Source organism: Dehalobacter sp., from assembly GCF_030063005.1.
GTDB lineage: Bacteria > Bacillota > Desulfitobacteriia > Desulfitobacteriales > Syntrophobotulaceae > Dehalobacter > Dehalobacter restrictus.
In genome coordinates this window covers 1-57671 of the sequence record NZ_JAPDHR010000009.1, presented here as the reverse complement: position 1 = coordinate 57671, position 57671 = coordinate 1, and the positions used below count along the sequence as shown (strand labels likewise).

At 44.8% G+C, this 57671-nt stretch carries 44 protein-coding genes, 1 tRNA gene, 3 riboswitches and 1 other annotated feature (1 of these 49 running past the window's edge); of the genes, 27 read left to right on the top strand and 18 right to left on the bottom strand.

The window, feature by feature from the left end; all coding sequences use genetic code 11:
- From OKX56_RS02695 to OKX56_RS02660, 8 genes are all read right to left on the bottom strand, one after another.
- Positions 1–225, bottom strand: the 5' portion of a protein-coding gene (locus OKX56_RS02695) for a CarD family transcriptional regulator (protein ID WP_019225462.1). 294 nt of this gene lie to the left of the window's left edge; only the first 225 of its 519 coding nucleotides appear in the window; it begins with the start codon at positions 223–225; its stop codon lies off the left edge, out of view.
- Positions 226–503: 278 nt separating this feature from the next.
- Positions 504–806: a zinc-ribbon domain containing protein gene (locus tag OKX56_RS02690; protein WP_026071844.1), complete on the bottom strand. Its 303-nt coding sequence runs from the start codon at positions 804–806 to the stop codon at positions 504–506.
- Between the two features lie 457 nt (positions 807–1263).
- Positions 1264–2346, bottom strand: a complete 1083-nt coding sequence (locus OKX56_RS02685) for a GerAB/ArcD/ProY family transporter (protein WP_287895578.1) — start codon at positions 2344–2346, stop codon at positions 1264–1266.
- 3 nt (positions 2347–2349) lie between these two features.
- Entirely contained in the window at positions 2350–3540 is a 1191-nt protein-coding gene (locus OKX56_RS02680; RefSeq protein ID WP_287895576.1) for a Ger(x)C family spore germination protein, read from the bottom strand.
- A gap of 35 nt (positions 3541–3575) precedes the next feature.
- On the bottom strand, positions 3576–5174 hold the full coding sequence (locus OKX56_RS02675; RefSeq protein WP_287895574.1) for a spore germination protein: 1599 nt from the start codon (positions 5172–5174) through the stop codon (positions 3576–3578).
- A 518-nt stretch (positions 5175–5692) separates the two neighbouring features.
- A complete protein-coding gene (locus tag OKX56_RS02670) occupies positions 5693–6775 on the bottom strand; it encodes a GerAB/ArcD/ProY family transporter (RefSeq protein WP_287895573.1) in 1083 nt (360 codons plus the stop codon).
- A gap of 3 nt (positions 6776–6778) precedes the next feature.
- Positions 6779–7960: a Ger(x)C family spore germination protein gene (locus tag OKX56_RS02665; RefSeq protein ID WP_287895572.1), complete on the bottom strand. Its 1182-nt coding sequence runs from the start codon at positions 7958–7960 to the stop codon at positions 6779–6781.
- 35 nt (positions 7961–7995) lie between these two features.
- On the bottom strand, positions 7996–9594 hold the full coding sequence (locus tag OKX56_RS02660; protein WP_287895570.1) for a spore germination protein: 1599 nt from the start codon (positions 9592–9594) through the stop codon (positions 7996–7998).
- A gap of 256 nt (positions 9595–9850) precedes the next feature.
- Here OKX56_RS02660 and OKX56_RS02655 point away from each other — a divergent pair, with 256 nt between their 5' ends.
- Entirely contained in the window at positions 9851–11050 is a 1200-nt protein-coding gene (locus OKX56_RS02655; protein ID WP_019225468.1) for an MFS transporter, read from the top strand.
- A gap of 14 nt (positions 11051–11064) precedes the next feature.
- On the opposite strand, the gene OKX56_RS02650 is transcribed toward OKX56_RS02655, so the two are convergent.
- Complete coding sequence (locus OKX56_RS02650; RefSeq protein ID WP_287895569.1) at positions 11065–12333, bottom strand: Nramp family divalent metal transporter; 1269 nt, start codon at positions 12331–12333, stop codon at positions 11065–11067.
- A 196-nt stretch (positions 12334–12529) separates the two neighbouring features.
- Here OKX56_RS02650 and OKX56_RS02645 point away from each other — a divergent pair, with 196 nt between their 5' ends.
- The 9 genes from OKX56_RS02645 (at position 12530) to OKX56_RS02605 (ending at position 25539) form a co-directional block, all read left to right on the top strand.
- Complete coding sequence (locus OKX56_RS02645) at positions 12530–12952, top strand: metal-dependent transcriptional regulator (RefSeq protein ID WP_015044310.1); 423 nt, start codon at positions 12530–12532, stop codon at positions 12950–12952.
- Between the two features lie 299 nt (positions 12953–13251).
- Positions 13252–15933 (top strand): ATP-binding protein, encoded by a 2682-nt coding sequence (locus OKX56_RS02640; protein WP_287895568.1) that lies wholly within the window; start codon positions 13252–13254, stop codon positions 15931–15933.
- The gene (locus OKX56_RS02635; protein WP_019225471.1) at positions 15926–16627 is read left to right on the top strand and encodes a response regulator; all 702 of its coding nucleotides are present in this window, start codon (positions 15926–15928) and stop codon (positions 16625–16627) included. The genes OKX56_RS02640 and OKX56_RS02635 overlap by 8 nt, the downstream gene beginning before the upstream one ends.
- Before the next feature lie 240 nt (positions 16628–16867).
- Entirely contained in the window at positions 16868–18694 is a 1827-nt protein-coding gene (gene kimA / locus OKX56_RS02630; protein ID WP_287895565.1) for a potassium transporter KimA, read from the top strand.
- Positions 18695–18770: 76 nt separating this feature from the next.
- A riboswitch (NiCo riboswitch) is annotated at positions 18771–18867 on the top strand.
- Positions 18868–18921: 54 nt separating this feature from the next.
- Complete coding sequence (locus OKX56_RS02625) at positions 18922–21468, top strand: cation-translocating P-type ATPase (protein WP_287895564.1); 2547 nt, start codon at positions 18922–18924, stop codon at positions 21466–21468.
- A gap of 100 nt (positions 21469–21568) precedes the next feature.
- Positions 21569–22513, top strand: coding sequence for a phosphodiester glycosidase family protein (locus tag OKX56_RS02620; RefSeq protein WP_287895563.1), 945 nt, complete (start codon positions 21569–21571; stop codon positions 22511–22513).
- Positions 22491–22919 carry a hypothetical protein gene (locus tag OKX56_RS02615; protein ID WP_287895562.1) on the top strand — a complete coding sequence of 143 codons (429 nt, stop codon included), beginning with the start codon at positions 22491–22493 and terminating at the stop codon, positions 22917–22919. Before OKX56_RS02620 ends, OKX56_RS02615 begins: the two co-directional genes overlap by 23 nt.
- Positions 22920–22968: 49 nt before the next feature.
- A complete protein-coding gene (locus OKX56_RS02610; protein WP_287895561.1) occupies positions 22969–23856 on the top strand; it encodes a cation diffusion facilitator family transporter in 888 nt (295 codons plus the stop codon).
- 84 nt (positions 23857–23940) lie between these two features.
- On the top strand, positions 23941–25539 hold the full coding sequence (locus OKX56_RS02605) for a carbohydrate-binding domain-containing protein (RefSeq protein ID WP_287895560.1): 1599 nt from the start codon (positions 23941–23943) through the stop codon (positions 25537–25539).
- A 105-nt stretch (positions 25540–25644) separates the two neighbouring features.
- Here the strand turns inward: OKX56_RS02605 and OKX56_RS02600 are convergent, their stop codons facing one another.
- Positions 25645–25992 carry a cupin domain-containing protein gene (locus OKX56_RS02600; RefSeq protein WP_019225479.1) on the bottom strand — a complete coding sequence of 116 codons (348 nt, stop codon included), beginning with the start codon at positions 25990–25992 and terminating at the stop codon, positions 25645–25647.
- Positions 25993–26176: 184 nt separating this feature from the next.
- Here OKX56_RS02600 and OKX56_RS02595 point away from each other — a divergent pair, with 184 nt between their 5' ends.
- From OKX56_RS02595 to OKX56_RS02585, 3 genes are all read left to right on the top strand, one after another.
- Positions 26177–26806, top strand: coding sequence for a site-2 protease family protein (locus tag OKX56_RS02595; RefSeq protein ID WP_019225480.1), 630 nt, complete (start codon positions 26177–26179; stop codon positions 26804–26806).
- Between the two features lie 80 nt (positions 26807–26886).
- Positions 26887–26963: transfer RNA gene (locus OKX56_RS02590), tRNA-Val, on the top strand.
- 128 nt (positions 26964–27091) lie between these two features.
- Complete coding sequence (locus OKX56_RS02585) at positions 27092–27283, top strand: hypothetical protein (RefSeq protein ID WP_019225481.1); 192 nt, start codon at positions 27092–27094, stop codon at positions 27281–27283.
- Positions 27284–27398: 115 nt separating this feature from the next.
- Here OKX56_RS02585 and OKX56_RS02580 read toward each other — a convergent pair whose 3' ends face one another.
- Positions 27399–28133 (bottom strand): DUF3102 domain-containing protein, encoded by a 735-nt coding sequence (locus OKX56_RS02580; RefSeq protein WP_019225482.1) that lies wholly within the window; start codon positions 28131–28133, stop codon positions 27399–27401.
- A 215-nt stretch (positions 28134–28348) separates the two neighbouring features.
- Here OKX56_RS02580 and OKX56_RS02575 point away from each other — a divergent pair, with 215 nt between their 5' ends.
- The 6 genes from OKX56_RS02575 (at position 28349) to OKX56_RS02550 (ending at position 34927) form a co-directional block, all read left to right on the top strand.
- The gene (locus tag OKX56_RS02575; RefSeq protein WP_019225483.1) at positions 28349–28879 is read left to right on the top strand and encodes a DUF2284 domain-containing protein; all 531 of its coding nucleotides are present in this window, start codon (positions 28349–28351) and stop codon (positions 28877–28879) included.
- 195 nt (positions 28880–29074) lie between these two features.
- Entirely contained in the window at positions 29075–29824 is a 750-nt protein-coding gene (locus tag OKX56_RS02570; protein ID WP_019225484.1) for an ABC transporter ATP-binding protein, read from the top strand.
- Positions 29818–30735 carry a SufB/SufD family protein gene (locus OKX56_RS02565; protein ID WP_019225485.1) on the top strand — a complete coding sequence of 306 codons (918 nt, stop codon included), beginning with the start codon at positions 29818–29820 and terminating at the stop codon, positions 30733–30735. The genes OKX56_RS02570 and OKX56_RS02565 overlap by 7 nt, the downstream gene beginning before the upstream one ends.
- Positions 30736–31141: 406 nt before the next feature.
- A complete protein-coding gene (gene abc-f / locus OKX56_RS02560) occupies positions 31142–32620 on the top strand; it encodes a ribosomal protection-like ABC-F family protein (protein ID WP_025205355.1) in 1479 nt (492 codons plus the stop codon).
- A 121-nt stretch (positions 32621–32741) separates the two neighbouring features.
- A complete protein-coding gene (locus OKX56_RS02555) occupies positions 32742–33101 on the top strand; it encodes a BlaI/MecI/CopY family transcriptional regulator (RefSeq protein ID WP_019225486.1) in 360 nt (119 codons plus the stop codon).
- Positions 33098–34927: a M56 family metallopeptidase gene (locus OKX56_RS02550; protein WP_019225487.1), complete on the top strand. Its 1830-nt coding sequence runs from the start codon at positions 33098–33100 to the stop codon at positions 34925–34927. Before OKX56_RS02555 ends, OKX56_RS02550 begins: the two co-directional genes overlap by 4 nt.
- A 6-nt stretch (positions 34928–34933) precedes the next feature.
- On the opposite strand, the gene OKX56_RS02545 is transcribed toward OKX56_RS02550, so the two are convergent.
- From OKX56_RS02545 to kamA, 4 genes are all read right to left on the bottom strand, one after another.
- Positions 34934–35233, bottom strand: coding sequence for a DUF3102 domain-containing protein (locus OKX56_RS02545; RefSeq protein WP_019225488.1), 300 nt, complete (start codon positions 35231–35233; stop codon positions 34934–34936).
- A gap of 265 nt (positions 35234–35498) precedes the next feature.
- On the bottom strand, positions 35499–37004 hold the full coding sequence (gene nhaB / locus OKX56_RS02540) for a sodium/proton antiporter NhaB (protein WP_019225489.1): 1506 nt from the start codon (positions 37002–37004) through the stop codon (positions 35499–35501).
- Between the two features lie 86 nt (positions 37005–37090).
- Positions 37091–37182: riboswitch (cyclic di-GMP riboswitch) on the bottom strand.
- Between the two features lie 198 nt (positions 37183–37380).
- On the bottom strand, positions 37381–38229 hold the full coding sequence (ablB, locus tag OKX56_RS02535; RefSeq protein ID WP_019225490.1) for a putative beta-lysine N-acetyltransferase: 849 nt from the start codon (positions 38227–38229) through the stop codon (positions 37381–37383).
- Complete coding sequence (gene kamA / locus OKX56_RS02530; RefSeq protein WP_019225491.1) at positions 38204–39487, bottom strand: lysine 2,3-aminomutase; 1284 nt, start codon at positions 39485–39487, stop codon at positions 38204–38206. Before kamA ends, ablB begins: the two co-directional genes overlap by 26 nt.
- Before the next feature lie 305 nt (positions 39488–39792).
- A riboswitch (cyclic di-AMP (ydaO/yuaA leader) is annotated at positions 39793–39930 on the bottom strand.
- A 53-nt stretch (positions 39931–39983) separates the two neighbouring features.
- Positions 39984–40038: a sequence feature (sodium ion sensor (DUF1646 type); this cis-regulatory element may regulate processes involved in with the transportation of sodium ions), on the bottom strand.
- Between the two features lie 340 nt (positions 40039–40378).
- Here kamA and recQ point away from each other — a divergent pair.
- The 4 genes from recQ to OKX56_RS02510 are packed head-to-tail and all read left to right on the top strand — an operon-like array spanning position 40379 to position 50241.
- Entirely contained in the window at positions 40379–42169 is a 1791-nt protein-coding gene (recQ, locus tag OKX56_RS02525) for a DNA helicase RecQ (RefSeq protein ID WP_019225493.1), read from the top strand.
- Positions 42153–42605: a YaiI/YqxD family protein gene (locus OKX56_RS02520; RefSeq protein WP_019225494.1), complete on the top strand. Its 453-nt coding sequence runs from the start codon at positions 42153–42155 to the stop codon at positions 42603–42605. The genes recQ and OKX56_RS02520 overlap by 17 nt, the downstream gene beginning before the upstream one ends.
- A 48-nt stretch (positions 42606–42653) precedes the next feature.
- Positions 42654–46217 carry a helicase-exonuclease subunit AddB family protein gene (locus OKX56_RS02515; RefSeq protein WP_019225495.1) on the top strand — a complete coding sequence of 1188 codons (3564 nt, stop codon included), beginning with the start codon at positions 42654–42656 and terminating at the stop codon, positions 46215–46217.
- On the top strand, positions 46210–50241 hold the full coding sequence (locus OKX56_RS02510; RefSeq protein ID WP_019225496.1) for a UvrD-helicase domain-containing protein: 4032 nt from the start codon (positions 46210–46212) through the stop codon (positions 50239–50241). The genes OKX56_RS02515 and OKX56_RS02510 overlap by 8 nt, the downstream gene beginning before the upstream one ends.
- On the opposite strand, the gene OKX56_RS02505 is transcribed toward OKX56_RS02510, so the two are convergent.
- Positions 50205–50654 carry a Fur family transcriptional regulator gene (locus tag OKX56_RS02505; RefSeq protein ID WP_019225497.1) on the bottom strand — a complete coding sequence of 150 codons (450 nt, stop codon included), beginning with the start codon at positions 50652–50654 and terminating at the stop codon, positions 50205–50207. The genes OKX56_RS02510 and OKX56_RS02505 overlap by 37 nt on opposite strands.
- Positions 50655–50947: 293 nt before the next feature.
- On the opposite strand from OKX56_RS02505, the gene OKX56_RS02500 reads away from it, so the two are divergent.
- The 4 genes from OKX56_RS02500 to OKX56_RS02485 all read left to right on the top strand — a co-directional run bounded on the left by OKX56_RS02500 (position 50948) and on the right by OKX56_RS02485 (position 54497).
- The gene (locus tag OKX56_RS02500; protein ID WP_019225498.1) at positions 50948–51931 is read left to right on the top strand and encodes a metal ABC transporter substrate-binding protein; all 984 of its coding nucleotides are present in this window, start codon (positions 50948–50950) and stop codon (positions 51929–51931) included.
- Positions 51928–52755: a metal ABC transporter ATP-binding protein gene (locus tag OKX56_RS02495; protein ID WP_019225499.1), complete on the top strand. Its 828-nt coding sequence runs from the start codon at positions 51928–51930 to the stop codon at positions 52753–52755. Before OKX56_RS02500 ends, OKX56_RS02495 begins: the two co-directional genes overlap by 4 nt.
- A complete protein-coding gene (locus OKX56_RS02490) occupies positions 52736–53578 on the top strand; it encodes a metal ABC transporter permease (protein ID WP_019225500.1) in 843 nt (280 codons plus the stop codon). Before OKX56_RS02495 ends, OKX56_RS02490 begins: the two co-directional genes overlap by 20 nt.
- 307 nt (positions 53579–53885) lie before the next feature.
- Entirely contained in the window at positions 53886–54497 is a 612-nt protein-coding gene (locus OKX56_RS02485; RefSeq protein WP_019225501.1) for an FmdE family protein, read from the top strand.
- Positions 54498–54525: 28 nt separating this feature from the next.
- On the opposite strand, the gene OKX56_RS02480 is transcribed toward OKX56_RS02485, so the two are convergent.
- A complete protein-coding gene (locus OKX56_RS02480) occupies positions 54526–56910 on the bottom strand; it encodes a sensor histidine kinase (protein WP_336570140.1) in 2385 nt (794 codons plus the stop codon).
- A gap of 124 nt (positions 56911–57034) precedes the next feature.
- Positions 57035–57229, bottom strand: a complete 195-nt coding sequence (locus tag OKX56_RS02475) for a hypothetical protein (protein WP_019226376.1) — start codon at positions 57227–57229, stop codon at positions 57035–57037.
- Positions 57230–57671: the final 442 nt, after the last annotated feature.

The following is a 57671-nucleotide window of genomic DNA, read 5'->3' as shown; positions in this document are numbered from 1 at the left end:
CTCATTAAAATTTTCCAGAATTTCCTCAAAGATAGAGGATTCAACCAGCTTCCGGATGCCAAAGCTTTCAGCTTTATCCTGGGGAATCATCATCTGCATCCTGGTTTGGGGGACATTGACAATATAGTAAATTCTTTTTTTCCCCAAGATTTCTTTTTCTTCAATAGCTTCAATAGTTCCGACTCCATGCATAGGATAGACAATCTGATCACCAACTTGGAACATATATTCACCTCCCTGAGTCAGTAGCTTATTAAGCATATCATAGAAAATGATATATAGCAAATCAATTATTTTATCATTTATAAAAATGTATGTCAATGATTAATGTCAATGAATTAATGGTTAATAAATTAATAAGCTTCATTTGTAAAATAAAGCTATAATTAATAGCCATAAACATTTTTTATAAAATGGTAAAAGGTTGGGCTGCTTATGGAATAAAAGACCCGAAATAAAAAAGCCTCCCTAGTGTGTGTACTAGGAAGGCTTCTTTCAAATACTTACCAATTATTACGTGTGCGTGGTTGATAACAATCACGACAATAAACCGGTTTGTCACCTGAGGGTTGGAAAGGGACTTGAGTTTCTTTTCCGCAAGTAGCACAGACGGCCGGGAACATTTCTCGTTGTGGACGACCGTATTGGTTGTTGGATCTACCCTGTGCCTTTCTCGCAGAGCGGCATTCCGGACATCTGCCAGGTTCATTGGTAAATCCCTTTTCTGCGTAGAATTCTTGTTCGGAAACGGAGAAGGAAAACTCATTTCCACAGTCCTTACAGGTTAAAACTTTGTCTTCAAACATAAAAAAACCTCCAAAATATATTACCCGCTTTATGGGAAGAATTCATAGCTTCCCAGAGCTTTAGGCAATGGAGAGGTTACTAGTAAATCCACAAAATGAACGAGCTGCTTAAGTATAACTGCAATGAAAGTATATGTCAAAGGAATATTTCAAATATAGCAAATTCTGGTGGAGATCCTTTTGGTTCTTTGGTATCTTTAAAGAAAGAATCAGCGGAATTTTTATCGATAACTAATTTTTAATATATCCTTAATCAAATATTCAACGCCTTTGATTGGATTGGGTATTTTGACACCTACTGTTTGTAATAGGGCCAGTGTAAACGCTAACAGAAAAAAGACCAAAAAGACGGTAAGTTCCCGCCAATGCTTGTTTCTGACAAGAGCAGGTACTTCAAATAATCCTATGGCGACAAAAATTATCGTTAATAAAAAAATCATGGCCGTTTCCTTTCCTGTTATTTTGGTAACTTTCGTATTTTTGCTACAAGTAATGTTATTACAGGCGAAAACTCAAACACAAGGGTGAAAAAAGGTCCTGTCCTAATCGCGAAATCATTGCTTTGTGCCAGAGAATCAAATGTCATAATGGATAAACTAACAATGATACTTCCAATCGGAAGTACCAGTTGCCTATAGGACCGTAAATTACATAATCGGGCTATCCCTAATACCGTGCCATAATACATGACGCTTACTTTTATGAACATTGCAATTAATAATAAAGTAATAACAAGCATTTCCAACCTGGTTATGATCTCTGCCAGGTCTATCAGGCGCACTGATTCAAGCGAAGGGGAAATCATAATCGCCGATACTACTCCCAGCACAGCTGTATTGCGAACTGTATCAATTAATATGCTGATCCCCCCGATGAGTAATCCTAAGATAACAGATTTTTTTGTTTCTACTCCCTTGTTCACATAGGGGAATAGCATGAGAAACACCACGATTTCACAAAAAGGAAGGGTCATCATGATATGTGTACCCTGAATAAAATCCTTCAGGGAAAGATCAAAAAACGGCAGGAAATTGGTTAGTTCCATGTCTTTCAGCAGTAGAAAGAAAGTGATTAGGATTACAAATATGATGATCATGACAAATATAACACTGGTCCGGGCAAGGACCTCTATTCCGTTGCGAACTGTCCAGGCGCAGATGCAAATAAATAGAATACAAATTGCAAACAAAGGAGTCTCCGGCATCATGTAATCCTTTATGGTTTCGCCGAGATATGCCAACATGAAACCTGCAATAGAGCAAAAAAACCAAATGTATAAGGCGGAAACCAGTTTGCTTAAATAGGGACCATAGACAATATGATTGATTTGTATCAGGTCCTTACCGGGGAATTTCCTCGCTAAGGCAACATAAGCCATGGCAAGGGGAATGCTTACAGCCAATCCGGATAAAACAACCAGCCAGGTATACTGCTTGGTAACTGTATTCGTAAATGCAGCCACCAAAACAGAACCCAGGACATATCCTGCAACTAAAAACATCAACTGTGAACTTGATATGATTCCTTTTTCAAGCCTCATGAATTACTCCTTGGCAGGTACGGCAGGAGCGCTGATATTGCCTGTACTGCGTAGCTTAGTATCGATATTTAACGCTACTTCAACGTCAGGAAAGACCTCGTCCCATTTCATCTTCAATTTCTTCCACTCGGAGGGGTATTTCCAATAGATTGAATCACCAAAACCGAAGATATCTGAATTGAGATCCTTGGCCGTTTTTAAAGCAGCCATGATTTCCTTTCCGATTTCAGCGGATAGTTCTTTTTCCAGAGAGAAGACAATGTCTGGTGATGCTATGTTTTCTGAACCACTCTGGCTATTGACGATCCCATCCGCTTTGATATCTATCTTTATCAGAATCGTGTCATCTTTGATGACAGGTGTCATTTTACTTTTCGCACGCGTAATCTCCAAGCTCACGGTACCATCACCACTAGAACTAGCGACATTAATCATCCCGCCTTTTACTTCGTTGATGATCCATAGCAGTCCGCGCGTTTCACGTTTATTCAGTTCGCCAACTAATTTATCATGCTTAAAAACTGCTGTTCCAAAGACTTCCAATGTTTTTTCATTTCCTTCGCCGGTCACTCTAATCAAAGGCGCGATGGGAGCTGTGGTCTTGCTCATTAAACGACGAATAAAATCAATTAATTTAACCGTGGGCGATTCAGACGTTATCTTTTGAGTTTCAACTAATTTGGCAATGTTAATTGCCGGCAGCTTCTCTAATCCAGTCGAGACATCAAGTACCTCACTTGCTTGGTCTTCGGAGACCACGAGCAAAACATTAAAACGAGTCTCACTATCCCGTATAAAAGTATCTATATATGGTTGTATTCCTTCCTCAGCCAACTTTCTCTCAAATATCAGAACCTGATTATGTGGGAAATACAACTTATGGCTGGATTCATGACTAAAATCTCTGATAATTTCAGAGGCAAGATATCCCGTTTTTTTTATGTTCCAGTAAGCGTTTGTCCCGCTCCCACCACTCCCACCACTCTTATTTTTGGCAGAAGCAGACTTTAGCTCACCTGGTTTCGCAACTTGCGTCGTCAATTGTATTTCTCCGGCTTTCTCAGTTTTATCTAAACCTACGCCTACGACGAACGATAAAGAATTTAACTCATGGCGGCTCCAGCATCCGCTTATGGGCAAAATTAACATGAAACAAACCATGATTTTCATAATGAAACCAATTCGATTTTTCATCAATTGCCTCTTGTTTTCAACGTTATTCAAGCCGGTTAACTCTTGTCTTCTTCTGACGGATGGCTGGGTTTTAATCTGAACTCCTGGCGTTCAGGGTCATGCCAGCCTATCGTTCTAGGGCGGGTAAACATTGCCCAAATAGGCGCCCGGATGAATGTATCTTTCAGGTCTTGCGTACTGAGAGGAGCGAAAGGCGACAAATACGGGGTGCCAAAAGATCTTAAGGAAGCCAGGTGAATAAATGTCCCCATTAATCCAACCGCAATCCCAAACCCTCCCATTGCCCCAGCTAAGAGAACGAGAATTAATCGTAGGATACTACCGGAATCTGTTTGGGAAGGAACCACAAAACTGCAAATTGCTGTCAAAGCGATCACGATAACCATAGGCTCTCCGATTATTCCGGCGCCTACAGCAGCCTCGCCAATAACCAAAGCCCCTACAATACTGACCGCTTGACCAATAGGACGGGGCAAGCGAACCCCGGCCTCCCTGAGAATTTCAAATGTTGTTCCCATAATGAGCGCTTCTGCCATCGCAGGGAAAGGGACGCCCTCCTCGGATGCAGCCATGGTAAAAAGTAAGGAAGTAGGAATCAATTCCTGGTGAAAAGTTGTTAAAGCAACATAGATTGCCGGAGCCGTAATAGAAATAAAAAAAGCTAAAGACCTGAGGAGTCTGACCACGCTTGCAAAATAAGGCCGGGAATAGTAATCTTCAGCACTTTGGAAACTTTCAATAAAAACCATTGGAACGGTAAGTACAAAGGGGGTGCCGTCAACAAAAATGGCCGCCCTTCCCTCCAGGATTTTTGCCGCGACAAGATCCGGTTTTTCACTGTTAGCAACTGTGGAGAAAATAGAAAAAGGAGCATCCTCAATGAACTGCTCGATATACCCTGATTCCAGAATTGCATCTGTCTTAATTCTTTGAAGACGCCGTTGAATTTCTTTGATAAGCTGTGGAGGAACGAGATCTTTAAGATAGGCGACACAAATCGTGGTTTTCGTTTGTTCACCTATTTTCATCGTTTCCAGAGTTAAATTAGGGTTTTTTATTTTACGGCGCAACAGGGTTGTATTGGTAAGTAAATTCTCGGTAAAGCCTTCCCTCGGGCCCCGGACAACGGATTCTGTTTTGGGTTCGTCCACACCACGGGTTTCCCAACCTTCGGTGCCAATGACTAAAGCTTCTTTTGAGCCATCAATCAGTAGAATTGTTTTTCCGGACAAACAGCCATCTACGACTTCATCGATCTTAGAAGCTTTTTGAACCATTCCCACTGTAAGCAGCGTTGTCTGAATAATACTCATATTATTCAGTAATGATGTTTCTTGTCTGGAGCTTAACCGGATGCCGTACATCAATGGTTTTATAATACTTTCGTTAATGATGGCTGTATCCGTCATCCCGGATAAGAAGATGATCGCACCACGCGTAAGTCCCTGATCACCAAAGTTAAATTCACGCATGTTAAGATCATAGCTATTTCCGAACACACATTTTAAAGCAGTAAGGTTTTTGTTCAGATTGTCGAAAAGGTTAGATTGAGAATTCTCTGAATGATTGGCGTTAGCGCCGTTATGATTTGCTAACTGCCAAAAACGCAGTTTAGAATGAATGGAGCGGAACATACTGCTTTCATCCTTCCACTTTGAACCTAACCTTACCTATTATTTCCAGTTGGGAATAGAGTTAAACCATTGATCATTTTACCTAACATTATCTCTTTATTGGCCATGATCAGCTTTATTTATGCACGTTAAAGCTTTCAATAAAAGCATTGTGAATCGGTTTTCCGTTTTCCGGGATCAATGAATAAAAGGTTGATCTTTTTTTCACAATCCCATTCGCTTAAGGCGTTACTTGGCATATCGGAATGGGGAGAAGGGTTAGAGGGATCATTGAAATCGTCCTTATCAATAACTCAATTTTAATATATCCTTAATCAAATATTCCACGCCTTTGACTGGACTGGGTATTTTGACATCTGCTGCTTGTAATAGAGCCAGTATAAACGCTAACACAAAAAGGACCGAAAAGACGGTAAGTTCCCGCCAGTGCTTGTTTCTGACAAGAGCAGGGACTTCAAATAATCCTATGGCGACGAAAGTTATCGTTAATAAAAAAATCATGGCCGTTTCCTTTTCTGTTATTTTGGTAATTTTCGTATTTTTGCTACAAGCAATGTTAATACAGGCAAAGACTCAAACGTAAGGGTGAAAAAAGGCCCTGACCTAGCTCCAAAATCAACGTTTTGTGTCAAATAATCAAATGACAGAATAGATAAACTGACAATGATACTTCCGATCGGAAGTACCAGTGGCCTATAGGATCGTAAATTAAATAATCGGGCTATCCCTAATACCGTGCCATAATACATAACAGTTACTTTTATGAACATTGCAATTAATAATAAAGTAATAACAAGCATTTCCAGCCTGGTTATGATTTCTGCCAGGTCTATCAGGCGTACTGATTCAATCGAAGGGGAAACCATAATCGTCGATGTTATTCCCAGCACAGCTGTATTGCGAACCGTATCAATTAATATGCTGGCCCCCCCAATGATTAATCCTAGGATAACAGACTTTTTTGCTTCTACTCCCTTGTTCACATAGGGGATTAGCATGAGGAAAACCATGATTTCACAAAAAGGAAGGGTCAGCATGATATGTGTACCCTGAATGAAATCCTTCAGGGGAAGATCAAAAAACGGTAGAAAATTGGTTAGTTCCATGTCTTTCAGCAGTAGAACGAAAGTGATTAGGATTACAATGATGATGACCATGACAAATATAACACCGGTCCGGGCGAGGATCTCTATTCCATTGCGGACTGCCCAGGCGCAGATGAAAGCAAATAGAATACATATGATAAACTTAGGAGTTTCCGGCATCATGTAATTCTTTATAATTTCGCCGACATAGGTTAACATAAAGCCTGCAATAGAGCAAAAAAACCAAATATACGAGGCGGAAAGCAGTTTGCCTAAATAGGGACCATAGATGATATGATTGATTTGTATCAGATCCTTGCCGGGAAATTTCCTCGCTAAGGCAACATAGGCCATGGCAAAGGGAACGCTTGCAGCCAATCCGGATAAAACAACCAGCCAAGTATACTGCTTGGTAATAACATTCGTAAATGCAACCACCAAAACAGAACCCTGGACATATCCTGCGACTAAAAACATCAACTGTGAACTTGATATGATTCCTCTTTCAAGCCTCATGAATTACTCCTTGGCAGGTACGGCAGGAGAGCTGATATTGCCTGTACTGCGTAGCTTAGTATTGATATTTAGTGCTACTTCAACGTCAGGAAAGACCTCGTCCCATTTCATCTTCAGTTTCTTCCACTCGGAGGGGTATTTCCAATAGATTGAATCACCAAAACCGAAGATATCTGAATTGAGATCCCTGGCCGTTTTTAAAGCAGCTATGATTTCCTTTCTGATTTCAGCGGATAGTTCTTTTTCCAGAGAGGCAACAGCGATTGATGATGTTATGTTTTCTGAACCACTCTGGCTATTGACGATCCCTTCCGCTTTGATATCTATCTTTATCAGAATCGTGTCATCTTTGATGACAGGTGTCATTTTGCTTTTTGCAAGCGTAATCTCTAAGCTCACTGTACCATCACCGCTAGGGACAGCTACATCAATTATTCCGCCTTTTACTTTGTTAATAACCCATAGCAGTCCGCGCGTTTCACGTTTATTCAGTTCACCAACCAATTTATCATGCTTAAAAACTGCTGTTCCAAAGACTTCCACTGTTTTTTTATTTCCGTCACCGGTCACTCTAATCAGAGGTGCGATGGGAGCAGTGGTCTTGCTCATTAAACGACGAATAAAATCGATTAACCTAACTGTTGGCGATTCAGACGTTATCTTTTGAGTTTCAACTAATTTTGCAATGTTAATTGCCGGCAACTTCTCCAATTCAGGCGAAACATCAAGTACCTCACTTGCTTGGTCTTCGGAGACCACGAGCAAAACATTAAAACGAGTCTCACTATCTCGTATAAACGCATCTATATATGGTTGTATTCCTTCCTCAGCCAACTTTCTCTCAAATATCAGAACCTGATTATGCGGGAAATACAACTTGTGGCTGGATTCATGACTAAAATCTCTGATAATTTCAGAGGCAAGATATCCTGTTTTCTTTATGTTCCAGTAAGCGTTTTCCCCACTCTCACCGCTCTTACTTTTAGTAGAAGCAGATTTTAGTTCACCCGGTTTTACAACTTGTGTCGTCAATTGTATTTCTCCGGGCTTCTCGGCTTTATCTAAACCTACGCCTACGACGAACGATAAAGAATTTAACTCATGGCGGCTCCAGCAACCGCTTAGGGGCAAAATTAACATGAAACATACTATGATTTTTATAATGGAACCCATACGATTTTTCATCAATTGCCTCTTGTTTTCAACGTTATTCAAGCCGGTTAACTCTTGTCTTCTTCTGACGGATGGCTGGGTTTTAATCTGAACTCCTGGCGTTCAGGGTCATGCCAGCCTATCGTTCTAGGGCGGGTAAACATTGCCCAAATAGGCGCCCGGATGAATGTATCTTTCAGGTCTTGCGTACTGAGAGGAGCGAAAGGCGACAAATACGGGGTGCCAAAAGATCTTAAGGAAGCCAGGTGAATAAATGTCCCCATTAATCCAACCGCAATCCCAAACCCTCCCATTGCCCCAGCTAAGAGAACGAGAATTAATCGTAGGATACTACCGGAATCTGTTTGGGAAGGAACCACAAAACTGCAAATTGCTGTCAAAGCGATCACGATAACCATAGGCTCTCCGATTATTCCGGCGCCTACAGCAGCCTCGCCAATAACCAAAGCCCCTACAATACTGACCGCTTGACCAATAGGACGGGGCAAGCGAACCCCGGCCTCCCTGAGAATTTCAAATGTTGTTCCCATAATGAGTGCTTCTGCCATCGCAGGAAAAGGGACGCCCTCCTCGGATGCAGCCATGGTAAAAAGTAAGGAAGTAGGAATCAATTCTTGGTGAAAAGTTGTTAAAGCAACATAGATTGCCGGAGCTGTAATGCTAATCAGAAAAGCTAAAAGCCTGAGGAGTCTAACCACGCTTGCAAAATAAGGCCGGGAATAGTAATCTTCAGCGCTTTGGAAACTTTCAATAAAAACCATTGGAACGCTAAGCACAAAGGGAGTCCCGTCAACAAAAATGGCCGCCCTTCCTTCCAAGATTTTTGCTGCAACAAGATCCGGTTTTTCACTGTTAGCAACTGTGGAGAAAATAGAAAAAGGAGCATCCTCAATGAACTGTTCGATATACCCTGATTCCAGAATTGCATCCGTCTTAATTCTATTAAGACGCCGTTGAATTTCTTTGATGAGCTGTGGATGAACGAGATCTTTTAAATAGGCAACACAAACAATAGTCTTGGTTCGTTCACCTATTTTCATTGTTTCCAGGGTTAAATTAGGGTTTTTTATTTTACGACGCAACAGGGTTGTATTGGTAAGCAAATTCTCGGTAAAGCCTTCCCTCGGGCCCCGGACAACGGATTCTGTTTTGGGTTCGTCCACACCACGGGTTTCCCAACCTTCGGTGCCAATGACTAAAGCTTCTTTTGAGCCATCAATCAGTAGAATTGTTTTTCCGGACAAACAGCCATCTACGACTTCATCGATCTTAGAAGCTTTTTGAACCATTCCCACTGTAAGCAGCGTTGTCTGAATAATACTCATATTATTCAGTAATGATGTTTCTTGTCTGGAGCTTAACCGGATGTCGTACATCAATGGTTTTATAATACTTTCGTTAATTATGGCTGTATCCGTCATCCCGGATAAGAAGATGATCGCACCACGTGTAAGTCCCTGATCACCAAAGTTAAATTCACGCATGTTAAGATCATAGCTATTTCCGAACACACCTTTTAGAGCAGTAAGGTTTTTGTTCAGATTGTCAAAAAGGTTAGATTGAGAATTCCCTGAATGATTGGCATTAGCGCCGTTATGATTTGCCAATTGCCAAAAACGCAGTTTAGAATGAATGGAGCGGAACATACTGCTTTCATCCTTCCACTTTGAACCTAACCTTACGTAGTATCTCCCGTTAGGAATGAAGTTATTTATGAATACTGTTTTGGATTCAAAGATTGGCTGAGCACGTAAGATTTGCGAACTGGAATATGGGATGTGATGACGGCGATATGTGTTATCTCTGCTTGTAACTGATATTACAATGTGTTAGCATTGACGTAACGGATATGACAAAGGGAGCTAGGGCGATGGAGATCGCTCTTTTTAATGAGAAAAGAAAATGAGCAATAACAATAAGATCCGGGAAAAGAAGATCTTGGGCATAGAGAAGAACATCTTTTTCGTAGGCCTGACAAGTTTTCTAACGGATACGACGACGAAAATGATTTATTCTGTAATGCCGTTATTTTTAATGTCCTTGGGAGCAACTAAAACGGAGCTCTCTTTAATTGAAGGGATTGCGGAGAGTACGGCATCCGTGCTTAAAGCGTTATCCGGCTGGTGGAGTGACAAGATCAGAAAGAATAAGCCATTCATGGTCATAGGGTATGCTTTCACGGCAGTTCTTTCACCCATGTTCTCGATGGTAACCTCGCCACTGCAGGTTCTGCTTATCAGGTTTACCGAGAGGGTTGGCAAGGGCATCCGGACAGCGCCAAGAGACAGCCTGATCGCCGCGTCCTCTGAAGACGGCAGCAAAGGCAAAAACTTTGGCTTTCATAAAGCGATGGATAACAGCGGGGCGATCGTTGGGCCGCTTCTGGCAGCAGGAATCCTGCTGTTGTTTCCAAATGATTACCGGCTGATATTTCTTATAGCAGCCATCCCAGGTTTGCTGGGACTGATAAACATTATATGCTTTGTGAAGGAAGCAAAATCGGAGAAGATGGAACCGCTTGGAAAAATTACATTGAAGGACTTCCCGAAAAAGTACTATGCCTTTCTTGGAATCATCTTTATCTTTACGATGGGAAATTCAACCGATGCGCTTCTTTTGGTCAAAGCCAGTGATATTGGGATCAAAGACTCCTTGATTCCGATGATCTATCTGATCTTTTACGCAGTGTCAGCGCTCTTCTCCGTACCGGCCGGCATGCTATCAGATAAAATCGGCAGAGAAAGACTGATTATTTTTGGCTATCTGCTGTATTCAATCCTATATTTCGGGTTTGGCAGAACAAACAGCGGAACCGTAGTGGTATTGCTTTTTGCGTTGTACGGACTTTACAGCGCAGCCACTGACGGCGTACAGAAGGCATTGGTGTCTGATTTAATTGACAAAGACAAACGGGGAACAGGACTGGGCATCTACAACAGCCTTGTAGGTATTACGCTTCTTCCGGCCAGTGTCATAGCAGGTTTGCTTTATGATCATGTCAATTACAGCGTGCCATTTTACTATGGCTCTGTGATGGCTCTGATTGCTGCGCTGTTCATGATTATCTTTTATCGGAAAGGGTTAAGGCATCTTGAAAACTGATGTTTAGTTCTAACTTAAGCGGAAAAAGTTAAATATAACAGAACAACATTCAGCAAGACAATAAGACTTACGATTACCACACCGGCAGCATTGGTGATTTTACGGTTTGTCATTTCACCCATAATGTCCCGGCGTTTGGTGATCAGAAGCAGCGGAATGACCGCTGCCGGCAGCGCAAAGCTTAAGGTAACCTGGCTCATAATCAGCATCTTCATCGGGTTAAAGCCAAGCCACAGGAGAATGATGGCCGGAATCATAGTAATTGCCCGCCGGATATTGACCGGAATATCCAGACCGATGAACCCTTTCAGCATACATTCTCCGGCCATAGCGCCAACGGTGGATGAGGAAAGGCCTGAAGCAAGCAGCGCCAGGCCAAAAGCACCGCTGGATAAACTGCCAAGCAGCGGTGCCAGGGATTTGTGCGCCTGTTCAATGGAATCGACGGGGCCCTGGTTAAAAAAAACGGCTGCAGCGATAATAACCATTGCAGCGTTGACCAGAAACGCGATGTTCATAGCAAAGGCGATATCCAAGCATTCCATTCGGAAATGCTTTTTTGCTTCGGCCAAATCATCGGAAGTACGTCTTGCTTTCATCAAGTCCGAATGGAGATAAATGACGTGCGGCATAACAGTCGCGCCCAACATACCGACGGCAACCAGAATGCTTTCGGGACCTAGGCTAGGAACTAAGGTGTGCAAAGCGACCGCGTGCCAATCCGGTTTAGCCAGGAACAGCTCGAGACAATATGAGGCCCCGATGACAGCTACCAGGCTGATGATAATTCTTTCAACCATATGCTGGCCGAAACGCCGCAAATATACAATGACGAAGGTCAGACATACGGTTATCAGACCTGCTGCCACGAGCGGTATGCCGAAAAGTAGGTACAGGCCAAGCGTCGAGCCCAGGAACTCTGCCATATACGTTGCGATGACGGCAAACAGCATGATGATCCAAAGTAAAAGATTTACCGGCCTGGAGAAAACACGTCCGCACTGCGTAGCCAGATCAACACCGGTAACAATGCCGAGCTTCGCCGACAGTGTTTGCAAGAAAATCGCCATCAGGTTGCTCCATAAGACAACCCAAACAAGATTGTAATTGAAATTGGAACCTGCGCTGATGTTGGTGGCAAAGTTGCCGGGGTCAATATAGGCGACACTCACGATGAAGGCCGGACCCAGGTATCTCAGTGTGTCTTTGATCTTTTCCAGCCAGGTATTTTTAGGCAAAGGTAATGTTAATGAAGTTTGAACAAGGTTGATTTCTTTGCTCATTGTTATAACCCTCCGCTTATTTCTAATGAACTGTCATATGAGGCAAGAAAATGATATAGGTATAGAACGAAGCAGTACACATAGATGTGAATCTAGTGTGATACGGCTGAATAATTCTTTCTTAAATAGCGATAAGCATTTAGGTGGATGCTAACAAATATCAGTAACTTCAGGTGAAGCGAGAGGAGTGGGGAAGATGCTTTCACCGAGCCTGGAAGATTATTTGGAGGAAATTTATCGCTTTTCGCTGTCACTTGATGAAGTTCGAGTCACGGATATAAGTAATAGGCTTCAGGTCGCTTTGCCTTCCGTAACGAAAGCTCTCTACAGACTGCGAGACTCTGACTATATAAAGTACGAACCGTATGGCGAAATCAAGCTTACGGATAAAGGAAAAGAGTATGGGTTTTACCTGGTTGCCAGGAATCAGCTGCTGCAGGAATTTCTTTCGCTGATATGTAGCAAATGCAATATTGCTGCTGAGGCTGAAGCGATGGAACACTACCTTTCAATTGCATCGATTGATGCGATAAAAACGCTGGTGGAGTTCATGAAAAGCAATACGTCCTGGAAACAGGATTTTGACGACTTTGTTTTGCGTCATACAAGGGAGAAATAACTGTAGGTATTCTCTGGGGGTTAGCCGAAGCTAACTTTAACGAGTGATTCTAGAACAGAATATGTTGAGGAAGAAAAAAGTGTGCATCACATAATAGACAACACCCCGAATGTTAGCCGGGGTGTTCGTCTGATTAATGTGGTATGCTCCTGAAGCTGGCGGAGTCTGTTTCCTCAGCATACCATGTGTTCAAATAAAGCGGCAAGGTGAGTTGAACGCTTCTTGCTAAATCACCCTATCGGGGGTATGATAATGTTCTATAGAGCGCTATAATAGCTAAACAATGAAGAGTTAAACGAATGAAGAGTCAGGGTGGTGGCGGCGTGCAGGATATTCGCGCCAGGGCTGCAAAGGAAACCGGAAAACTAAAAATCTTCTTTGGTTATGCCCCGGGTGTAGGGAAAACCTATGCGATGCTTGATGATGCCCACAGCCAGCTGAAAAGCGGGGTAGATGTTGTCCTAGGTTATCTGGAGCCACATACAAGTCCTGAAACCATTCAGCTGCTGGACGGACTGCCGGCATTGCCGCCGAAGACTGTTAACCATAAAAACCGTTACCGCAAAGAATTTGATCTGGACGCCGCTTTGCAAAGAAAACCCGAGCTCCTGCTGGTTGATGTGCTGGCCCATAGTAACGCGGACGGCATGCGGAACAAAAAACGCTATCAGGATATCGAAGAGCTGCTGAATGCCGGAATTGACGTCTACACCACAGTCAATGTGCAGCATATCGAAAGCCTGAGAGATCTAATGCAGGATATCACGAAGGTTAATGAGCAGGACACGATTCCGGACTATATGTTTGACAGCGCCGATAAAGTTGAGCTGATCGATATCGAGCCGGACGAACTGATGAAACGCTGCGGGGAAAAGAAATGTCCCTTAAGTCTTGAAAGCCTGCGCCTCCTGCGTGAGACCGCTATGCGCAAGGTTGCGGACCGGATCGTCAACGAGAATCAAAATGAACAGCTCTTATCCGTAAAAACAGCCGGAATTAAGCTATTAGTCTGTATCAGTTCTTCGCCGTCGGCCGCTAAATGCATCCGCTGGACGGCCAGATCGGCAGAGGCCTTCCATGCCCCGTGGACTGCTTTGTATATCGAAGATATGGAAAGCAGGTATTTTACGGAAGAAGAAAAGAAGAACGTCCAGGAGAATCTGGATCTGGCCGAGCTCTTAGGCGCCAAAATTGTGACACTGAACGGACATGGTCTGGCTTCCATCATTTCGGAATATGCCAAGCTTACGGGCATCACAAATATTGTCATTGGGAAAAGCAGAAATAAAAAAACGCTGAAAACATTATTTGATCCGGCACTTGAGGATAAGCTCATCGGGCTGCTGCCAAACATTGAAATTCATATCATCCCAAGCAGCTGGCCTCAAAGATCCTATCGCGAACCGCGAAGGAAACGGATCAGCCAAGACCTGTTCTTATCCTGGCCGGATATCTGGAAAACGATAGGGGTTTTGACTGGGGCGACCCTGCTTTCCTTTGGCCTTCGGGCGCTGGAATTTGGCAATCAAAATATTATCATGGTCTATATCTTGTCTGTGTTTTTTATTTCCAGACTCACCATGGGGTATGTGTACGGCATGACTGCCTCGGTCTTAAGTGTACTTGTTTTTAACTTCTTTTTTGTTTCGCCGCTTTTCACGTTTTATGCCATCCAGACAGGCTATCCGGTCACTTTTGTGATTATGCTGGTTGTGGCTTTGATCACAAGTACGACGACTGTCCGCATTCAGACCCAAGCGCGGCTCGCTGCGGAAAGAGAAGGGCGCACTGAGCTATTGTATGAGATTAATAAAAGGCTTTTAACAACCAGAGGACTTCAACATATTGTTACGCTGACGAACGAATATATTGTGAAGCTTTTTAAATGCTCGGCGGTTTTTTACACCCGGGATCAGTATGGACCGGCAAACCTGTATCGTTCATCCAATCATCATGGTTCATCAGGTATTCTGACGCAATCCTCCGCAGAACCTGATGCTTCATTTCTGCTGTCGGAGCGCGAAAGCAAGGTTGCTCAATGGGTATTTGCCAATCAAAAACAGGCCGGTGCAGGAACAGATACGCATACAGAAGCAGGCGCTTATTATATGCCGATCATTTCCCAAGGCGATGTGCTTGGCGTGATTGGAATTTCATGTCTCAAAGGCAGATTAAACCGTAATAACCGTCTGCTGCTAAAAATGATTATTTCCCAAGTCGCCATGGCTTTGGAACGGCAGTACCTGTCTGATGAACAACGGCAAATATTAATCGAATCAGAAAAAGAAAAAATGCGAAGCAATCTGCTGCGCGCAATTTCGCACGATCTGAGGACCCCGCTGACCGGCATTCTCGGGGCGAGCTCAGCAATCCTTGAAAATGGTGATCATCTGGATAAAGAGACCCATAGGCAATTGGTCTCGAACATCAAAGAAGATTCGCAATGGCTGATACGCATGGTCGAAAACTTATTGTCCGTGACCCGGATCAAGGAAGGAACCATGAATGTCGCCAAAACATTTGAGGCCGCTGAGGAGATCGTGGCTGAAGCGATCAGCAGAACCCGTCATCGTTACCCGAACAGTAAAATAGCGGTGCAGGTGCCTGAAGACCTTTTGCTGGTGCCGATGGATGGAAAGCTGATTGAGCAGGTTTTGATCAATCTGCTCGAAAATGCGGTCAAGCATTCGCCGGATGACACCGTGACCGCGGTGCAGGTGACAAAAGCCGGAGCTCAGGCTGTCTTTGAGGTCAGTGACAACGGACCAGGAATTGCCGAAGAGGATTTCCCGTATTTATTTGAAAGTTATGTGCCCTGCGGCAAACGCAGCTCGGATTCAGCCCGCGGAATGGGAATCGGTCTGTCAATATGCATGTCGATTATCAAGGCTCACAATGGGAAAATGGAGGCTGCCAACAAAGAGCAGGGTGGCGCTGTATTCTGGTTCACACTGCCTCTGGAGGAGAACATTTATGAGTAACAAACCTTTGCTCCTGATTGTCGAAGATGATGAAAAAATCTGCAACTTTATTTCGGCGATCCTGAGTTCCAATGATTATCAGATTATCCGGACAGCCCGGGGGAAAGAGGCTGTCTCAATGGCGGCATCCTATTCGCCCGATTTGATCCTGCTGGATCTCGGTTTGCCGGATATGGACGGCGTGGAAGTGTTGCGTACAATCAGGCAGTGGAGCGGAATTCCGATCATCGTTGTGTCGGCCCGTGGACAGGAGCGGGAAAAAGTTGAAGCCCTGGATCTTGGTGCGGACGATTATCTGACCAAACCGTTTGGTACTTCCGAGCTGCTGGCCAGGATAAGAACCGGGATCCGTCACAGTCAAAAGAACGTTAGTGTCAGTTTTCCCGAATCAGAGAAGATGACAGTCGGCGATCTAGAGATAAACTATCAGAAAAGACTTGTAGCCATGGCCGGTAAAGAAATCCACCTTACACCGATTGAATACAAGATCATTGTGCTGCTTTCCAAAAACACCGGGAAAGTACTGACCCACGATTTCATCATGAAGGAAATATGGGGACCTTACACCAATGAGATCCAAGCGCTCAGGGTCAATATGGCCAATATCCGCAGAAAGCTGGAAATCAACCCTGCAGAACCCAGGTATATTCTAACCGAGGTTGGGGTAGGATACCGGATGGTTGAGGAGATTTAGCCCGTACAAACGGGCTTTTTTTATTTAACATAATCTTTATACATTCTTTATATGAAGGGCATATATCTGAATTCTTTCTTTATGCCATCGGTGTTATAAATAGGTGTGCGAACGAAATTAACCTTTTTTGGTATATCATGAAGTATAAGTACTTCATAATATATCTAAGTGCAGCAAAGGCTGCCAACGGCTATAGATGGCAAGGAACGCAACTATTTTAATTGGATGGTGAAACATTTCATGGTATCTGCCCTTAAACGCTTCTTAATCGGGCGTCCTTTAAAATCAACGGAGCTTGGCGAACAGAAGCTGAACAAGAAGAAAGCCCTTGCGATTCTTTCTTCCGACGCTTTATCCTCGGTAGCGTACGGCCCGGAACAAATCCTGATCGTTCTCTTTACGGTCGGAACGGCAGCATTCTGGTATTCTGTTCCGATCGCGATCGGTGTTTTGGTTCTCTTAATTGCTTTAATCCTGTCGTACCGGCAGATCATTTTTGCTTATCCGCGCGGCGGCGGAGCGTATGTCGTATCGAAGAACAACCTCGGCATGAATTCAGGCTTAATCGCCGGAGGCTCCCTGCTGGTCGACTACATTCTGACTGTAGCGGTTAGCGTGTCTGCAGGAACCGATGCGCTTACCTCAGCTTTCCCGGCCTTGCATGCCCATACGGTAGGTATCGCTGTGTTTTTTGTTCTCTTAATTACGGTCCTTAATCTGCGCGGGATAAGAGAATCCGCTACGATCCTGGCCTATCCTGTCTATTTGTTTGTGGCGGCCCTGTTTATTTTAATTGGTGCCGGTCTGTACAATGTCTTAACCGGTCAGGTACCGGCCGAACTGCATGCGGCTGTCGGCACACCTGTCGCAGGGATAAGCTTGTTTATTCTGCTCAAGGCCTTTGCCTCCGGCTGTTCGGCTTTGACTGGCGTTGAAGCTATCTCTAACGCGATCCCGAATTTTAAAGAGCCCGCTCCGAATAATGCGGCCAAAACATTGATGGCGATGGGTAGTTTGCTCGCGATATTGTTTTCTGGGATTGTGTTTCTGGCCTTTTATTATGGAATAGCCCCGAATGCACAGGAAACGGTTGTTTCCCAAATGGCTGAGGGAATATTCGGACGTAATTTTATCTACTACTTTATTCAGGGCGCAACCGCGTTGATTTTGATTCTGGCCGCAAATACCGGATACTCGGCTTTCCCTTTACTGGCTGTGAATCTTGCCAAAGACAAATTTATTCCAAGGATGTTCACGATCCGCGGAGACCGTCTTGGATTCTCCAATGGAATCCTTATCCTTGGCTTTTTATCGATCCTCTTGATTGTGGCTTTTAAAGGGAAAACGGAGCGCCTGATTCCGCTTTACGCGATTGGCGTGTTTATTCCGTTTACCCTGGCCCAGACCGGAATGATCGTAAAATGGTTCCGCGAAAAGCCGAAAGGCTGGATGCCAAAGCTAATTATTAATTCGCTCGGGGCGCTGATCAGCTTCGTCGTTGTCATGATGTTCCTGTTAACCAAGTTCACGCAGGTTTGGCCGATTTTGATCTTCCTGCCGTTGATTATTCTGCTCTTCCACAGAATCCACAAGCATTATATGGATGTCGCAGAACAGCTTCGGGTATCAGCGGCTGAACCAACAGTACCGATTAAAGGAAATATTATCATTATTCCTGTCGCAAGCATCACGCGCGTGGTGGAAAATGCGTTAAACTATGCGAAATCGTTGTCGGCAAACCAGATCATTGCAGTAAGTGTTTGCTTTGATAAAGAAGAAGAGAAAAAGCTCGAGGAAAAGTGGGAGAAATGGAATCCCGACGTCCGTTTGGTAACGTTGAATTCTCTACACCGAAGCATTATCCACCCGCTGACCAAATTTATCGATATGATCGAACACAAAGCAACCGATCAGAATTATCAGATCATGGTTCTGATCCCGGAATTTATTCCGAAAAAAGGATGGCACCATATTCTGCATAACCAGTCGAGCTTACTAATCCGCACACATTTGCTATATCGGAGAAATGTGTGCGTGGCTACGATACCGTACCATTTGCAAAAATAAAATTTGCCATAAAATATTGCTTAAAAAAAAACAATATGGTAAAATTCAACTATCTCTTTGCACTGCATATCAATCTACAGTACAAACTGAGCAGGCGATGAACTTGGACACAAGTTCATGGGGCTGGGCCCGATGGGCAGCAGGTGATGATAACATATACCTGTGGGACAGTAAAATGTTCTACAGGTATTTTTATATCCTTCAAGACAATAAATGGAGGCATCTGTATGACAGAACAACAAATCAGGGAACTGCAGGGACTTTCAAGTTCTGAAGCCAGACAGCTTCAGGAAAGGTTCGGGAAGAATGAGCTGGTGCCCGAAAAAAAAGAAAGCTTCCCGCGCAAGATCCTGCAGGTAATTAGTGAACCCATGTTTTTGCTGCTGCTCATTGCGGCTGTGATCTATTTTATCCTCGGAGAACCCCGGGACGGCGCCATCATGCTTGTTTTTGTTGTCGGGATTATCAGCATAGAAGTCATCCAGGAATGGAAAACCGACCAAACACTTAGGGCTTTGAAGGATTTATCCACGCCGAAGATTTCCGTACTGCGCGATGGGATGATGCAGATCATCAACAGTTCGGACCTGGTGCCCGGCGACATCATGTTTATTGCTGAAGGCGTCAAAGTGCCGGCGGATGGCACGGTTTTAAAAGCGAGTACACTATGTGTCGATGAATCCTCGCTGACCGGCGAATCGGCAGGTGTCTGGAAAGTTGTCAACGGAGATAAGGCTGCCGATGGGGAATTGTCCCCCAACAGCAAAGAATACTGGCGACGGGACTATTGCTACGCCGGGACGCTGGTTACCCAGGGCACCGGAACGATCAGGGTCGATCAAATCGGCCCGGCTACCGAATACGGAAAAATCGGGCAGGAAATAGCCGCCGCGCCTGACCGTCCGACCCCGCTGGAAAAACAAACCGGAAAACTGGTCAAGCTGTGCGCGGGAATTGCCGCAGTTTTATTCGCGCTGGTCGGAGTCGTAACCTATTTCAACCTGCCGGACCATGTTGGCAGTGAACGGGTCATCGAAAGCATTTTGTCTGGGATCACCCTGGCCATGGCCATGATCCCGGAGGAGTTTCCTGTTATTTTGACCGTGTTTCTATCGATGGGTGCCTGGCGGCTGGCCAAAAAGCAGTCACTGGTCAGAAGATTGTCGTCCGTAGAAACGCTCGGGGCTGTATCCGTTCTTTGCGTCGATAAAACAGGTACCATTACCATGAACCAAATGACGGTCCGGGATACCTGGAGTCTGAACGATGACGGCGAAAGGTTGATCCGGATTATGGGCATGGGCTGCGAGCCGGATGCCTATGACCCAATGGAGAAGGCTATGATTGCCTACTGTGAAGCGCAAGGGATAGGCAGAGAGCTCCTTTTTGGCGGAGAGTTGATCAAAGAATATGCGTTCACGGACCAGACCAAGATGATGGGACACGTCTGGCAAAATGAAAATGAGCTTGTGGTCGCAGCCAAAGGCTCGCCTGAACGTATTCTGGACGTATGCAGTCTGACGGATCAGGAGAGAAAAGTTGCCGAGCACAAAATCAGAGAAATGTCGCAGCAGGGCCTGCGGGTGATTGCTGTTGGCCAAATGGTACTGACCGGCAAAGAGGAAGTCCCGGACACCCTGCCGGAATGCCGGCTGCAGCTTTGTGGTATGGTGGGTCTTGCCGACCCGCCGCGGGAATCTGTTAAGCAGGATATTCAAATCTGCAACAAAGCCGGGGTTCGGGTCGTTATGATCACCGGAGATAACGGGATTACGGCAAGCACGATTGCCAGGCAGATTAACATGCCGAACTGCGATAAGATTATCACCGGCGATGAGCTGAATCAAATGAGCGAGGAAGAACTGCGTGAGAAAGTCAAGGATGTCAGTATCTTTTCCAGGGTAATTCCAGAACATAAAATGAGAATCGTCAAAGCTTTTAAAGATAACGGCGAGATTGTCGCCATGACCGGAGACGGCGTCAATGATGCGCCAGCCTTGAAATATGCCGATATTGGGATTGCGATGGGCAAGCGCGGTTCTGAGGTTTCTCGTGAGGCTGCCGATCTGGTCCTGCTGGATGACAACTTTTCAACCATTGTTGATACCATTAAGGATGGCCGAAGAATCTATGATAACGTCAGAAAAGCCGTGGGCTATGTTTTCACGATTCATATCCCGATCGCATTTTCCTCTTTACTTGCACCCTTCCTGGGAATCAGTCCGGCGAGTCTTTTGCTGCTGCCGCTGCACGTGGTACTGCTTGAAGTTGTCATTGACCCCACCTGTTCCATTGTGCTGGAGCGGCAGCCGGCCGAGCGGGATATCATGGATCAGCCTCCGCGCAATCCCAATGAAAAGCTGCTCACTGCAAAAATACTGACCAAAAGTGTCCTACAGGGTCTCGTGATCTTTGGGGCATCATTCGGTATCTATTTCACTATTTTAAACAACCATCCTGATCAGGCTTCTCTGGCCAGGACTATGGCACTAGCGATTATTTTGCTGGCAAACCTAGTGCTGGTTCAGGTGAATAGCTCCAATACGGATTCTGCTTTTCGGTCTTTTGTGAAACTAATCAGAGATAAGGTCATGTGGATGGTAAATGTTGGGACCATAGCAGGATTGCTTCTTATTATCTATACGCCGCTGAATCACTTATTGAAGCTCGCGCCGTTGTCCTGGAAACAGCTTATCCTGGCTGCCGCTTTGGCCGTCGTATCTGTCGGCTGGTATGAGGTTGTTAAAGGGTTTAAACGCTGGAAAAGAACATAATATTCAATGAATGCTCATCAATAGTTCATCAAACTGTCACATGGGTCATTTAATATAAAACAGAAATTGATGACAGAAGACAGGAGTGTTCATTGGCAACATGAAAAAATTCCTATTCAAACCCTACCGTTGGGCAGCCGTCTTAGCTGTTTTACTGACATTTTCTTTTGTTTTTGTTCTGCTGGACACCTTTGTAATTCCAAAGAACGTGACTGAAGTCAAGCAGCGTGAGGCTGCCGAACTGCAAAATACAGCCTCTGAGCAGCAAAGTGCAGCAGAGGATCCGTCCGAGTCTGGGTCAGAGACTGAAGCTGCAGTTACCGATCATTCTTATCAGGATAAAAATATCAAAATAACGATTGACACAGTGCAGGCGCATGACACAACCATTTATGTCGCCGATATCCGGCTCAGCAATGCGTCTTACCTGAAAACAGCGCTGGCCGAAAACAGCTTTGGGCGCAATCTCAAGGAAACAACCTCGGATATGGCCGAAGAACATCAGGCAATCTTTGCGATCAATGGCGACTACTATGGATTTAGAAATAACGGTTATGTTTTACGCAATGGTGTCTTGTACAGGGATACGGCCCGTCAGGCTGGAAACGATGAAGCCTTGGTGATTGACGGCCACGGGGATTTCTCAATTATTAATGAAAATGCGGCCAGTGCCGATTCCCTGACAAATCCCTGGCAGGTACTTTCATTTGGACCGGCCCTGATCGAAAATGGAGAAATCGTGGTAGACAGTACCAGTGAGGTATTCCAGTCCAAAAACAGCAATCCGAGGACCGCGATCGGTCAGGTCTCCGGTCTGCATTACATCGTAATTGTCTCTGACGGCCGGACGGAAGAGAGCGCAGGACTTTCCTTGCTGGAGCTTGCGCAGGAGTTTGCCGAAAGAGGATGTACGGTCGCGTATAATTTGGATGGAGGAGGCTCTTCGACCATGTACTTTAATGGAGAAATCGTCAATCATCCGACCGATGGCAGGAGTTCTCAGCAGAGAGAGGTGAGCGACATTGTCTATATCGGTAATGAATAGTACGGAAGGATCACGGCAGATCCGCAAAACAGTGATTGTCTATCTGATACTCACAGCGGTATCCATTGCTGTGGCGAATATCTATGCACAGTTCGGTCATGGGGTTCGTTCGGCGGCAATGACCCTGATGTTTCTGTATCCGCTTCTGGGCGGCGCATTGTTCTACTTTACGCTGGGGCTGATCGTTCCCCGGATCAGCGACCGGAGTAACTACCGTTTGTTCTACAATATCTATAATTCCGGCATTGCGGTATTAACCGTGGGCAGTCTGCTGAAGGGGATACTCGATATTGCCGGGACTGCATCCGGCTACGTTCAACTGTTCCAAGTGGCCGGCTGGGCCGGAGCGGCAGCAGGATTGGTGTACTTGATTGCAATGGTATTTAAAAGCAGGAAGCTATCCTAAATTTAAAAAGAAATTAATATTTTAGGTGATTTTGGGAGGAAGAAAAGCTGTGGCTGAAAGAAGAGTCAAGTTTGCATTGTTATCCATTATTTCGAATACTGCGCTGATCATATTTAAGATCATAGCAGGCATTTTGAGCGGTTCCGTCAGTATTATTTCCGAGGCGATCCACTCAAGTATGGACCTTGCCGCATCGATTGTCGCCTTTTTCTCGGTGAGACAGTCAACGAAGCCGGCAGATAAGAATCATCCCTATGGACATGGAAAGATCGAAAATATTTCGGGACTTGTCGAAGGGCTTCTGATCTTTGTTGCAGCGGCACTGATTATTATTGAAGCTATTAAGAAAATATTTGAGCCTTCGGAGATTGAACAGGCAGCTGTTGCCATCGGGGTGATGCTGGTATCGGCGCTTGTCAATCTGGTTGTATCAAAAAAATTATATCAGGTGGGCAAAGAAGAGGAATCCATGGCCCTGGAAGCAGATGCGCTCCACCTGAAAACCGATGTTTATACGTCGTTAGGCGTCGGCGTTGGAATCCTGCTGATTAAACTTACCGGACTTGCCGTGCTGGACTCCGTTATCGCGATTATCGTGGCTTTGCTGATCATCAAAGAAGCGTTTCACTTATGCAAAACAGCCTTTAACTTCCTTCTCGACTCGAAGCTCTCTGATGAAGAAGAAGCTGAGATTGAAAAGATCATTTCTGAGCACAGTCATCAATTCAGAGATTATCACAAGCTTAAAACAAGAAAATCAGGAAATATGAAACACATCGATTTTCACATTACGATCGATCACAACGTTACCGTCAAAGAAGCGCATGATATTATTGGAACCCTGAAAAAGGACATGAGTGACAAGTTGAAAAATACCCGCGTGAATATCCATCTTGACCCTTATCAAGATCAGAAAGATAAAGAGATAGACGAATAAAAATATGCGTAAAACTGCCACAAGACAGCATGATAAACCTGTTGTACAATCACAAAAAAAGATTCCTGGAAAGGATGAAGACTGATGGGACCTAAGCCCCCCAATACTCCCAATATTCCCAAGAAAAAAATAATCTCCATTGGCATGATTGCTATATTGTGCGTATCCCTTTTAACGTTAACAGCTTGCTCCTCGCAGAAGACAGCGGAATCGGACAGCGCCGGTGCCGTCCTGGACAGTACTCAGAACCGTATCTCCGTTGATTATAATAATGAAGATACATATGCGGAATGGGATGATACCAAGGCCTCGCATATTACTTTTTCAGGGGGCTCGGCGAAGACAGAGGGAAGCGGAGTAAGTGTCGTCGATAACGTTATAACCATTCTATCTGCAGGTACGTATGTTATCAGCGGTGCAATTGCCGACGCTCAGATTATCGTCTACACTGAGGACAAGAATACCGTCAGACTGATCCTGAATGGTGTCGATATGACCTGTTCAACCAGTGCACCTATTTATGTGCTGAAATCTGAGAAGACTGTCATTACCCTGGCAGACGGTACGAAAAATACGCTGAAGGACGGCTCATCCTACACTTACTCGGATCCTAAAGCAGAGGAACCGGATGCAGTGATCTTCAGTAAAAGTGACCTGACGATTAATGGCAGCGGATCATTAAATGTCAAAGCCAACTTCAAAAATGGCATAACGAGCAAAGATGAACTCAGAATCGTGAGCGGCAACATTTCCGTGGATGCTGTGAATAACGGGATCATTGGCCGTGACTTTCTTACCGTTAAAGATGGCAATATCACGGTGAACGCCGGAGATGACGGGTTCAAATCTTCTAATGATGCGGATGCTGCTAAAGGCTTTATTCTGATTGAAGCAGGAACAATTAATATTACAGCCGGTGATGACGGGATGCATTCTGATGCAACGCTGGATATTTACGCCGGAGAGGTTACGATTGCGAAATCTTATGAAGGAATTGAAAGTGCTGTGATCAATATCCATGGCGGGGATGTGAACGTGAAGTCAAGCGACGATGGTATCAACGGTGCAGGAGGTACAGATTCTTCCTCAGTGAATGGCCGGCCGGGTCAAAATGATTTTGCGTCTTCGGGTGACTGCAGTATGAGCATCAATGGTGGTACCATCGTTGTTGATTCAGGCGGTGATGGGATTGATATCAACGGATCGGTCACCATGACCGATGGAAAGGTCATTGTCAACGGACCAACGGACAACGGTAACGGTGCTCTGGATTATACCGGATCATTCACCGTAACCGGCGGGTTCCTGGTAGCGGCAGGCAGCGCAGGCATGGCAGAGGCTCCGGATACGAATTCATCCCTCTATGCTTTGAACATTAACCTGCCGTCTGATCAGCAGGCCGGTACGATCATCAGGATCGAAAATGCAGATGGTAAAGAAGTGCTTACTTTCGCGCCGACCAAAATGTTCCGGAACCTGGTCGTATGTTCATCGGAATTAACCAAAGGCACAACCTATAAGATTTATTATGGAGGAAGTTCATCAGGCACATCGGTAAACGGTCTCTATTCAGGGGGAACCTATACGCCTGGAACACGCTACGAAGAGGTTGCGATTTCCGAGAAGGTTACGCGTGTCGGTTCCTATAGCGGAGGAATGGGCGGCAGAGCCTTCAAACGATAGGAAGGTTACAGATTAGCTGATAGCGTAGATAGAATATTGAACCGAAGATCACCAGAAGCAAGAAACCTCCCGATTGCAGGGGGGTTCTTGTGTAAGCAAAGTCTATTATGAGTCAATATTGAATACAACGATCAGTAGCATTTTGAATTTCGCGGCAGCAAATATTGCGTGCGGGATAGCTGCAGGCATGACGATGGTCTGGCCTTTTTCCAGCACATAGTCCTGAGATCCGATCGTGATCCGGGCGCTGCCATCAAGGATGTAGACCATCGCATCTCCGCCAGAGGAGTGGGAGCTGATCTCTTCTCCCAGATCAAACGCAAAAAGTGTCAGACTTAAGGCTTTGCTCTGGGCCAGCGTTCTGCTGACGACCTGACCGTTCTGGTAATCTACCAAAGAAGCCATATCCAGAACTTTACCAAAATCAATGTTTTTAAGAAAATGTTTTTCCATAAGGATCACTTCCTTTCTTTATTCACATATTCTTAAGCTTTACCCTGTATCTTATATTGTATCTGAAGTATTCCTTTGTCAAATGGGCTGGAATTATGTATTATTAGGATTATAGAATTTTATCCCCTTGATGTGGCGACCTCTCAAAAGTTAAGAGAACAAATTACCCGAAAGGAAGTAAAGCATGGATTTTGATATTGTTCAAACCCTTTATATGTTACCCGGAATCATTATTGGTCTTACCTTTCATGAGTTTGCCCACGCCCAGACCGCAGTGTGGTTGGGTGATGATACGCCCAGACTGCAGGGCAGGACGTCGCTTAACCCGTTGGTTCATATTGACATTATTGGATTTCTGATGCTGGTCATCGCCCATTTTGGCTGGGCTAAGCCTGTTCAGGTTGACACCAGCAATTTTAAAAACAGAAAAAGAGATGACATTCTGGTATCCCTGGCCGGACCGGTGATGAACTTGTTGCTTGCAGTATGTTTCGTGATCCTGATATGGGCCATCAGTTATATTCCGGAAAGCATCCTCGATAGCAATACTTTAAATATTCTTCAAAGTATCTTTGTTAATGCGGTCTGGATGAATGTCGTCTTGTTTGTCTTTAACCTTCTGCCAATCCCGCCGCTCGACGGTTCCCATGTTGTCTTTGGTTTGCTCGGTTTGAAAGACAGCAGTCTGTACAGCCAAATTTATCAGATGAGTACGTTTATCTTACTGATTTTGATTATTACAAATGTGATCAATATCGTGATCGGGCCGCCGATTGAGTATGTCTATAAGTTTCTAATCAGTCCTTTGCTTTGATACAGATTGTTCTTTTTAGAGCTTTTAGGGTAGCATTTCTCAGATAATAGCGCTATAATAAACCATGTGCATGCCATTGTGGGTTTGTAGCTCAGCCGGTTAGAGCACCGTGTTCACATCGCGGGGGTCGTAGGTTCGAATCCTATCAAACCCACCATTTTAAAGTTATTCTAAATACCATAAACTTACTTGAGAGATATTAGGGATTGGGAAAGTTACCAAAATATATTTAAAATGCCTAAGACTCCGATCCATTTATACTTATAACAAAGGAGATACTTTCTAATGGATAAACTTGATATTATCCTAGAAAAATTATCATCCATTGATAATAGAATCAATTCTATTGATGATAAACTGGAAGCAATGGAAAAGAAAAACCAAACAGAACACAAAGAAATTCACCGGAAACTTGATACATTGATTTCAGCAACGGCGAAAAATACTGAGGATATTACAGAACTAAAGGCTTTATAAATAGCTCTTTAGTTTTTTTTGCCTCAAAAAACTCTGAGAGGCATAAGCGCAACTTTTGGGTTGGTAGGTCATCCCGAATATGCCGTACAGCAAAACCGGGATATATAGCGGGCATTCAGTTTGCCGGGTTATCCTTTTTAATATCTAAATTCGTTCTAATCGCGGGCGGATATTCTTGCAGCGTCTTAACCATGTTGGCCGCAATCTCCAAGGCCTTTTTCCGGTTGACTTCTTTTCGCACCGTGTCTACTCTGCTTTGGGCAACGAGTATTTTTAGTAGTTCATTATAGGCGCTGAGCATGTTGTCACGGTGCAGGGCAAATTGTTCGTCGTATTTTGCGCTTTCGGCGTAAGTTCCGGTGGTTGGCTGCACGGTCTGAGGCTGTATTTTTCTCAGCTTTCTGGATACTCTTACGATCGGGACCAGTTCCACGCTTTGTTTCTTTTCTTGAACAGCCTCCTTAAGTTCCCGTTTGCTCATATTTTCAACATCATGACAGGCCATAAATTCCTCCCGCTCTTCCGTCGGAATCCCCAGAAGGATGACCGCCTGGGAAAAACTAAGATTCGAATCCGGATTCGAATCTGGCAAGTCTCCGCCGGGGGAGGCGGGTCTAGGCCCGAATTCCTTGCAGATCCGCATCAGGTGCTCGGCTGTCCGCTGGGAATAGCTGACCTCTTCTTTCAGCCACTTTCCCCACTCCCCATAGGGAACCGCTGCCTTGGCCTCCGTCAGGCAGGTGCCGATTTGAACGCAGTTCTGGAGCATGATTTTGTCGGTCCGGCTTTTAATTAAGTTAATCTCGGCCGCGATTTGCGCCGGTGTCCGGGTAGATAATTCAACATTCATTCTGGTTTCACTCTCTTAACCGATGATATTTTACAGATAACGCTATAAAATATTCCGGTCCCCAGACAAGTGTGAGGGTTTCAGCCCCGATCTGGCGGGATTAGCGTGTTTTATCCCTCCTTTTGCCCTTGAATTAATTGATCAGTTTGTATAGTATTCCATATGTAGGGTTCCAAGCTTCCTGCGTGCCAAAAATAAAAAAGGGGCTGAAGAAAATGGATCTTAGAGAGCGGTTAATCGAAGCCTTCACCAAATTGGGATTTGACGAATACAGAGAAATTAAAGTTGATAACATTGTTTTTTCACAGGATGTATTCAATCAGTGCGCCAGAAATACCTGCGGCAATTTTGGCAAGAACCATGCTTGCCCGCCCGGAGCAGGGACGGAGGAGGAAAGGAAAGCCAGGGTCCGGAAATATGATCAGGCTTTTATTCTCTGTAAAATCATCTCGATCCTCTCCGGAGATGATATGATGGAGTCGATGGGGATTCTGGGCAATTTGAACAAAGCGCTGCGGAAAGAATTTGCTGCGGAAGATGTTCTGATTTTGGGGGCAGGTCCCTGTACATTGTGTGAGAAATGCTCGGCTCTTGACGGAGAACCCTGCCGCTTCCCGGACAAAAAGCAATATTCGATGGAAGGCAACGGGATTGATGTCGTCCGGATGTCCATGGACCAGAAGATGACGTATAACGCAGGAATGGGAAAAGTCGGCTTTTTTTCGCTTGTACTTTATAACCATTAAGGAAGATAGTTGCCCTCAATAGCAGTTAATTGTTTTTTGGGGCGTTAACAAAGTAATTATGAATTTAAAGGATACTGGGATTTCCTTTATTTTATTTGGGATGCTATAATATCCGGAGAAATATCTATCAGAGATAATGATGGAAGATGTTGCAACCATTTTCAAATTGGAAAATGCTTAAAAGGTGGTATTGAGATGTTGGAACTGATAAATGTCGGCCTGACGTTAGACGATGACAAGGGAACAGATGTAGAAATCCTTGAGAACATCAGTCTCACCCTGGATAAGAAAAAGATTTACGTCATGACAGGTCCGAACGGGGGAGGAAAATCCTCGATCGCCAAAGTGATTATGGGTATTTACCAGCCTACGGCAGGAAAAATACTTTTGGATGGTACCGATATTACCGGTATGGGAATTACGGAAAGAGCACGGCTGGGTATCGGCTATGCGTTTCAGTCACCGCCCCGTTTCAAAGGAATGAAAGTCCGCGATATTTTGAAGCTGGCTGCCGGTCCGGATAAAGAGGTGAATTCCTGTGATTTGCTTTATGATGTGGGTTTATGTGCGCAGGATTATTTGGATAGGGAAATTAATGCGAGCTTTTCGGGCGGGGAATTAAAGAGAGTTGAAATTGCCAGTATTTTGGCGCGCAACCTGAAAGTGGCTGTCTTTGATGAACCGGAAGCAGGGATTGACCTGTGGAGCTTCCAGAAGCTGACCGAGACGTTCCAAAATTTAAATAAAAAGTATGACACGACGATCGTGATTATCTCTCACCAGGAGAGGATTCTCCGTCTGGCCGACCAGGTTGTTTTAGTGTCCGACGGAAAAATCAGCGAAGTGACCACCAAGGCTAAAATTCTGGGTGAAATCGAGCTGCTGGATTCCAACTGCGAATGCAGAAACAACTGTACCATTGTAGGAGGAAAAGCACAATGTTGAATGCGATCGATAAAAAAATCTTAGCTGAAGTCGCTGATTTGCATGAAATCCCGCATGGAGCCTATAATATCCGTAAAAATGGCGAGAAAGCGGGACGAAATACGACTGCAAACATTGATATTATTACCAAGCAGGACAAGCCCGGCATTGATATCATTGTGAAACCCGGAACCAAAGGAGAAAGCGTGCATATTCCGGTTATTCTGTCTGAAGGGATGGATGACCTCGTTTACAATACATTTGAAATCGGCGCCGACTCGGACGTTCTGATTGTAGCCGGCTGCGGTATTCATAACCCGGGAAGCAAGAAAGCCCAGCATGACGGCGTTCACGAATTTTTTGTCCGCAAGGGTGCCAAGATGAAGTATGTAGAAAAACACTACGGCGAAGGCGATGGCAGCGGGGAAAGGATTTTGAATCCGAAGACGATTATTGAAGTCGAAGAGGGCGGTGTGGCTGAGCTGGAAATGGTTCAGATTAGAGGCGTCGACCAGACCAAAAGGGATACGGAAGTGCGCCTGCACAAGAACGCGCGTTTGATTGTCATGGAAAGACTGCTGACTACCACCAACCAGAATGCCGAATCCAATATTACAGTTGAGCTGACAGGAGAAGATGCTGCCGCCCAGATCATTTCGCGTTCCGTGGCGCAGGATCATTCCACCCAAGTTTTTCATTTGAATATGCGCGGCTATGCCCAATGCCGCGGACATATTCAATGTGATTCGATTATTATGGATCAAGCGAAAGTTTCTTCCATTCCGGAGATTTCGGCCTTCCATTCGGATGCGCAGCTGATCCATGAGGCGGCTATCGGCAGGATTGCAAACGATCAGCTGATCAAGCTGATGACGCTTGGTCTCACGGAAAAAGAGGCTGAAGATATGATTCTGCAAGGTTTTTTGGCCTAATATCAATGATAGGGTTATCTGATATAATATTAGGGTTAAGTAATCTATTAATAGGGCAATTTGAAGTTTTTCATTAATAGATAAATTTGATCGGAGATGGGAAAATGCGCAAACTTTCTTGCTAAACGTGAAGTTAAAAGAGCGTTCCAGAGTAAGCAGCAAGTACTGCTGGCTTTGTGACGCCCACGGATGGGCTAATGCCGCGGTGCCAAGGATGTCAAGGAGCGGTAAGCCCGCAAAGCAAGAAAGTTACAATTTTTTAAGCAATCAAAATTAAACCAACAGCATTTGGAATGTGCATTATATTGACATTTTTTCTGCACATCAACTGCGTTCAAGGATATTTTGGGGCTGCAAGAATAAACTTTCTTGCAGCCTTATTATTTTTAACAGTGAGGTGATCGTGATGGCGTTGATTAACATCGACCATTTAACGTTTTGCTATGACGGCAGTTATGACAATATCTTTGAAAATGTATCTTTTCAGATTGATACGGACTGGAAGCTTGGGTTCACAGGCCGAAACGGGCGCGGTAAAACGACCTTTTTGCAGCTGCTGTGCGGGAAATACGAGTATCGTGGGACAATTGACTCCCCCGTGTCTTTTGATTATTTTCCTTTTCAGGTTACCGATCCCAGTCAAAATGTCATTGAGGTAGTGGCGGGTATCTGTCCTGATTTTGAACATTGGGAACTTCAGAAAGAATTGTCATTGCTCGAAGTTGCAGAGGATGTCATGGAGCGGCCTTTTGCAGCCTTAAGCCAGGGGGAGCAGACCAAGGTTTTGCTTGCGGCACTGTTTATTAAACCCAACAACTTTCTTTTGATCGATGAACCGACCAACCATCTGGACATAGAGGGCAGGCGCGTTGTCGGGAAATATCTGAACAGGAAAACCGGCTTCATCCTGGTTTCGCATGACAGGGTTTTTCTGGACCGTTGTATCGACCATATCCTGACCATCAATAAAACCAATATTGAACTTCAAAAAGGTAATTTTTCAAAGTGGTGGATCAATAAAGAGAGAACGGATTCGTTTGAGACAGCGGAGAATGACAGGCTGCAGAAAGAGATCAAACAATTATCGGCAGCAGCCAGGCGGACGGCCGGCTGGTCGGATAAAATTGAGAAAACCAAGAAGGGAACACTGAACTCCGGCATCAAGCCGGATAAAGGCTATATCGGCCACCAGGCGGCAAAAATGATGAAACGGTCCAAAGTGATCGAAACTCGGCTGCAAAAGAACATCCAGACGAAAGAAAAACTTTTAAAAAATATTGAGCTGGCCGACAGCCTGAGTATGAAACCCCTTTCACACCCGAAAAATACACTCGTGGAATTGTCTGACCTGGCAATCTATTATGCGGACAGGAATGTCTGCGAGAATGTCCATTTTACCGTAGAGAGAGGAGAGCGCGTGGCCTTAAGCGGCCGCAACGGGTGCGGTAAATCCAGTGTTTTAAAGCTGCTGACTGGAGAAGAGCTGACTTACAGCGGCAAACTAAGTATCGGAAGCAATCTAAAAATCTCCTATATTTCGCAGGACACCGCTTACTTGCAGGGCAGCCTGCACAGTTTTGCCGAGCAGTACCAGATCGAGGAAAGCCGTTTTCTGACCATTCTGCACAAGCTCGATTTATCAGGCGTTCAGTTCGAAAAAGATATGCGTATGTTCAGCGCAGGGCAGAAGAAAAAGGTGCTCCTGGCCAAAAGTCTCTGCGAGCAGGCCCATCTGTATATCTGGGATGAACCACTGAACTATATTGACGTTCTGTCCCGGATGCAGATTGAGGACCTCATTGTAAGATGCCGGCCGACCTTGCTGTTTGTGGAGCATGACAGTGCGTTTGTGCAATCAGTGGCAACAAAATATATCAGGCTTTGATCGGTTGCCCTCGAACAAAATTTTCAGGGTCCTGAAGCACCGCGGATTTTCTGTTGACAAATGAGGTCTATTGGAATAGACTTACAAGTAGGGTCTATTGAGATAAACCTTCGGAGGTATCATGGAAAGCTATAAATTATTTGATGCGGAGTATAAATTTGTCAGTATCGTCTGGGAAAAGGAACCGGTGAATTCGACTGAGCTTGTAAGGCTTTCTTTGGAAAGATTGGGCTGGAAGAAGTCAACCACTTACACGGTTTTGCGAAAGCTATGTGAACGGGGCATTTTAGACAATGCTGATGCAGTAGTCACTTCACTTGTTAAAAAGGAAGAAGTGCAGAAATATGAAAGCCAATCTTTAATCGAAAAAAACTTTGAAGGTTCTCTGCCGCAGTTTTTAACAGCGTTCCTCGATCGGAAAAAGCTTACGGCCAAGGAAGCTGAAGAACTGAAACGAATTATTGAGGAGGCGATGCAATGAACAGCTTGATGACAGTATTCAGCACTGTTGTCGATATGAGCATAACAGCTTCCTATGTGGCTCTGGGTGTGATCCTGATTCGACTGCTTCTGAAAAGGGCACCGAAAATCTTCTCTTATCTGTTGTGGCTGGCGGTTTTTTTCAGACTGGTTTGTCCAGGTTCATTTACCTCAGTTTTTAGTTTCTTAAACGTTGTCAGACCCGCAATGCAGCCTGATGCTTTGTCTGAGACGCTGGTGATGGCAGGCCTTGAGAACATAAATTATGCAATAAACGGTACAATAAACGGTTCAGTTGGCAGTACGCTGCCTCTGGTCGCAGCAATGGGTGTAAGTCCGCTTCCTATGCTGATGTTGCTTGGCAGTATGGTCTGGATTGCCGGAGTTACGGTGTTGCTGATTTGGAATATTTTTTCCTATTTTAAAATTGCAGGAAAGATCAAAACGGCTACGCTGCTGGATGCTTCTTTACCGCATATTTATGAGACAGATCAAATCAGCACGCCGTTTGTTTTTGGCTTTATCAGACCCAGAATTTATTTGCCTGCAGGCATTTCGCCCCGGGGATTGCCCTATGTACTGGCGCATGAAACGGTGCATATTAAGAGACGCGATTATCTGATCAAACCGGCGGCATTTCTGATTCTGATCATCCATTGGTTTAATCCGTTGATGTGGCTCTGTTTTGCGCTGATGGTTAAGGACATGGAAATGTCCTGCGATGAAACGGTTATTAGAAACAAGGGGCAAGGGGTCAAAGCGGATTATTCCAATTCCCTGCTGGCGTTGGCAGTTCAGAAGAACAGCTTTTGGCAGGCTGCGCCTTTAGCTTTTGGTGAAAACAATATTAAAGCGAGAATCAAAAATGTGATCCATTACAGAAAGCCCGGTGTTTGGATTGGTACGGCGGCAGTTGTTGCGATTGTAGCGTTGATGATTGGATTTGTGGCCAACCCGGTCAATGACACGGCTGCAGGACAGGAAACATACGCTGGTTATGCAGTAGATAAATTACTGGCCAACAAAACACCGTATGTAGGCAATGCCGTTAAAGTTATCGCGCTAATTGACGCGATGCCTTTGCCGGAAGGGGTTGTCCGGGATAAAGTCGAGTTGCAGACGTCGACCGCGCCGTATGGTTTAACCATTCATTACCGGATCAACGACGATTCAGCGATTTCTGCGGAAGACGGAATGATCGGTGATGTGTTTGGGCGCAATGCCATCCTGTTGTTCAGCCTAGTAGATAATGTTGAAGTCATTAACATAAAATTTACCGACAGCGTGGGAAAATATGAAGGATATAGCACGACTTACTTAAGAAGCAGAATGGAGCAAATGATGCAGAGAGATGTACGTGTATATGCCGAAAGTGCCGATTTGCTGAAGGAATTGCTTACGCGTCTGGAGCATGCGTACTTCAGTCTTGGAAATGAAGGAAATACGGCGGTCAACAAAGCCAAGCAGATTGAGCTGTGCTTGGAGAAAATCATGTCATCGCCTTTACCTTCCTCCAATCCCTATGATTATATCAAAGCGCATCAGGCAGAGTACAATATCATTCTGGCCATGGATGAACAAGCACTGCCTTACCTGTTTTCCGAATTTGCGAAAGGCGGGCAGACAGGCTTAAAGGGAAGTCTGATGGAGATCCTGTGCCGAAAGATCCTTGGCAGTGAGGATATCAAATATGCCAGTACGAATCATCAGGACTGGTATGATGCCTATAAGAAACATATCCAGGAGATAACAGACAAAAATAGTTTGATCTGGGTGCAGGATCATTATCCGAAAGGTGTACTTATTTTGGGCGGAGAACAGAATTAACTTAGACTATCTGTAACGCATTTTTCGCCCTTCTTCCGGGACTCCTAAGAGGATCACCGCCTGGGAGTATGTCAAATTACGCACCAGGGCGCAATTTGAGCTGCAGGCGGAAGCCTCGGGCAGTTTGCTCCCGTACTCTCTGAAGACCTTCATCAGTCTGTCGGCCGTACGCTGAGAGTAACTGACCGACTCCTCCAGCCACTGGCCCCATTCTCCAAACATAAGCAGGGCCTTGGCTTCCGTCAGCCGCCTTCTAATCTCGACAGCGGCGGCAAGGTAGATACTCTCCGTCCAGTATTTGATCATGTTAATTTCAGCCGCGATGACATGCGGCGTGCGTCCCCTGATGATATCCGTTGTGTATTAGATACTGTATTAGTTATTGGATCAGTCATGATATCCACACTCCTTGGGGCTAACTTCACTCGTAGGATCTGTGGACAGGCTTAAAAGTGTGACAACCTCAGTCTTAACAACGGACAATCTTTCTCATCGTATATAAGGTCACCGAAAGTCGAGATACTAAAAAATCAGTAATGCTCAAACCCTTGTAATTTGATATCCTTAAGTGTTATAACAGGTACATTGTTGCCAGTAAACCTGTTGCAGTCATAACGACGGCGTATGGCAGAGCCAGTTTTACCATCTCAGCGTAAGACAGGCGAATCAGCGGTGCAAGTGCAGAAGTCAAGAGAAACAGAAACGCCGCCTGACCATTTGGTGTGGCAACGGAAGGGATATTTGTACCCATGTTGATGGCAACTGCCAGCTTGTTGTACTGCTCCAGCGCAATAGCTCCGGCTTCAAACGCTTGCTGTGTTTCAGTCATATATACCGTAGCCACAAAAACATTGTCACTGATTGCCGAAAGGACACCGTTGGCCGCAAAGAAAGCCACAAGCTGGTTCTGCCCTTCCATGTTCAGCACCCATTGAATAATCGGCGTAAACAAATGCTGGTCATGAATAACCGCAACGACGGCAAAAAATACGACCAGCAGCGCAGTAAACGGCAATGCTTCTTCAAACGCATGACCGATGCGCTTTTCTTCAGTAACCCCGTTGAAAGCAGTAAGCAGGATAATAATCATAAGACCAATAATACCTACTTCCGCCAAGTGCAGTGCCAGGGAGAAGATCAGCATAACGCCGCACAAAGCCATAACAATCAGGCGCACACGTCCGCGCATATTCCTGGCAGCATCTTTGACTTTTACATCATCTTCCATAACATTTCTCACAGATTCCGGAAGCTGGTAGCCGTACCCCCAGAACTTAGTAACTTCAAGGATAATGGTGGTCAGAAGACCAACGATCAATACCGGGATAGACACAGGGGCACATTGTATAAAGAAATCTACGAAGTCCCATTGCATAATGGAGCCAATCAACAGGTTCTGCGGTTCACCAACCAGTGTTATTGCTCCGCCCAGCGCAGTGCCCACAGCACCATGCATCATAAGATTACGCAGAAAACCACGAAACTCGTCCAGGTCCTCATGAAGTTTCTCATCAACACTATGGTCGTGATTAATGTCATACGTTTCGTATACTTTTTCGCTGGAAGCAAACTTGTGGAAGATGCTATAGAAACCATAGGCCACGGCGATAATCACTGCCGTTACGGTCAGCGCGTCCAAAAACGCGGAAAGAACCGCACCCAGTACAGCGAACAGGAATGAAAGCGCGACTTTAGAGTGTACTTTAGTAAGGAGCTTGGAAAACAGGTACACAAGACCTTCTTTCATAAAATAGATCCCGGCAACCATGAACATCAGAAGAAGAATAACCGGCAGGTTCATTTCAACCTCGTGATAGACCATATGAGGGTTAGTAAGTCCGAGCACAACGGCTTCGATCGCCAGAAGCCCACCGGCAGGAAGCGGATAACATTTTAACGCCATTGCCAGGGTAAAAATAAATTCGACAATCAACACCCACCCGGTAACGTACATACCGGCGGTAACCATCAAAATAGGGTTCAACACCAGAAAAGCAAGAATTGTTCTTTTGTACCAGTCCGGAGCATGACCCAGAAAATTTGCTCTGAATGCTTGTCCGATGCCCATTTGTTTCATATGTACTATCCTCCCAAGTGAAAATTAAAGATATAAAAAAGAGAGTACTCCAAAACGGAACTACTCCCCCCCAAGAAGTTCATATTACTTGCAGCCTGGCAATCATAGCAACTTACAAGCAACCTTAGACCCATAGCTTTAGCGTCCTTCACTTTCACGAAGTTTGCATCAACCTGTACAACTATATATTGTTATTTTTGCTTAAGCTTTTATATTATAACAGAAAATTATTCTTTTGAATACCCTGAATATATCCACTTTATGCTGAAGTGTCCAGGTATTTATCTTAAGTATTTTGTTTTTTAATATAATCCTTTAGCAAATCAGGCTATCTCTCAAAAATCTTCTTCCCCTTGACTTACAAAATAGTATTTTACTATTTTAAAGTTTTTACCCAAATATTCATATCTTCAAAACCGCCGCAAATATGGCAGTTGTTGATTAGTCTACCCCGATACATATACCCCAGCTTGCTTAAAGACCTGTTGATTCCAAGATTGTTAGCTCTTGAAAGGCTATATGCTGTAGCAAAGCCATTGCGTTTCAAGTGTGTTTCCAGTTGGAATATCAATTCGCTTAATATGTTTCTGCCTCTATACTTTGGATAAGTGGCGCAATCAGTTATTTCAGCGTTCATGTGTTGTTTGTCAAGATCCGCCGAAGCAATACTGATAATTTTTCCTTCTTCTTCCGCTACCATATACAAAATATGATCCTGCATGACTTTTTGAAGATACTCTCTGCTGAAAATAGGAGTTGGATAGGTTTCAAATGCCGTTTGAAAAAGCTGAATTATCTGGGGAATATCGTCCGGCACGGCCTGCCTTATCGTATAGTTTTTATTCTTAGTCAGCTCGAATTTATTGGTATTCTTAACGCAATAATCGATAATTCTGTTTTCTTTCTCCTCATAGAGTGAATTTTTGCGCTTCGTATCAAGAAAAAGGGACATACAAGTTGCATCCTCTCCCTGAAAAAAACCGTCGATAACCCCCTCTGCTACAAACCCACATTCCTCAAAGAGACTAAGATCTTGTTTATAACAATTCGCAATAATCTTACCCAGATTTTCTTTTTTGGAATAATCAATAATCTCTTTGATTATCAACTCAGACAAAAGAGAATGACTCAATATTTTAAGCCTTTTATTGCGATAATCCACGTACATGTCCACACCCGAAAAGTTTGTATATAAATTTTTACATTCGTCTTGATCTATATTCATGGAAGTCCTCCCTCTTGTTGAGTCTTACGTTTGTACTTGGAATCAAGCACACTTGTTCATCTCTGTATAACTTTTCTAATCCCCGGTATTCTTTATTCTTGAATTTACTGCACGTGCCGCATTTTCGGCACTGGTGCGTTTTATCCCGAGGCTCGCTATACGTGCAAATTACACCTTCATAATTTCTAAGAATGACCTTTTCAGGGGAATATGAAATCAAGTATTGTGGATTGACTGGGATCTTCCCCCCGCCTCCAGGCGCATCCACAACAAACTGTGGAATAGCTAGACCCGAGGTATGTCCACGCAGCATTTCTATGATTTCAATCCCTACAGAAACCGGAGTTCTGAAATGCTCTATTCCTTCTGAAAGGTCGCACTGATAAAGGTAATATGGTCTAATTCTGGAGCTTACCAGTTTCTGAACCAAATCACGCATTATATAGGGGCAATCGTTAATGTCTTTTAAAAGTACAGATTGGTTGCCAAGAGGAATTCCGGCATCTGCCAATTTCTCACATGCCATGCGAGCCTCAACTGTCAATTCCTTGGGGTGGTTAAAGTGAGTATTCAGCCAAATTGGATGATATTTTTTCAGCATTTTGCAGAGCGTATCGGTAATTCTCTGAGGCATGACAACTGGTGTTCTTGTGCCTATCCGTATTATTTCCACATGTTTGATTTCTCGTATTGATCTTATGATTGCTTCCAGCCTTTCATCAGAGAGGCATAAGGCGTCCCCTCCTGACAAAAGTACATCTCTGACTTCTTTATGCGCTCTGATATAATTAATCGCCCGTTTGATATTGTCCTGGGAAAGAGCCCTATCCTCATGCCCGGCAAATCGTCTTCTTGTACAGTGGCGACAATACATTGAACACTGATCAGTAATAAGCAAAAGTACCCTGTCCGGATATCTGTGAGTAAGACCCGGGACTGGCGAGTCGACTGTTTCATGCAGCGGATCACAACTGTCGAACTTGGATATTTTAGTTTCATGAACCGTCGGTATTGCTTGCCGCCGTATAGGGCAATGCGCATCATTAGGATTCATGAGCATCGCATAATAGGGTGTTATTGCCATACGTAATTTTTTAAGACTTACTTCTACTCCCTGGCGCTCATCCTGGGTAAGATTGACCACCTGTACCAACTGATCTATTCCGGTGATTCGATTGGCAATCTGCCATTGCCAATCCTGCCATTGTTCTGTCGTTATATCTTTCCATAAAGGTATATCCCTGTAATCTCTCGGCATTTCATTATGCTCCTCTCCAATCTTTATTCAGCCTGTTCCTCCTTTAATCTCTCCTAAATGTTTGCCTCTTTTATGGCTGTGGGCGACTGCATATTGCCGCTACGATTCTGATATCATCTTCTTGTAATAATACTCCGGCAATTTCCTTACCTGTTCTGCCAAGACCCGAAATACATACAGAAATCATAGCAATCCTTCCTTTTTGATAATTGTTTTTTCTTCAATAAAAAATGCTGCAGAGAGGTCCCTGCAGCATATGCCTAAAAAATTTATACCCTAACTAAAGGTGTCATCAAGCATATTAATCACCTTCTCTTCCAACGCTTACGAGATTAGCTGACGGATTCGGGTCGAAAGAGCCTAACCCTACCAAAGCACCTGCTATGGATTCACCCCTATTTGTTTGGGTCTCCCGTTCCATACGGATTCAGCGTTTAAAATAAATTCAGTTTTGTTCTTTGATAAAAACATAAGGTGAAAAGCTAACACATTAAGTAGCCTCCCACCCCAGAGCCTTGTTTCTCTTGAAAATGGCAAGTGCCATTCCAACCGAAAGCAAACGTATTATGTTTTGCATATCCTATTTACTGAATCCAGCCAAAATATTAGCTGATAAATATAGAATAACAAAAGATTAATTTAATGTCAATTTAAAATGTATTTTTTTGGCAATGTTTCCTAACCATGTGAACTACAGTTTCTTGTTCACAGAAACACCTCCTGAAAATAATTGCTGCAACGATATCAACGATATGAAGAATTGTAACAAAAATCCTGAGATTAATAAAGGAAATGACTTTTTTTCGGCGAACTTTAATACATAAAATCGGCCATAGATTCTGCTCTATGGTTATTTTTCTATAATCCCGGCGGATGGGAGATTGATTGGATATGATTGCCAAAGCCAAAGAAGCCCTGCTCAAATATTACGGTTACCGGGAATTCAGAGGAGGGCAGGAGCAAGTGATAGAGAGCCTGCTTCAAAGGCAGGATACGTTAGCCATTATGCCTACGGGGGCAGGTAAGTCGATTGCGTACCAAATTCCGGCGGTTTTATTGGAAGGGGTGACGCTGGTCATTTCCCCCTTAATCTCCCTTATGAAAGATCAGGTAGACAGTCTCGGTCAAACGGGTATTCAGGCGACATTGATCAATAGTTCTATTTCTCTGAAAGAAACCTGGTCGCGCATTGACCGGATGCAGCGGGGCGAGTATAAGCTGGTCTATCTGGCGCCGGAGCGCCTGGAATCCGAGGAGTTTCTTGCCAGTCTGAAGGGGTTGCCAATCCATTTTGTCGCTGTGGATGAAGCGCATTGCGTTTCTCAGTGGGGCCACGACTTTCGTCCGAGCTATTTGCGGATCAGCAAGTTTCTGCAATCCCTGCCCGCAAGGCCGTTGGTCGGAGCTTTCACAGCTACGGCCACCGAGGAAGTCAGACAGGATATCATCCGCTTGCTGGGTCTCAAGGAACCGAATTGCTTTGTCATGGGATTTGACAGGCCGAACCTAAAGTTTTCCGTCCTGCGTGGTGAAAACAAAAAGGTTTTTATCCAGGACCATCTGAAAAATAACCGTAATGATTCGGGAATTATCTATGCCGCAACGCGTAAAGATGTCGATAAACTCTATAAATTACTGAAAGGACAGGGATTCTCAGTCGGTTGTTACCATGCCGGTTTGCCCGATCAGGAACGAAAGCGCAATCAGGAAAAGTTTATCTATGACGAGATTGCTGTGATGGTGGCGACAAACGCTTTCGGTATGGGAATCGATAAATCCAATGTCCGGTTTGTGATTCATTACAACATGCCCAAGAACATTGAAGCCTATTATCAGGAAGCTGGAAGGGCGGGCCGTGACGGAGAGCCGGCAGAATGTTTTCTGCTTTTTAGCCCCCAGGATGTGCAGATTCAAAAAATGATGATTGAAGAAACCATATTCCAGGAACAGCGTGTGGCCAATGAATATAAAAAACTGCAGGCCATGGTCGATTACTGTCATACATCGAGATGTTTAAGACAGACCATTCTGGAGTATTTTGGAGAAACAGAAAGTCCGGATAAATGCCGGCACTGCAGCAACTGCGACGACGACAGGAAAAAAGTCGATGTAACCCTGGACGCCCAAAAAATCCTTTCCTGTGTTTACCGGATGAAGGAACGCTTTGGTTCAGCATTGGTTGCTGAAGTACTTAAAGGCTCCCAGAATAAAAAGGTCCTTCAGTTTGGGTTGGACAGGTTATCTACCCATGGGATCATGAAGGACACACCGCTGCAGGAGATTAAGGACAGGATCAGTTTCCTGGCAGCCGAAGGCTATCTTGTGGTGGCAGGCGGTCAATATCCGGTTCTGAAGCTTGCTCCCAAAGCGGCGGCTGTGCTTAAGGGCCAGGAAAAAGTGTTTCAGATTCAGGTGCAGCGGGAAGAAGTATCGCTCACCGCCGCTGAACAAATATTTGAAAGACTGCGGGCTTTGCGCAGACAGATTGCCCAGCAGGAGGGATTGCCTCCGTACATGATTTTTCCGGACAGCACGCTCAGGGAAATGGCTCAAAGCTGTCCGCAGGACAGGAATGCGCTGATCCGGGTAAATGGCGTTGGCGAAAGAAAACTGCAGAAATACGGGGATCTATTTTTAGCCGAGATCAAGGAGGCCCTGCAAGGATATGAAAATATTGGTTGACGCGGATGCCTGTCCGGTGAAGGAGCTCATTGTGAGCTGCGCGAAACAATTTGAACTTCCGGTCATCATGATCGTCGATACTTCCCATGAACTGAAGGACGACTACAGTATGGTGATCACCGTGGACCAGGATCGGGACAGTGTAGATTTCGCGCTGATGAAGCGGTTGGACAGGGAAGATATTGTTGTCACGCAGGATCATGGACTGGCGGCGCTTGTTCTGGGGAAAGGCGCCAGGGCAATCAATCAAAATGGACTTGTTTATACGGACAGCAATATTGAACGGCTCCTTTTTGAACGTCACGTCGGACAAAAGGTACGGCGTGGGGGAGGAAGAACCACCAATGTTAAGAAAAGAACCAAAGAAAACAATGAATGGTTCAGGACGGCCTTTATTAGGCTGATTGAAGAAACCAAAGACCGTACGTTTGAATAATAAATACACTGTTTTAGTTGGATAATTCTCAGAGGAACGGAGAACAGGATGAGTCTTAGGTTTATTTACGGACGGTCCGGCAGCGGCAAGTCCACCTATTGCCTGAATGAAATAAAGGAACACGTCAAAAACGGAGCGGATCATCCTTTGGTGCTGCTTGTGCCGGAACAGTATACGCTGCAGGCGGAGAGAGACCTGATTAACGTGCTGAAGACCGGAGGGATTCTAAAGACGGAAGTATTAAGTTTCCGCCGCCTGGCATTCAGGGTATTTAACGAGGCGGGTGGAATCACGTACCCGCATATCCACCCAGCAGGCAAGAGCATGTTGATCTACCGTGTCCTCATGCAGATCAAAGAAGAACTGAAGGTCTATACGAGATCAGCCGAGCGCAAAGGGTTTATCAGTTCGCTTTCAGGGCTAATCACGGAGCTGAAACGGTATAATGTTACGCCGGAAGATCTGCAGAACGCCATTGCCGTTATGGTGGACCAACCGCTCAAGGATAAACTGACTGAACTGAATGCCGTCTATTCTGGGTTCGAGGAACTGATCCGGCAAAGATACAGGGACAGTGACGATGATCTTACCCTGACGGCAGCCAAGCTGGAATCCACCACCATTTTTGACGGCGCGGAAATCTGGATTGATGGTTTTGCCGGATTTACACCGCAGGAATACAAAGTCATCACCAGGCTGCTGCTTAAGGTGAGCAGGGTAAATATCTGCCTGTGTACGGATTCCCTGGCTGAAGAAGGTCTGTTGGAAACCGATGTGTTCTCTGAGGTCAAGGGGGTGTACCGCAAGTTCAAGAAAATCTGCCAGGAGGCGGGTTTGGAGATTGAACCGCCGGTTCAGGCAGCGGGATTTCCGTTGCCCAGGTTCCGCTGCAGCGCAGAGTTGTCCCACCTCGAACGATATTATGATGCCTATCCATACCAGGTATATCCCGAAGCAACCAGGGATATCTTCCTGCATGCTTCGGTGAATATCTATGCGGAGATTGAAGCTGCAGCGGCAGACATTGTCAGGCTTTGCCGGGATCGCGGGCTCAGATACAGAGATATTGCCGTAGTCACCGGAAATCTGGACGGTTACCGGAGTTTTCTGGAGACTGTTTTTGCTGAATATGAGATCCCGTATTTTTTGGACAGAAAGACCGAGATCACGGATCAGCCGCTGGTTAGGATGATGCTGGCGATGCTCGATATTTTTAGCGACAACTGGTCTTACGAAGCGGTATTCGCTTATCTAAAAACCGGTTTAACCGGTCTGGACAGGGAGCGTATCGACCGCATCGAAAATTATGTGCTGGCCTGTGGGATCCGCGGCAACCGCTGGACGAAAAATGAAGACTGGTCGATGCATCCGGGTTTGCTGCCGGAAGAGAATCAGCGGCCCCAAGATGTGGAGAAGGCCGAAACAGAGCTGAAGGAGATCAATCAGACCAGACGTGAAATTGCAGCCCCGCTTCTTCAATTTCGCGCCAAAACCAAAAACAGAAAAAAGGCTTCGGAAATCTGCGAGGCCCTGTATGATTTTCTTGGCGGGATAGGCGTCCCGGCCAGGTTGGAAAGGATCATGGAAGAATTCAGGCGGCAGGGTATGCTGAATCTGGCCAATGAATACGACCAGGTCTGGAATATCCTGATGAACATCCTGGATCAGACCGTGGAGACCATGGGCGAGGAGCCTTTGAGTTTGGAAAGCTTTACCGACACCCTGAAAATCGGCTTTGCCGAATATCAGATCGGGCTGATACCGGCTTCGCTGGATCAAGTTCTGATCGGCAGCATCGAGAGGTTTCGAAGCCATGAGATCAAAGCACTTTTCATTTTAGGGGTCAATGACGGGGTGTTCCCTTCCAGTGCTCAGACGGAAGGTATCTTGGCCGATGCGGACCGTGCCGCGCTGAATACGGTGGGGATCGAACTGGCTAATGATACCCGCACGCAGGCCTTTCAGGCCCAGTATCTGATTTACCGGTCTTTAACGACCGCATCTGCTTATCTTCGCCTGAGCTGGCCGATCGCCGACCAGGAGGGCCGAAGCTTACGGCCTTCGATGGTGATCTACAGGTTAAGGAAGCTGTTTCCGAAAATTACGGAAAACAGCACGCTGATTCCAATGCTATCCGGGTTTGCTGCTGGTAAAGAAAATGCTGAGACGGAGAATATAGGGACGGAGAATGCAGAGACGAAGAATACAGAAGTGGTGAATGACGGTACAGAAAATACCTGGCTAGAAAGTGCTGAATTGGAACAGCTGACAGGGAAATCCCCTTCTTTTAAACAAATGGTTGCAGCTTTCCGCTGCAAGGCAGAAGGGCTGGAAATCAACGGCTGGTGGCAGGATGTCTATCGCTGGTACAATGGGCTGGAAGAATGGAAACCGCGCTGTGAGGCACTTCAGACAGCATTTTCAGCCAGAAATATTGCTGAGCCGGTCAGTTCTGAAAAAATAACGGCGCTGTATGGCGCATCGGCTCATGCCAGTGCATCGAGGCTCGAGAAATATGCGTCCTGTCAGTTCGCATTTTATCTTCAATATGGACTTGAAGCCAAAGAGAGAAAGATTTATCAGTTCAGTCCGCCGGATGTCGGGACGTTTATGCATGCCGTTCTCGAAAGATTTTCGCTGGAGGCGGCACAGCAGCAAATCTCTTGGCGAGAGATGGAAAGACCGTGGTGCCGGGAGAAAGTCTCGGAGATTGTGGATGAAATGCTTCGAAAAATGCAAGGGTCCGGCCTCACGGCCTCCCAACGGTATACTTCACTTGCCTTGAGACTGAAAAGGGTCATCACGCGTGCGGTCTGGATGATTGCGGAGCACCTCAAGCGCAGTGGCTTTGAGCCGTTGGGTTATGAGCTTGGATTTGGCGAGCGGGAAAAGTTCCCGCCAATTGTGATTGAACTTGATTCAGGCCGGAAGGTATCTTTAAGCGGAAGGATTGACAGGGTTGATGCGCTGGAGGCTGAAGAAGGGACCTACCTCAGAATCGTGGATTATAAATCCGGGAGCAAGGATTTCAAACTGGCCGACGTTTATTATGGACTGCAGATCCAGTTGTTCACGTATCTCGATGCCCTCTGGCAGAACAGCGGGCTGGAGACGGAAAAACCAGTCCTGCCGGGAGGGATCCTGTATTTCCGGATCGACGATCCTATCGTCAGAGCTGACGGCAGGCTCACGGAGGAAGAGATCGAGCTGGACATTATGAAACAACTGAAAATGAAGGGCTTGTTGCTCGCGGATGTCAAATTGATCAAGGAAATGGACCGGACCATCGACGGCACTTCGCTGATCATTCCGGCCAGGATCAATAAGGGGGACCTTCTGGGCAAATCATCGGCAGCTACCCTGGAGCAATTTGAAATCCTCAGAAAATATGTTCGGAACCTTCTGAAAGACTTATGTGAGGAAATGATGAGTGGCAGCGTTTCGATCACGCCGTACAAGAAAAAGCGGACAACCTCGTGCACCTACTGCCGCTATGCAGCAGTCTGCCAATTTGATCCGGCCAGAAAGGAAAATAGCTTCCGGTTGCTGGCTGACCGCGGGGATGAGGAAATCTGGAACGATATCATGAAGGCGGAACAAAATCATGACTGATCTGACGAAATGGACGAATGAACAAAGGGAAGCAATTACGGCCAAGGACTGCAACCTGCTGGTCGCAGCGGCTGCCGGGGCCGGCAAGACGGCCGTGCTTGTGGAGCGTATCATTCAAAAAATTACAGACAGCCATGATCCTGTGGACATTGACCGGTTGCTTGTGGTGACGTTTACCAATGCAGCTGCGGCAGAGATGAGGGAAAGGATTGCCGAAGCGCTCGCTGCCGTACTGGAAAGCAACCCGGGGTCTTCCAATATGCAAAAACAGCTGACGCTGTTAAGCAAAGCCAGTATTACAACCATTCACTCATTTTGTCTTGAGGTCATCCGCAGTAACTTCCAGGCCATTAATATTGATCCGTCTTTCCGGATTGCCGATGAGACGGAAACGATGCTGATGAAAATGGAAGTGCTCAATGACCTGTTTGATGAAATGTATGAAGAGAATGCCGAGAATCAGGATTTTCTTGAACTATTAGAGTGTTATGGCGGCAACAGGGACGATCAGGCCTTGCAGGACATGGTGCTGAATCTGCATACGTTTATACAAAGCAGTCCCTGGCCGGAAAAATGGCTTGCGGAGATGATCGGACGTTTCGGCATGTTCGAAGGGACGGATTTCAGTCAGACCTGCTGGGGAAAAGTCCTGCTTAAAAGTATTGGGCTCGAAATTGAGGGACTGATACAGAATATGCAGGCCGCGGTTGCCCTTCTGCAGCCTGGTACAGGACTGGATAAATACCGTCCTGTCTTCGAGGAAGAATACTGCTTTTTGCAGCATATCCGGGAGCTTTGTCTGGAAGAGCGTAATGCCAGGTGGGATGACCTTGCCCAAACAGTCCGGAACTACCTGTTTCAAAGACTGCCGGCAGCCGGCAAAGATGCGGATAAAGCTGTTCAGGAGCAGGTCAAAGAAATCCGGGATCAGGTCAAAAAGAAAATCGGCAAATTGAAAGAAAGGTCGCTGGCAGCGAATTCGAAAGAAATCAGAACCGATTTGCAGACCCTTCAGCCGCTGATGCAGTGTCTGGGTAGACTGGTTGTTGAATTTGAACGCAGATATGCGCTGAAAAAGAATGGCAAGTCTCTGGTTGATTTTAACGATCTGGAACATTTTTGCCTCGAAATTTTGACTGTACAGGATGAAACGGGAGCGTATGTACCATCTGAAGCAGCCAAACGCTATCAGGAACGCTTCGCGGAAATTCTGGTCGATGAGTACCAGGACAGCAATCTGGTCCAGGAAATTCTGCTTCAGATGATTTCCCGCACAGGATCAGCCAGGCCGAATGTCTTTATGGTCGGAGATGTCAAACAGAGTATTTATAGATTCAGACAGGCTAAACCGGAACTGTTTCTGGAAAAGTATCACAGTTACTCTCCGGAACAAGGCGCCAGCCATCGGAAAATTTGCCTGTATAAGAATTTCCGCAGCCGCCGGGAAGTGGTTGATGCTGTTAACTACATTTTCAGACAGATCATGTCGGTGCAGGTCGGGGAACTGGACTACAATGACAACGAGGCTTTGAATCCAGGAGCTGTCTTTGCTGAAAATGACCAGGAACATTTGGCTGTCGGCGGGGCGGTAGAATTTCATCTTATTCAAACAGGTGATCCGGAACGGCTGGATCAGGAAAACAGGTTTTCTGACAGTTCAGGTCAGGAAGAACAGGAATTGACGGAGTTTACGGACGCCTCAAATGGCCTCTCTGATGAAACGGAACAGATTGACCCCGGTATGCTGGATGCGATCCAGTGTGAAGCCCGCTTTACGGTCAGAAGGATACAGGAACTGTTTCATCCGGATGAAAAGGGCAGGAGGACGGCCGTCTATGATAAGGAACGTAAAGTGTACCGGGAGTTGCGCTGCAGCGACATTGTCATTCTTCTCCGGACCACCCGGAATTGGTCCGAGGTATTCACAGAGGAACTGACGGCGGCCGGCATCCCTGCCTTTGCTGATACCGGCACAGGATTCTTCAAGTCTTCCGAGGTACAGGTGATCCTGTCACTGCTCCAGATCATTGATAATCCGTTGCAGGATATTCCGTTATTGGCCGTTCTGAGATCGCCGCTGGCTGCTTTCTCATCCGATGAGCTCGCCGGGCTGCGGCTTACCAGACGGCATGTGCCGATCTATGAGGCGCTCAAACAGTTGGTGGAAGATCAGGATCAATCCGCGGATGGAAAATCTGAGACAGAAAAAATGAAGAACAAAACATCTGAAAAAGAAGCGCTGAAAAAGAAAGCAGCAATGTTCCTGAACAACCTTCACAGATGGCGGGACACCGCTCAATATCTGTCTGCCGACAAGCTGCTCTGGCAGCTTTATACCGAAACCGGCTATTATGGGATTGTCGGAGCGATGCCTGGGGGCGTGCAGCGTCAGGCCAATCTCCGGATTCTATTTGAACGGGCCAGACAATATGAGGGAACAAGCTTTAAAGGGCTGTTCAATTTTATTAATTTCATCGACAAGCTAAAAAGCAACCAGGGTGATTTTGGCAGTGCCAAAATCCTTGGTGAAAATGATAATGTCGTTCGGATCATGAGTATTCATAAAAGCAAAGGGCTGGAATTCCCGGTCGTCATTCTGGCCGGATGCGGTAAGAAATTTAACTTTCAGGATTTGAACAGGAGCATTTTATTTCACCAGGAGCTTGGACTCGGTCCTGACGTTGCGGATCCGAGGCTCAGGATAGCGTATCCGTCTGTTCCTAAATATGCAATTCGGGAACAAATCAGGATGGAGACCCTGTCGGAAGAAATGCGGATTCTCTATGTGGCCTTGACCAGAGCCAGGGAAAAGCTGATTATCTCCGGAGCGGTTTCCAATGCCCGGAAGGCGTTGAACAAATGGTGCAAAGCTGCTGCAGGTGATCCGGAAAAGCTGCCTGCACATGAAGTATATAAAGGAGAAAAATATTTGGACTGGATTGTACCGGCACTCATGAAGCACCGGGGTTGCTGCACTGCCAGTCTGACCGGCTGGCTTGGGCATCATACCTATGCGACGGAGGGAGCATTGGGAAACGGTCAGCTTGACGACCCGTCGGAATGGCAGATCCGCGTATGGACAAAAAATGAGCTTCTTGGCAGACCGGCTGTTTGGGGACAGGAAGAAGAAACATTCATCCAATGGCTGACCGGTTTACGTCAGGAGACCGAAGATCACGGCAATACCGAGGATTACAGCGATACTGAAGTGAATAATGATAATAACGGTAGCAGCGATAATCGTGCTAATAACGATTATATCAATTATATCGATAATAACGACAGTGATGGGCTTCACGGCAGAAATGTAAAGAAAGAGATTGCGCGAAGGCTTGGTTGGGAGTATCCCTTCACTGCCAGTACCCGGATACCGCCCAAAGTCTCTGTCACCGAACTGAAAAGACGGCTGGAAGTAGAGCTTATGGAAGAGCCGGAGCTGGGGCTTGCAACCGGATCAGCTCTCCTGCCACAGCTGATCAAAAAGCCGTTGTTTCTCGAAGAAAAGAAAGGGTTGGGTGCGGCAGAAGCCGGAACGATCCTGCATTTTGTCATGCAGCACCTGGATGTTCAGCGCAATGACATTCCGAATCAGATTCAGGAAATGGTCAAAAAAGAACTGCTCACAGAGCAGCAGGCTGAAAGCGTTGATCCGGAAAAGATAATGTTTTTCCTCGAGTCCCCGCTCGGACGCAGAATGAAGGCTTCAGGCAGTGTAAACCGTGAAGTTCGCTTTAATATAGAAATACCCTGCCGGGAAGTATTCTCTGACATGGCGGCAGGTGCCTGCGGGCAGGAAGTGGTCTTGCTGCAGGGCATTATTGACTGTTATTTTGAGGAAGAAGACGGGATTGTTCTGGTTGACTATAAGACGGACCGGATTCCGGAAGGCGGATCCAGCATTATTCTGGAAAGGTACCGCCAGCAGATTCTCTATTACGCCAGGGCGCTGGAAATGCTGACAGGGAAAAAAGTCAAAAAAAAGTATTTTTATCTTTTTGGCTGCGGCGAGATCTTGCAGTCTTGACAGTAACCGTAGATTTCCAGTTTGTGCTGGATCACATCGAAATTGGCTTGATCTTTCAGGGCCTTTTCAAATTCTTTCATTGGACAGTCCATAATCGAGATCCGTTTATTGCACTTCATACAAATCAGATAGTGTTTGTGCTTGTCGTGATTCAGTTCATATCTGGCTTTGCCATCATCAGAGATATTCGTTTTGAGAAGGAGATTGCCCGACATCAGCTTTTCCAGCGTACGATAGACGGTAGAAAGGCAAATGGACGAACTTTTATCTTTTAGAGAAATAAAAATCTCTTCAGCCGTCAGAGGTTCTTCTGCATTCTGAAGCAGGTCAAATATCAAGTTCCTATGCTTGGTATTCTTGATCCCTGCTTTTTTCATGATTTCTTTTAATGGGTCTTGCTGGTTTTCAGGCAAAGAATTCAGTCCTTTTAGTCAAATTTTTACGTACAACGGAACAGTGCCCCCCAAATTGATCATGAGGTTGTTTTTGTCAGTCGCTCCCAGAAGATTTTTTATGATTTTAGCCTTATATATCTGACTCTATTGTAATACTTTTACACAGCTTCACAAAGCATTAATGACTTTGCCAAAAAATATTTGAAATAATTTCTAATCAAGAGGAATAAAATGCATACTTTTGTAGTATAATCGATTTATATATTAATGCAAATGCGAACCATTTGCAAAAAAATAGGGGAAATTAGCTGATGACTGCTAAGACCGCAAAGACGGCTGTGATTGATAAAACGGCAATGAATAGGAAAAATAGGACCAATAGGACAAAAATGTTTTTTAAGTGGGCGAAACCTTTTTGCGCGGTTTTGCTGGCAATCATGGTAACCTTAAGCGGGTGCGGTGCGAAGGAGAGCGCCGCGGTGAATACGGATGACAGTCGAGGATCGCTGAAAATTGCGACTTCGTTTTATCCGATCTATCTATTCACTTTAAACATCACAAAGGGTATCTCGAATGTGACCGTCGTCAATATGACCAAACCGACAACCGGCTGTCTCCACGATTATGCACTGACGACCGAAGATCTGAAAAGCCTGGAAGATGCCAAGGTTCTGGTGATCAACGGCGCGGGAATGGAATCATTCCTCGCTAAGGTTACAGGGCAGATACCGGATTTGAAGATCATCGACGCCAGTGAAGGGATTACCCTGATTCAGGATGAAACAGGGAGAAATCCGCATGTGTGGCTGAGTATATCTAAAGCGATCAGACAGGTTCAGAACATCGGCGATCAGCTGGCGGTCCTTGATCCCGAAAATGCTGAAAAATATCAGGAAAATACTGCAGAATATATTGCAAAGCTCGAACAGGAAAAAAATAAAATGCACCAGGCCCTGGATGGGGTAAAGAACCGGGATATCGTGACTTTTCATGAGGCATTCCCGTACTTTGCCGAAGAATTCCATTTGAATGTGGCAGCTGTGATTGAGCGGGAGCCCGGATCAGAACCCAGCCCAATAGAACTGGCTGAAACGATCGAGAGAATCAAAGTATTAAAAGTTAAGGCTTTGTTCGCCGAGCCTCAGTATTCTGCGGATACAGCAGAGACAATTGCGAATGAAACAGGTGCCCGGGTCTATTACCTTGACCCAATCGTCACAGGCCCTTTGGAAATGGATGCTTACATTGATCTGATGGATAAAAATCTGCAGACGCTGCAGGAGGCTCTCCGATGAAAAACAAATGCTGCAATCATGAATTATATGAAGAATGCGGATGCGGCTTATGCCGTACGAGGATCAACCACCTCGGGGTAACGCTGAATAACAAAGAAATACTGCGGGATATCAATCTGGAAATATACTGCGGCGATTTGACTGCGGTGATCGGACCGAACGGAGCTGGTAAGACAACCTTGTTTAAAGCTATCCTCGGTGAAATTCCACACACGGGAACGATTGAATTTCTTGATCCTAAAGATAACCAAAAGGGCCGTCCGCTCATCGGCTATGTCCCGCAGAAACTTGATTTTGACAACAGTTCGCCGGTCACTGTGCTGGACTTGTTTACAGCGACTTACAACCGTTTTCCCGTCTGGCTCGGTTCTTCTCAAAAAACAAAAAAACGCGTTCAAAAGAATTTAACGCTTGTGCAGGCTGAACATCTGCTTAACAGAAGACTGGGTGCGCTATCCGGAGGGGAGTTGCAAAGAGTATTGCTTGCGCTGGCGCTTGACCCCGTCCCAAATCTCTTGTTTCTTGATGAACCGGTGTCGGGTATCGACCAGAAAGGGTTGGAACTGTTCTATGATATTGTCTCCAGGCTGCGTCAGGACTATGACTTGTCGATTATTCTTGTTTCGCATGATCTGAATCTCGTGGCCAAATATGCAGACCGCGTGATACTGCTGAACCATGCGACCATCGAATGCTGTGGAACCGCTGCGGAAATCTTCGCCAACGAGAAAGTGATTAAAACATTTGGTATGGGGTGGACCAAAGGAAACGCTGAATCCAAAAGAAAAGAGGAAGAACAAACCAATGATCGAACAATGGTATAGACTGCTGGATGCCTTGCTTCCTCTGGCCTGGCTGGAATATGATTTCATGAAGAACGCCCTGCTGGCTGTTCTTTTGGTGACGCCCATTCTAGGTATCCTCGGCACAATGATCGTGAATAACCGGATGGCCTTTTTCTCAGATGCGTTGGGGCATTCGGCATTGACAGGCGTTGCGGCGGGAGTTGTACTCGGGATCCAAAGCCCTTTTTGGGCTCTGCTGGTTTTTTCGGTGTTGTTTGCGGTTGCGGTAATTAGTGTTAAAAATGCCAATACGGCATCGACGGATACGATCATCGGCGTATTTTCCTCAACGGCAGTTGCATTGGGTATCGTGCTCCTGTCACGCAACGGCGGCTTTAGCAAGTACTCCGGGTATTTGATCGGGGATCTGTTAAGCATAACCCCTTCAGAGCTGGGAATTTTAGCCCTGATTTTTGTGCTGGTGCTGGTGTTTTGGGCAGGCTGGTTCAACAAGCTGCTGTTGGTAAGTGTCAATCAATCCCTGGCCAAAAGCCGGGGAATTCATGTCCGCTTTTATGAATTTGTATTTGCCATCGTGGTCGCCGTTGTGGTAACGTTCGCGATTCGTTGGGTAGGCATTCTGATTATCAGTTCCCTGCTTGTACTGCCAGCTGCTGCTTCCCGGAATATCGCGGCAAATACGAGGCAGTACCATGTCCTTGCCGTGATCATCGCCTTGATTTCCGGTCTGGCAGGACTCATCCTGTCGTACTTTTGGGGAACCGCAACAGGCGCTACCATTGTTCTGGTACTTGCCCTATTCTTTGCCGGGACATTTGTCTGGAAAGTTTCAACAAGATAGGATCTACGATGACCATTCTAGCAAAAAAGTTCTTAAAGTAACCACATAGATAATGAGCTAACTATGGCATGCAGACTTGCAGACTTACAGAAGTAACCTTATGATCAGTCTGGGGGACACAGTTCTGCTGTAAGCGGAGCATGGAGTGCGCAGCGCGGCCTTTTGTACCATGGATGGCACAATGGCCGGGAAGCAGTATTGTGGCCCACAGACTATCCCCAAAAATAGATTATTATCTCAATTTGCGCTGCCTCAATAAGAAGTTAAAATGAGCTTACCGCGTTATTTAAGAAAGGACTGACCAATCATGTGCAGAGAAAAAACACCTTGGGAGAAATGTGCTGAATTTCATGGACACGAATGCATGGGGCTTGCAATTGGCTTCAGACAGGCGTTTATCGGACTCGATGCGCTTGGTGTAGTGAGGGCGGCTGATGAAGAACTGTTTGCGGTCGTCGAAAACGATGCCTGCGGTGTCGATGCGATCCAGGTACTTACCGGCTGTACGCTCGGAAAGGGTAATCTGATTTATAAGGATTCCGGCAAACAGGCGGTCACGCTGGCCAACCGCAAATCCGGTAAAGCGGTTAGGATTTTAAGAAAACGCGGCAACAAACCCGATGATGAACAATACACGGAATTGAAGGCAAAAATATCGGCAGGTACGGCCAGTGAACAGGAAAAGATTGTTTGGGGGAGCCTGCAGAAGGAAAGAATTGAAAAATTCCTGGCCGCACCTGCAGCTGAACTATTTACGGTTACCGAAGTAGCCATGCCCCGAATTGAACCGGCCAGAATTTTTCAGACAGTCGTATGCTCTCAATGCGGGGAGCCATTTGCAGAAGTCAAAGCACATCTTGTCGGAGGAAAAATTATCTGTTCCGACTGTAACGAAGCCTATACCAGGGGATGGCGTTAACCGGAATGGCCCTGATTATAAACAGCCCTCATACTTGAAAAATTGCTTTTAGTGTTGTCCCTTTATTTATTTGTGAAGTAATTTTCAATTGTCCGCCAACACTTTCAATACGTTGCTTCATGACAGCCAAACCCGAATGAGCACCGGAAATAAGCCAAGTTTCCAGTTCATTTACATCAAATCCTTTACCATTATCGCTGATTATGATCTCCAAAATATTCTTTATGAGAATAATATCAACTTTAAATACATGGGACTCTGAATACCGCAGGGCGTTAACGATTCCTTTTTCGATAAAGCGAAAGGCTACAGTTTCAATTTGCTTATCAAAACGATTGCTATTTTCTATCCCAAAAGTATTGAGAATGATTAAAGCCAATTCTTCACGCATGAAATCCTGAATCCACAATTCAATAGTTGGCAATAGCCCTGAACTATCTAACAGCGGAGGGTTGCGCTTATCAATTTTTGCTAAAATCCCCAGCTTAATATCTTGGTCGATTTCCCCAATTTTCAGCATGGTTTGCTGCTTTATACTTTCCGGTAAATTCTTTCTTTGCAAGTAGTCCAGCCAGCTGTATTGATCGAGAACATAGTGGTACGGACCGGCTAATAATTTAGGTATTAGACGATCTTGATTATTCATATTAGCAAAAAGTGAATAGACAAAATTTGGGGGAATAGTATTTTCTATTTCTGTTTCGCTTATTGTTTTCGTATCGTTTATACGTTCATTTAACACAATTAATTCTTTATTAAGGCCATTGATCACAATTAATATCAGCAATTGATAAACCAGTTGACCGGCAAGAAGCGTGAGAAAAGATAATTCTGACTGTATAAATTTTATTTTTGAAAAACGGTGGCCGAAAAAAACGCCGCATACTGAATTATTAGACGAAAAAGGAACAAAAACTTCAGCAGGAAAATCATCTGGAAGTACTTTTGTCTCCATATCAAGTTTGTTATGGTTGTTAAAATATTCTTCCAATATTTTACGTTCATCAAGATTTTCTTGGAAACGGCCAACAGCTTTATTTAGATTATTAAACTGGACATTATCAGTAATAAGGAAAATCCCGTCGATTTCAAGATTTTGGGTCATTTCTATGAGTATTTGGTCATTGGCAATAAGCGAGGTCAGGTTCTCATTTAATTCCTCAATCCTTTGTTTAAAGCTCTTTTTTTCCTGAAGAAAACCGGATTTTTTAAACAATTTACTTAAAATAACTTGGAGATAATGGTAACAAGCAATCAAGATATAAATTGAGAAAAACAATTCTATATATACTTCAAATGTAATAGAAGGCACAATTTTTAATAAGTAAAGGGTTAATAACAAGATAAAGCTAAGACACACTGACGAGAGAATTTGAGAGATGAACCCTTCGTAGATTCGGCGGTAATCCGGCAGATATTTATTAACAACTACATAGTAGAGAGAGAAGGGTACAACTGCAATAAATAACTCAGGAAAAAATGAATTCATAAACGTATAAACCCATTGTTTAGAATTACAAAGAGTAGGAAGCGCAATAAAAAGAAAAAAGGGCAAGAAGCCAATTAGTAACCCTAATAGGATAATATTTGCTTCATTTTTCGCTGCTTGATCTTTTGACAATTTTAATATTATCAGATTAACCACAGCAAATGAGATACTAATAATCATCGTAAATAATGCTAGTTTAACTAACAAATTTGAGAGGCTGAAAAAGCCTATGGAATGTATAATTAGTAATATAAAAAATACTGCGGCAAGAGCGGTTACAATTTGGCAGCTTACTTTATTGATTTTATTTTCTTTATCTAACGGGAAAATCGAGAAGAAATAAATTAAAGCCACTGCGGTTAGCAAAAAAGTTATGTACTCCAATTCTTTACCTAGAAACAAACCACGGCTGGAAGCTTGAGCCAGAAGTATTGCTAAACCAAGGAAATAATTTAACCAAAATAAAGCGCGGGCCTGTACTAAAGATGGACGTTTCAACCAGGCTATAAATCCCAGGAACCAGAAAATGAACCCAAGTAAGAAATATGGAAGTATAGCTAACATCCTTTGTAAAGCAGGTGGATTTTCTATAGTAATAGTCTGTTCTGTTGTATTTTCTTTAGCAGAAAAACTAATACTGTTAGCTCCTTCGGCCCGCCCCCATTTTCTTAAGATATGATAATTTCCTGCATCCTCCGAATTGATTTTGAAGATCTGATCACCGAACCGGATACCCGATTTATACCCTTCTCCGTTCTGATTGGCAGTAACCACATACCAGTGACCGTCAGAGTTATTAATATCTAAACCAATAAAAGGGCGCTGTGAACAGGAAAAGAAGTAGACTATCCCTATAAAAATAAATATTGCACTGGCTAAATAATAAACTTTTTTTTTATAAATCTTTCCAAATAAAATATTCATATTCACGAAACACTTCCCTTATTATGTATACTACCAGGCATTTCTTTACGGTCGTGCCTGGCAGTATAGTCTATGTTTATATGAAAGACAATTTGATTTAAGCTGAAAGTGATAAGTTTAAATTTTACATCCAACTCTCCATTGGAGATGCAGTGATAAGAGCAGCGCCTCCAGAAACTCTGTAACCGGATAAAACTTTTTGTACAGCAGTGAACTCATTTGACTTAACCTTGTTACCTTGTTGGCTGTTTTGTGCCAACAACATCTTGGGATTTCTAACACAATCATGAACCAAATTAGCAATACTCTCGTAGTTCATCGAGAAAACCCCCTTTTTAAACACAAGTCATCTGCGGTGTTCTTTGTTAAGATAGTTTGACATGGGAAACTTCCAGCTTAACCAATTTTATGTAAATTTCGCCACAAAATGTATATTTCCTCCTAAAACATGTTATATATTTGAAAAAATGGATGAATTGCGAAATGCCTATAGAGAGGCGTTATTTTCTGGCTCCCTAAATAAAAAAGCAAGTTTGGCGGACTTATTTTCAATGTCCTTATTTACAAGTAAAGCTAATGCAGAAAAAGAAAGGTATACAATAACTTTTGTTTGACAGCCAAAGAATCTATACGGTATAATCTCATCTTTGACACTTTAAAGAGCAAAAAAGCCTGGAACCCCTTGCAAACAAGGGAAATCCGGGCTTTTACATTTTTAAAAAAGTGAGTAATGTTTTTATGACTTTGTACTTTTGAGAATT

Excerpts from the sequence above, each read along its gene's own strand:
- OKX56_RS02690 (WP_026071844.1), bottom strand. The coding sequence starts at position 806 with ATGTTTGAAGACAAAGTTTTAACCTGTAAGGACTGTGGAAATGAGTTT.
- OKX56_RS02685 (WP_287895578.1), bottom strand. The coding sequence starts at position 2,346 with ATGAGGCTTGAAAAAGGAATCATATCAAGTTCACAGTTGATGTTTTTA.
- OKX56_RS02680 (WP_287895576.1), bottom strand. The coding sequence starts at position 3,540 with ATGAAAAATCGAATTGGTTTCATTATGAAAATCATGGTTTGTTTCATG.
- OKX56_RS02675 (WP_287895574.1), bottom strand. The coding sequence starts at position 5,174 with ATGTTCCGCTCCATTCATTCTAAACTGCGTTTTTGGCAGTTAGCAAAT.
- OKX56_RS02670 (WP_287895573.1), bottom strand. The coding sequence starts at position 6,775 with ATGAGGCTTGAAAGAGGAATCATATCAAGTTCACAGTTGATGTTTTTA.
- OKX56_RS02665 (WP_287895572.1), bottom strand. The coding sequence starts at position 7,960 with ATGAAAAATCGTATGGGTTCCATTATAAAAATCATAGTATGTTTCATG.
- OKX56_RS02660 (WP_287895570.1), bottom strand. The coding sequence starts at position 9,594 with ATGTTCCGCTCCATTCATTCTAAACTGCGTTTTTGGCAATTGGCAAAT.
- OKX56_RS02655 (WP_019225468.1), top strand. The coding sequence starts at position 9,851 with ATGAGCAATAACAATAAGATCCGGGAAAAGAAGATCTTGGGCATAGAG.
- OKX56_RS02650 (WP_287895569.1), bottom strand. The coding sequence starts at position 12,333 with ATGAGCAAAGAAATCAACCTTGTTCAAACTTCATTAACATTACCTTTG.
- OKX56_RS02645 (WP_015044310.1), top strand. The coding sequence starts at position 12,530 with ATGCTTTCACCGAGCCTGGAAGATTATTTGGAGGAAATTTATCGCTTT.
- OKX56_RS02640 (WP_287895568.1), top strand. The coding sequence starts at position 13,252 with ATGAAGAGTCAGGGTGGTGGCGGCGTGCAGGATATTCGCGCCAGGGCT.
- OKX56_RS02635 (WP_019225471.1), top strand. The coding sequence starts at position 15,926 with ATGAGTAACAAACCTTTGCTCCTGATTGTCGAAGATGATGAAAAAATC.
- kimA (WP_287895565.1), top strand. The coding sequence starts at position 16,868 with ATGGTATCTGCCCTTAAACGCTTCTTAATCGGGCGTCCTTTAAAATCA.
- OKX56_RS02625 (WP_287895564.1), top strand. The coding sequence starts at position 18,922 with ATGACAGAACAACAAATCAGGGAACTGCAGGGACTTTCAAGTTCTGAA.
- OKX56_RS02620 (WP_287895563.1), top strand. The coding sequence starts at position 21,569 with ATGAAAAAATTCCTATTCAAACCCTACCGTTGGGCAGCCGTCTTAGCT.
- OKX56_RS02605 (WP_287895560.1), top strand. The coding sequence starts at position 23,941 with ATGGGACCTAAGCCCCCCAATACTCCCAATATTCCCAAGAAAAAAATA.
- OKX56_RS02600 (WP_019225479.1), bottom strand. The coding sequence starts at position 25,992 with ATGGAAAAACATTTTCTTAAAAACATTGATTTTGGTAAAGTTCTGGAT.
- OKX56_RS02595 (WP_019225480.1), top strand. The coding sequence starts at position 26,177 with ATGGATTTTGATATTGTTCAAACCCTTTATATGTTACCCGGAATCATT.
- OKX56_RS02585 (WP_019225481.1), top strand. The coding sequence starts at position 27,092 with ATGGATAAACTTGATATTATCCTAGAAAAATTATCATCCATTGATAAT.
- OKX56_RS02580 (WP_019225482.1), bottom strand. The coding sequence starts at position 28,133 with ATGAATGTTGAATTATCTACCCGGACACCGGCGCAAATCGCGGCCGAG.
- OKX56_RS02575 (WP_019225483.1), top strand. The coding sequence starts at position 28,349 with ATGGATCTTAGAGAGCGGTTAATCGAAGCCTTCACCAAATTGGGATTT.
- OKX56_RS02570 (WP_019225484.1), top strand. The coding sequence starts at position 29,075 with ATGTTGGAACTGATAAATGTCGGCCTGACGTTAGACGATGACAAGGGA.
- OKX56_RS02565 (WP_019225485.1), top strand. The coding sequence starts at position 29,818 with ATGTTGAATGCGATCGATAAAAAAATCTTAGCTGAAGTCGCTGATTTG.
- abc-f (WP_025205355.1), top strand. The coding sequence starts at position 31,142 with ATGGCGTTGATTAACATCGACCATTTAACGTTTTGCTATGACGGCAGT.
- OKX56_RS02555 (WP_019225486.1), top strand. The coding sequence starts at position 32,742 with ATGGAAAGCTATAAATTATTTGATGCGGAGTATAAATTTGTCAGTATC.
- OKX56_RS02550 (WP_019225487.1), top strand. The coding sequence starts at position 33,098 with ATGAACAGCTTGATGACAGTATTCAGCACTGTTGTCGATATGAGCATA.
- OKX56_RS02545 (WP_019225488.1), bottom strand. The coding sequence starts at position 35,233 with ATGATCAAATACTGGACGGAGAGTATCTACCTTGCCGCCGCTGTCGAG.
- nhaB (WP_019225489.1), bottom strand. The coding sequence starts at position 37,004 with ATGAAACAAATGGGCATCGGACAAGCATTCAGAGCAAATTTTCTGGGT.
- ablB (WP_019225490.1), bottom strand. The coding sequence starts at position 38,229 with ATGAATATAGATCAAGACGAATGTAAAAATTTATATACAAACTTTTCG.
- kamA (WP_019225491.1), bottom strand. The coding sequence starts at position 39,487 with ATGCCGAGAGATTACAGGGATATACCTTTATGGAAAGATATAACGACA.
- recQ (WP_019225493.1), top strand. The coding sequence starts at position 40,379 with ATGATTGCCAAAGCCAAAGAAGCCCTGCTCAAATATTACGGTTACCGG.
- OKX56_RS02520 (WP_019225494.1), top strand. The coding sequence starts at position 42,153 with ATGAAAATATTGGTTGACGCGGATGCCTGTCCGGTGAAGGAGCTCATT.
- OKX56_RS02515 (WP_019225495.1), top strand. The coding sequence starts at position 42,654 with ATGAGTCTTAGGTTTATTTACGGACGGTCCGGCAGCGGCAAGTCCACC.
- OKX56_RS02510 (WP_019225496.1), top strand. The coding sequence starts at position 46,210 with ATGACTGATCTGACGAAATGGACGAATGAACAAAGGGAAGCAATTACG.
- OKX56_RS02500 (WP_019225498.1), top strand. The coding sequence starts at position 50,948 with ATGACTGCTAAGACCGCAAAGACGGCTGTGATTGATAAAACGGCAATG.
- OKX56_RS02495 (WP_019225499.1), top strand. The coding sequence starts at position 51,928 with ATGAAAAACAAATGCTGCAATCATGAATTATATGAAGAATGCGGATGC.
- OKX56_RS02490 (WP_019225500.1), top strand. The coding sequence starts at position 52,736 with ATGATCGAACAATGGTATAGACTGCTGGATGCCTTGCTTCCTCTGGCC.
- OKX56_RS02485 (WP_019225501.1), top strand. The coding sequence starts at position 53,886 with ATGTGCAGAGAAAAAACACCTTGGGAGAAATGTGCTGAATTTCATGGA.
- OKX56_RS02480 (WP_336570140.1), bottom strand. The coding sequence starts at position 56,910 with ATGAATATTTTATTTGGAAAGATTTATAAAAAAAAAGTTTATTATTTA.
- OKX56_RS02475 (WP_019226376.1), bottom strand. The coding sequence starts at position 57,229 with ATGAACTACGAGAGTATTGCTAATTTGGTTCATGATTGTGTTAGAAAT.